The organism is Pirellulales bacterium (assembly GCA_019694435.1).
Classification (GTDB): domain Bacteria; phylum Planctomycetota; class Planctomycetia; order Pirellulales; family JAEUIK01; genus JAIBBZ01.
This window is the reverse complement of record JAIBBZ010000002.1, coordinates 346,029-403,699: the sequence shown is the minus strand read 5'-3', so window position 1 is coordinate 403,699 and position 57,671 is coordinate 346,029. Positions and strand designations below refer to the sequence as shown.

44 protein-coding genes (2 of these 44 cut by a window edge) are annotated in these 57,671 nt (G+C 66.1%); 23 read left to right on the top strand and 21 right to left on the bottom strand.

Annotated elements, in window-relative coordinates; translation table 11 throughout:
* On the top strand, positions 1-680 hold the end of the coding sequence (locus tag K1X74_03835; GenBank protein ID MBX7165459.1) for an SGNH/GDSL hydrolase family protein. The gene continues 760 nt to the left of window position 1, outside the view; the window shows 680 of its 1,440 coding nt (coding positions 761-1,440); its start codon lies off the left edge, out of view; its stop codon occupies positions 678-680.
* Between the two features lie 17 nt (positions 681-697).
* Here the strand turns inward: K1X74_03835 and K1X74_03830 are convergent, their stop codons facing one another.
* Both K1X74_03830 and K1X74_03825 read right to left on the bottom strand, forming a co-directional pair.
* The gene (locus K1X74_03830; protein MBX7165458.1) at positions 698-1,897 is read right to left on the bottom strand and encodes a GNAT family N-acetyltransferase; all 1,200 of its coding nucleotides are present in this window, start codon (positions 1,895-1,897) and stop codon (positions 698-700) included.
* 11 nt (positions 1,898-1,908) lie between these two features.
* On the bottom strand, positions 1,909-2,319 hold the full coding sequence (locus K1X74_03825; GenBank protein ID MBX7165457.1) for a hypothetical protein: 411 nt from the start codon (positions 2,317-2,319) through the stop codon (positions 1,909-1,911).
* Positions 2,320-2,585: 266 nt separating this feature from the next.
* On the opposite strand from K1X74_03825, the gene K1X74_03820 reads away from it, so the two are divergent.
* The 3 genes from K1X74_03820 (at position 2,586) to K1X74_03810 (ending at position 8,432) form a co-directional block, all read left to right on the top strand.
* Positions 2,586-3,827 (top strand): sulfatase-like hydrolase/transferase, encoded by a 1,242-nt coding sequence (locus K1X74_03820; protein ID MBX7165456.1) that lies wholly within the window; start codon positions 2,586-2,588, stop codon positions 3,825-3,827.
* A 251-nt stretch (positions 3,828-4,078) separates the two neighbouring features.
* Complete coding sequence (locus K1X74_03815) at positions 4,079-7,864, top strand: family 10 glycosylhydrolase (GenBank protein ID MBX7165455.1); 3,786 nt, start codon at positions 4,079-4,081, stop codon at positions 7,862-7,864.
* Between the two features lie 220 nt (positions 7,865-8,084).
* Complete coding sequence (locus tag K1X74_03810) at positions 8,085-8,432, top strand: hypothetical protein (GenBank protein MBX7165454.1); 348 nt, start codon at positions 8,085-8,087, stop codon at positions 8,430-8,432.
* Positions 8,433-8,458: 26 nt separating this feature from the next.
* On the opposite strand, the gene K1X74_03805 is transcribed toward K1X74_03810, so the two are convergent.
* Both K1X74_03805 and K1X74_03800 read right to left on the bottom strand, forming a co-directional pair.
* Positions 8,459-9,205 (bottom strand): TVP38/TMEM64 family protein, encoded by a 747-nt coding sequence (locus K1X74_03805; protein MBX7165453.1) that lies wholly within the window; start codon positions 9,203-9,205, stop codon positions 8,459-8,461.
* A gap of 577 nt (positions 9,206-9,782) precedes the next feature.
* Positions 9,783-10,112, bottom strand: coding sequence for an SCP2 sterol-binding domain-containing protein (locus K1X74_03800; protein MBX7165452.1), 330 nt, complete (start codon positions 10,110-10,112; stop codon positions 9,783-9,785).
* 230 nt (positions 10,113-10,342) lie between these two features.
* On the opposite strand from K1X74_03800, the gene K1X74_03795 reads away from it, so the two are divergent.
* A complete protein-coding gene (locus tag K1X74_03795) occupies positions 10,343-11,257 on the top strand; it encodes a ThuA domain-containing protein (protein MBX7165451.1) in 915 nt (304 codons plus the stop codon).
* Here the strand turns inward: K1X74_03795 and K1X74_03790 are convergent.
* Positions 11,155-12,543, bottom strand: coding sequence for a DUF2029 domain-containing protein (locus K1X74_03790; protein ID MBX7165450.1), 1,389 nt, complete (start codon positions 12,541-12,543; stop codon positions 11,155-11,157). The genes K1X74_03795 and K1X74_03790 overlap by 103 nt on opposite strands.
* A gap of 190 nt (positions 12,544-12,733) precedes the next feature.
* On the opposite strand from K1X74_03790, the gene K1X74_03785 reads away from it, so the two are divergent.
* A complete protein-coding gene (locus K1X74_03785) occupies positions 12,734-13,102 on the top strand; it encodes a hypothetical protein (GenBank protein MBX7165449.1) in 369 nt (122 codons plus the stop codon).
* Between the two features lie 30 nt (positions 13,103-13,132).
* Here K1X74_03785 and K1X74_03780 read toward each other — a convergent pair whose 3' ends face one another.
* Genes K1X74_03780 through K1X74_03770 form a run of 3 tightly spaced genes read right to left on the bottom strand, consistent with a single transcriptional unit; the run spans position 13,133 to position 16,105 of the window.
* Complete coding sequence (locus K1X74_03780) at positions 13,133-13,861, bottom strand: glycosyltransferase (protein MBX7165448.1); 729 nt, start codon at positions 13,859-13,861, stop codon at positions 13,133-13,135.
* Entirely contained in the window at positions 13,861-14,883 is a 1,023-nt protein-coding gene (locus tag K1X74_03775; GenBank protein MBX7165447.1) for an NAD-dependent epimerase/dehydratase family protein, read from the bottom strand. Before K1X74_03775 ends, K1X74_03780 begins: the two co-directional genes overlap by 1 nt.
* A 10-nt stretch (positions 14,884-14,893) precedes the next feature.
* Positions 14,894-16,105, bottom strand: a complete 1,212-nt coding sequence (locus tag K1X74_03770) for a nucleotide sugar dehydrogenase (protein MBX7165446.1) — start codon at positions 16,103-16,105, stop codon at positions 14,894-14,896.
* Between the two features lie 295 nt (positions 16,106-16,400).
* Between K1X74_03770 and prpB the strand changes: the two genes are divergently transcribed.
* Together prpB and K1X74_03760 are read left to right on the top strand one after the other, a co-directional pair.
* Positions 16,401-17,279, top strand: coding sequence for a methylisocitrate lyase (gene prpB, locus K1X74_03765; GenBank protein MBX7165445.1), 879 nt, complete (start codon positions 16,401-16,403; stop codon positions 17,277-17,279).
* On the top strand, positions 17,276-18,394 hold the full coding sequence (locus K1X74_03760) for a citrate synthase (GenBank protein MBX7165444.1): 1,119 nt from the start codon (positions 17,276-17,278) through the stop codon (positions 18,392-18,394). Before prpB ends, K1X74_03760 begins: the two co-directional genes overlap by 4 nt.
* A gap of 10 nt (positions 18,395-18,404) precedes the next feature.
* Here K1X74_03760 and K1X74_03755 read toward each other — a convergent pair whose 3' ends face one another.
* The gene (locus tag K1X74_03755) at positions 18,405-20,948 is read right to left on the bottom strand and encodes a beta-propeller fold lactonase family protein (GenBank protein MBX7165443.1); all 2,544 of its coding nucleotides are present in this window, start codon (positions 20,946-20,948) and stop codon (positions 18,405-18,407) included.
* A gap of 140 nt (positions 20,949-21,088) precedes the next feature.
* Between K1X74_03755 and K1X74_03750 the strand changes: the two genes are divergently transcribed.
* The 8 genes from K1X74_03750 to K1X74_03715 all read left to right on the top strand — a co-directional run bounded on the left by K1X74_03750 (position 21,089) and on the right by K1X74_03715 (position 30,131).
* Positions 21,089-22,969, top strand: coding sequence for a sulfatase-like hydrolase/transferase (locus tag K1X74_03750; protein ID MBX7165442.1), 1,881 nt, complete (start codon positions 21,089-21,091; stop codon positions 22,967-22,969).
* Positions 22,970-22,972: 3 nt separating this feature from the next.
* The gene (locus K1X74_03745) at positions 22,973-23,611 is read left to right on the top strand and encodes a GNAT family N-acetyltransferase (GenBank protein MBX7165441.1); all 639 of its coding nucleotides are present in this window, start codon (positions 22,973-22,975) and stop codon (positions 23,609-23,611) included.
* A 127-nt stretch (positions 23,612-23,738) separates the two neighbouring features.
* Positions 23,739-24,512, top strand: a complete 774-nt coding sequence (locus tag K1X74_03740; GenBank protein ID MBX7165440.1) for a glucose 1-dehydrogenase — start codon at positions 23,739-23,741, stop codon at positions 24,510-24,512.
* A 79-nt stretch (positions 24,513-24,591) separates the two neighbouring features.
* Positions 24,592-25,311 (top strand): histidine phosphatase family protein, encoded by a 720-nt coding sequence (locus K1X74_03735; GenBank protein ID MBX7165439.1) that lies wholly within the window; start codon positions 24,592-24,594, stop codon positions 25,309-25,311.
* Between the two features lie 63 nt (positions 25,312-25,374).
* Positions 25,375-26,580: an acyl-CoA dehydrogenase family protein gene (locus K1X74_03730; protein ID MBX7165438.1), complete on the top strand. Its 1,206-nt coding sequence runs from the start codon at positions 25,375-25,377 to the stop codon at positions 26,578-26,580.
* A 10-nt stretch (positions 26,581-26,590) separates the two neighbouring features.
* Positions 26,591-27,661, top strand: a complete 1,071-nt coding sequence (locus K1X74_03725) for a phosphotransferase family protein (protein ID MBX7165437.1) — start codon at positions 26,591-26,593, stop codon at positions 27,659-27,661.
* 115 nt (positions 27,662-27,776) lie between these two features.
* Positions 27,777-28,895 carry a glycoside hydrolase gene (locus K1X74_03720; GenBank protein MBX7165436.1) on the top strand — a complete coding sequence of 373 codons (1,119 nt, stop codon included), beginning with the start codon at positions 27,777-27,779 and terminating at the stop codon, positions 28,893-28,895.
* A gap of 45 nt (positions 28,896-28,940) precedes the next feature.
* Positions 28,941-30,131 carry a hypothetical protein gene (locus K1X74_03715; GenBank protein MBX7165435.1) on the top strand — a complete coding sequence of 397 codons (1,191 nt, stop codon included), beginning with the start codon at positions 28,941-28,943 and terminating at the stop codon, positions 30,129-30,131.
* Positions 30,132-30,155: 24 nt separating this feature from the next.
* On the opposite strand, the gene K1X74_03710 is transcribed toward K1X74_03715, so the two are convergent.
* Positions 30,156-31,817, bottom strand: coding sequence for an alpha-keto acid decarboxylase family protein (locus K1X74_03710; GenBank protein MBX7165434.1), 1,662 nt, complete (start codon positions 31,815-31,817; stop codon positions 30,156-30,158).
* Between the two features lie 357 nt (positions 31,818-32,174).
* Here K1X74_03710 and K1X74_03705 point away from each other — a divergent pair, with 357 nt between their 5' ends.
* From K1X74_03705 to K1X74_03695, 3 genes are read left to right on the top strand one after another with little or no spacing between them, the layout of a single operon-like run.
* A complete protein-coding gene (locus K1X74_03705; GenBank protein ID MBX7165433.1) occupies positions 32,175-35,174 on the top strand; it encodes a DUF1553 domain-containing protein in 3,000 nt (999 codons plus the stop codon).
* 18 nt (positions 35,175-35,192) lie between these two features.
* Entirely contained in the window at positions 35,193-36,617 is a 1,425-nt protein-coding gene (locus K1X74_03700; GenBank protein MBX7165432.1) for a DUF1501 domain-containing protein, read from the top strand.
* Between the two features lie 34 nt (positions 36,618-36,651).
* Positions 36,652-38,091, top strand: a complete 1,440-nt coding sequence (locus tag K1X74_03695; GenBank protein MBX7165431.1) for a sigma-54 dependent transcriptional regulator — start codon at positions 36,652-36,654, stop codon at positions 38,089-38,091.
* Here K1X74_03695 and K1X74_03690 read toward each other — a convergent pair.
* The 8 genes from K1X74_03690 to K1X74_03655 all read right to left on the bottom strand — a co-directional run bounded on the left by K1X74_03690 (position 38,061) and on the right by K1X74_03655 (position 48,469).
* Positions 38,061-41,144, bottom strand: coding sequence for a proline dehydrogenase family protein (locus tag K1X74_03690; protein ID MBX7165430.1), 3,084 nt, complete (start codon positions 41,142-41,144; stop codon positions 38,061-38,063). The two genes, K1X74_03695 and K1X74_03690, sit on opposite strands and share 31 nt — an antisense overlap.
* A gap of 105 nt (positions 41,145-41,249) precedes the next feature.
* The gene (locus K1X74_03685) at positions 41,250-42,680 is read right to left on the bottom strand and encodes a DUF58 domain-containing protein (protein MBX7165429.1); all 1,431 of its coding nucleotides are present in this window, start codon (positions 42,678-42,680) and stop codon (positions 41,250-41,252) included.
* 55 nt (positions 42,681-42,735) lie between these two features.
* Complete coding sequence (locus K1X74_03680; GenBank protein ID MBX7165428.1) at positions 42,736-43,875, bottom strand: MoxR family ATPase; 1,140 nt, start codon at positions 43,873-43,875, stop codon at positions 42,736-42,738.
* A gap of 60 nt (positions 43,876-43,935) precedes the next feature.
* Positions 43,936-45,111 (bottom strand): hypothetical protein, encoded by a 1,176-nt coding sequence (locus K1X74_03675; protein MBX7165427.1) that lies wholly within the window; start codon positions 45,109-45,111, stop codon positions 43,936-43,938.
* The gene (locus K1X74_03670) at positions 45,108-45,914 is read right to left on the bottom strand and encodes a DUF4129 domain-containing protein (protein ID MBX7165426.1); all 807 of its coding nucleotides are present in this window, start codon (positions 45,912-45,914) and stop codon (positions 45,108-45,110) included. Before K1X74_03670 ends, K1X74_03675 begins: the two co-directional genes overlap by 4 nt.
* A complete protein-coding gene (locus K1X74_03665) occupies positions 45,911-46,738 on the bottom strand; it encodes a hypothetical protein (protein ID MBX7165425.1) in 828 nt (275 codons plus the stop codon). Before K1X74_03665 ends, K1X74_03670 begins: the two co-directional genes overlap by 4 nt.
* Positions 46,725-47,699 carry a stage II sporulation protein M gene (locus K1X74_03660; protein ID MBX7165424.1) on the bottom strand — a complete coding sequence of 325 codons (975 nt, stop codon included), beginning with the start codon at positions 47,697-47,699 and terminating at the stop codon, positions 46,725-46,727. Before K1X74_03660 ends, K1X74_03665 begins: the two co-directional genes overlap by 14 nt.
* Complete coding sequence (locus tag K1X74_03655) at positions 47,696-48,469, bottom strand: RDD family protein (GenBank protein ID MBX7165423.1); 774 nt, start codon at positions 48,467-48,469, stop codon at positions 47,696-47,698. The genes K1X74_03660 and K1X74_03655 overlap by 4 nt, the downstream gene beginning before the upstream one ends.
* Before the next feature lie 191 nt (positions 48,470-48,660).
* On the opposite strand from K1X74_03655, the gene K1X74_03650 reads away from it, so the two are divergent.
* On the top strand, positions 48,661-49,395 hold the full coding sequence (locus K1X74_03650; GenBank protein ID MBX7165422.1) for an SDR family oxidoreductase: 735 nt from the start codon (positions 48,661-48,663) through the stop codon (positions 49,393-49,395).
* 93 nt (positions 49,396-49,488) lie between these two features.
* On the opposite strand, the gene K1X74_03645 is transcribed toward K1X74_03650, so the two are convergent.
* The 3 genes from K1X74_03645 to K1X74_03635 all read right to left on the bottom strand — a co-directional run bounded on the left by K1X74_03645 (position 49,489) and on the right by K1X74_03635 (position 53,568).
* Entirely contained in the window at positions 49,489-50,511 is a 1,023-nt protein-coding gene (locus K1X74_03645) for a 2-oxoacid:ferredoxin oxidoreductase subunit beta (GenBank protein MBX7165421.1), read from the bottom strand.
* A 123-nt stretch (positions 50,512-50,634) separates the two neighbouring features.
* Complete coding sequence (locus K1X74_03640) at positions 50,635-52,488, bottom strand: 2-oxoacid:acceptor oxidoreductase subunit alpha (protein ID MBX7165420.1); 1,854 nt, start codon at positions 52,486-52,488, stop codon at positions 50,635-50,637.
* A 234-nt stretch (positions 52,489-52,722) separates the two neighbouring features.
* Entirely contained in the window at positions 52,723-53,568 is an 846-nt protein-coding gene (locus K1X74_03635; GenBank protein MBX7165419.1) for a hypothetical protein, read from the bottom strand.
* A gap of 182 nt (positions 53,569-53,750) precedes the next feature.
* Here K1X74_03635 and ribB point away from each other — a divergent pair, with 182 nt between their 5' ends.
* The 3 genes from ribB to K1X74_03620 form a co-directional block, all read left to right on the top strand.
* Complete coding sequence (ribB, locus tag K1X74_03630) at positions 53,751-54,965, top strand: 3,4-dihydroxy-2-butanone-4-phosphate synthase (GenBank protein MBX7165418.1); 1,215 nt, start codon at positions 53,751-53,753, stop codon at positions 54,963-54,965.
* 312 nt (positions 54,966-55,277) lie between these two features.
* Complete coding sequence (locus K1X74_03625; protein MBX7165417.1) at positions 55,278-57,257, top strand: transglutaminase-like domain-containing protein; 1,980 nt, start codon at positions 55,278-55,280, stop codon at positions 57,255-57,257.
* A gap of 287 nt (positions 57,258-57,544) precedes the next feature.
* Positions 57,545-57,671 carry the 5' portion of a hypothetical protein gene (locus K1X74_03620; protein ID MBX7165416.1) on the top strand. The gene runs 326 nt beyond the window's last position, so the window shows 127 of its 453 coding nt (coding positions 1-127); the start codon lies at positions 57,545-57,547; the stop codon falls past the right edge of the window.

Here is a 57,671-nt window from a genome sequence, read left to right as displayed (position 1 = left end):
CGTTGCTGCCGCAGATCGTCGTGTTCGGATTTCAGCCCGAGAATATCGACCGCAACGCCAACCTGATTCGCCGGCTCTACCAGATCAACAGCGGCAATCCGCTGTCGAAACCGCGCTTCATTCTGACGCCGACGGGCCTGCAACTGCTGAATCGCCCTTGCCTGCCACCGGAGAAACTCGTCGAGACGCTCCGAAGTCTCGACCGCTGGGAGCTGGTGCGCTACGAGGAGTATTACCGGCCCGGCGACTATGCGCCCCATCTCTGGCAGCGCAGCCTGCTGTTGCAGGTCGTGGTCGAACTCGCCACGCGCGAAACCGGCCTGGAGCCTGCGCGGTTCGCGCTGGCGCGGCCGCGGATCGCGCTGGCGCTCGAAATCATCCGCGCTTTCGATCGCGAGGTCCGCGCGGCGGGCTCCCGGTTCGTCGTCGTCCATTTGCCGAACAGCGATCACCTGGCCGCGATGCGCGAGCAAGGCGCGCTACCGTATGCCGATCTGCTCGCGGCGATCGGCCGCGACGTGACGTTGGTGCGCACCGAAGCGGCGCTCCTCGATTTGGCCAACGAGCTGCCGGCCGAAGCGATGTTTCGACCGGCCGGGCACTACGGACCCCAGGCGAACGCACTCGTGGCGCGGCGCGTGGCCGAGACGCTGATCGAGCCTGCCGCCCCGGCAAAGTAGACGCCCCTTCGGCCGGTTCAATCCGACTCGGGCTCAGCGAGATGCGCGGCGTCGACCGGGGCGCCGGCCGCACGAGCGCTGCGGAGTTTTGCATAGGCGGCCAGCAGCGGCCGTGCGGCCAGGGCACGCAGGCCCCCTGGTACCACGCGTACGGTCGCCGTCGGATAGCTGCGCGTGATCCAGCGGCGCGTGGCCGGCGCCAAAGGCCCGGAAAAATCCCACGACCGCCGAGTCGGGTCGGCCTGAAAGCGCTCCATCAACAGCCACCGCAGCAACTGCCCAGGACAATACTCGGCAAACGCCGGGTCGTAGCCGACCTTCGGTGAGAAATAAGTCCCCTTGGCGCTCCAACCGTACTCGAAGGCCAGTGTCTGATCGCGGTGCACGAGAAACACGAGATGCAAGTTGCCCGATGCCGCCAGGCCCTGGGCCTGGCGCAGGAAAAACTCGAACACCCCCGGCGACCGCAGCACCGACGAGCCGGCTTGCCCCTTCCAACTGCGGTCTTCGATGGCGAACCCACGGCGCAGCAGCGGTTCGACCTCATCGACCGCGAGCCGATCGTAAACTTCCAGCGCCACGCCGCCGTCGCGCTCCAGCCGGCGGACGATCTGCCGCATTTGCTTGCGCAGGTTCTTCGAGCGACTGGCTTCGTACGCCTCCGCGTTGTGCTCGACGTCGATCAGCCCGACTTCGCCGAAGTCGGACCGGTATTCCAGGCCACCGGCCGATTCGAGCGCGGCCAGCCACAGACGCCAGTGCGGCGAATGGAGATCGATGTGCGAAAACTTGACCCAGGCCGCGGGCCAGCGCGCGGCCGCCTGCCAGAGCGCAGGTAGCAGGTAGTCCGGCTCGACGTGCGGATCGACGAGCAACTCGCCGGCCGGACACCAGGAGTTTCCCGGCAGCTCGAGCGACGGCAATCCACGGTGGCTGTGGTGCACCAGCGGCAAGGCCGCCAGCAGCCGGCCATCCGTATCTTCGGCCACGCAGAACGCGAGGCGAGCCGTCGGCGCGAAGGTCTCGAGCCAGACGGCAATTGCATCGGCGCGGGCGCTGGGGGTCGTGGCCGTACTGCGATGCCACAAATCGTCCCAAGCCGCAGCCACCGCGCGCAGCTGGCCGATCGAGGTGAGGCGCCGCAAGCGAAACACGGGCCGCGCGAGACACCTGGACGCCGACAGCCGTTCGCGTTCAGACTCGACGATTGCCGTCATGTCGCACGGCCCTATGCGAGAATGTCGATTTCACCACCCAAGCGCGGACACAAGGGCTCGCCGAGCCGGTGCGGTAAGGCGCGTGGGCCCAGATCGAGCCACGCTCCAACTGTACCTCCCGCGAGCAGTCGCTCAGAGTAAATCAGGGCCCCCAACCCGCGGCCATTCTGCCGCGCCAAACCGCGACAATCCATACCCACGTCACTCCGCCCGCCGGGGACGTGTTGCGCAAGCTCTGGATGCATGGATCGGTACGAACAAAGGTCTCGATTCGACGATGCGGCCGGCGGCAGGCAAAGCTCGTAGACGATCGCCAGCCGTGCCCGGGGAGTGCGGGCGATCTTGGCCAGAATCGCGCTGGCGTGCGGCGCAATCCACAGCGTTCGCGGACAGGCGTGATTGGTGCCGATCACACAAGACACGATGCATTTCTCGAAGGAGTGAGGCCGGTCGACACCTCGGGGGCAAATCGCAGGCCACGGCTCACACCCAAAAGAAAGCGGCGAATTTTTCGCGGGTTTTCGCCGTGTGCCGACCATTTCACGGGGCGAAAAAGCAGCATCGTTGCCGAATCGCCACAGGCGTCGATCAGCGCCTAGGAGTACCGCGCCCTTACGACCCAGGCAGCGGGGCGGCTAGAATCCCACGACGCAGAGTGCGTCCGAATTGCAGGCCGGCTGGCATCGTCATGAATCTGTTGGTGATCGCCGTCGACCGCCTGCACATCGGCTACCTGGGCTGCTATGGCAACTCCTGGATTGGCACGCCGGGGATCGACGGTTTCGCCGCAGCAGGGCTTGTGTTCGACCAGGTGCTGGTCGATTCGCCCCGGCTGGGATCGCTCTACACGACCTATTGGCGCGGGGTCCATGCTGCGGCCCATGCGGGCCTCGCACCGCACCAGCGGCGGGGCGACGCGGCACTGCCGGCCCGACTGACGGCCGCGGGATACCACACGCTCTTGGTGACCGACGACGAACACGTCGCACGGCATCGTCTGGCAGGGGGCTTCACCGAACGCTGGTTAGCGCGGTCGCCGACGGTCGCTTCGACCGGGCGCAAGCGAACGTCGCTCGAACGCGTCTTTATCCAGGCCGGACGTCGTTTGACCGATGCCCGCCCGCCTTTCTGCATGTGGGTTCATAGCCGCGGGCTGGGGGCGCCCTGGGATGCGCCGCTGTCACGGCGCCGGCAATATGCCGAGATCGACGACCCGTTGCCCAGCGATGCCCGGGAGGTGCCGCGATTGAAGCTCGCGGCCGACTACGATCCCGACCTGCTCCAAGGGCACCGCTGGGCCTATGCCGGCCAGGTCACCTGGCTCGACGATTGCCTCGCGGCGTTCACCGGGTTGCTCGACGAGTCGGGCCTGGCCGACGACACGGCCGTATTGTTCTTGTCGACGCGCGGCTTTCTCTTGGGAGAACACGGACGCGTAGGCGCGCGTCCCCCGATGGGGCACGAAGAATTGATCCATGTGCCGTGGATCTGGCAGGTGCCGGGCGAGGACCTGGCCCAGTCGCGTTCAGAGGCCATCGTGCAGCCCGACGATCTCGCGCCGACCCTGGCGGCGCTACTAGGAGTAAGCGACGACTTTCCCGGCGCGACGGGCCACAACCTGGTGCCGCTGCTGCGCGGTGAGGTCTCCGCGGTGCGCGATCGCGCGGTCACGGTGTGCCGCCGGCCCGATGGCGAGGACCGGTCCGAGTTCGCCCTGCGCACGGCCGCCTGGCATCTCCGCGAGCTGCGACGGCCAGGGCGTTCGAGCCGCGAACTGTTCGTCAAACCCGATGACCGCTGGGAACAAAACGAAATCAGCTCGCGTGCGGACAGCGTGGCCGAAGAACTCGAAGCTGCGCTCGACGCCTGGCTCGTGGCGGCCCGGCAGGGGCAACTCGCCCTGCTGCCACCGCTACCAGCGGGCTGCTAGCGCGAAACTGCGCAAAATTCGTCGGACAGGCAGCCCCTGGACGCGTCGAGCAAGTCTGCGACGCCTGCACGCACGACGGGCGACCTAGGTCGCGATTAGCCCTAAAGCTATACTTCGCGACCCTTTGGCAGTTCCTCGCGACGCCGGAAACTCCCGGCAAGCGTTCGCCGATGAACGGACTCATCTGGCTGCTACCATCGCGCCGCGGAAGCGGCTTGCGCGCATGGCCGAGTTGGCTTGGCGCGCTAGCCGTGCTCTTTGCCATTGCGCAGACTGCTGCGCTCGCCCAAGACGCTTCGGCGCTAAGGGTACGCGTTCAGTGGAACAGCCCGATCGCGCAGGCCTGGCAGGGTTCGATCGGATTGTCGACCGGCGAAGTGCTCGAAGCGACGCTGTTGGGTACCGAAGTCGACGCACCCGGCTCGATCTGGGTGGCCGACGGCCGCTTGCAGATTGCCTCGCTCTCGCCGCGTGCGGCCGATGGTGTCGATCTGGCGCTGCAGGCACCCTACGACGCCGAGTTGCTCCTGCAATTGCGCACCGGGTCGATCGATCCGCTCGCTCAGCCCCTGCGCGTCCGGCTTAGCGACGTGTTGGCCGGCCAGCAGGTGCTGCCGCTCGACGATCAGGGGGGCTCGCTTGCCATCCGCCGCACGCCGGGTGACATGCTCCGCCTGGACACGACCAGCGATGCCCTGGTCTTCGCGCCGAGCGAGACCTGGAATGTGACCGTACGGCCGCACGCGCTGCCTGCGGCGTTTGGCAACAAGGTGCGCCTGGCCCTGAGGTTGTCGCCGGCGGGAGCGACGACTGCACTCTGGGAACATGAAGAAGACAGCCAGCTCGACGCGGCGCAGCAATTTGCGCCTTTGTCGATTGCGGTGCCGCTGCCGGCCGACGAAGGCGTGTATGAGCTGCACGTCGAGGCTCGGGGCCTGGGGCTGCGCTCGCGATTGACGTTGCGGCCGCCGGTCGTCGAGCGGGTTGCCCAGTTGGTTGTGGTCGATAGCCGCCCGCCTGAGCAGCCCAACGACAACACGCCGTGGCGCACGGTGTTCGAGCTCAACCCCGCCGTGAATCGCTGGTGGGAGCGTCTTACGGCGCTGCCGCTGTTGCCCGGTCAACGGCCCGGCCCGTTGGGGAGCGGTTCCGTAAGCCCCTGGGAACATTCGCTGGGTACGTTCGTCCAGCTGGGTCCGCACGGCCGCGAGCCCGACGCGAGTTGGGAGGCGTATACGCTGTCGATCGAGCGGCCCGGCCTGCCACACGTGCTGGAAATCGAGTATCCGAGCGACGTGCCGCAGACGACCGGCGTCAGCTTGATCGAATCCAACGCTGCCGGGGCCGTGTCGCCGATCGGAGTCGATTCGGGCTTCTTTGTCGCGGATGACGCCGTGGAGAGCGAACCGCACCTGGCCACGCATCGGGTCGTGTTCTGGCCGCGCACCAAGACGCCGATGGTGCTGTTGACCAATCGCCGCGAAGGCGGGCGTGCCGTGTACGGCAAGATCCGCGTGCTGGCCGGGCCGCGCTGGCTGCCGCGCCGCGAGCCGCCGGGCAGCACCACCGGCGGAAGGGTGCTGGCCCTGGATCTCGACCGGCCGCTGTGGGCCAAGAACTTTGGCGCGGCAGAAACGCTCGATCGCGCCTCGGGCCGCAGCCTGATGGATTGGCGCACCTTCTACGACGGCGGTCGCCACCTGATCGACTATCTGCATGCCGGCGGTCACAACGCCGTGTGGCTCGGTGTGCTGGCCGACGGCAGCACGATCTATCCCAGCACGGTCGTCGAGCCTACGCCACGCTATGACAATGGCGTGCTGTTCGACGATGCCCGCGATCCGCACCGCAAGGACGTGCTGGAACTGCTGCTGCGACTGTTCGACCGCGAGGGCCTGCAGCTGGTGCCCACGCTGCACTTCACCTCGCCGCTGCCGACGCTCGAAGCGCTGCGCCGCCCAGGAGACTCGGCGCGCACGGGCGTCGAGCCGATCGGCCGCGACGGTCGCGCTTGGACGGCCATCTATCCCCCGCAGCGCGGTCAGGCGCCGTACTACAACCTGCTGCATCCCGAGGTCCAAAACGCGATCCTGGCAGCCTGCCGCGAGGTGATCGCCCGCGGTACGGTCCACCCGGCCATGACCGGCCTGGCGATCGACCTCTCGGCCGACGGCTATGCCCTGCTGCCCGGCACCGACTGGTGCCTCGACGACGCCACGATGGAACGCTTCTCCCGGGCCACGGGCCTGAGCGTGCCGGGACAGGGTCCGCAGCGGTTCGGCGATCGTGCCGAGTTCGTTCGTACGCACGCCGACGCATGGATCACCTGGCGCGCCGAGCAGGTCACCACGTTCTATCGCCGACTGGCCGACGAATTGCGGGCCGTTCGCCCGACGGCACGCTTGTACCTGCTCACGCCGCGGACGTTCGACGGGCCCGAGGTGCGCAGGCAGTTGCAACCGTCGCTGCCGCGTCGCGTCGCGGCCGAAGACCTGTTGTCTGGACTGGGAATCGACGCCGAGCTGCTGCGCCAGGTGCCGGGGCTGGTGCTGGTGCGCAGCGATCGATTGACGCCGAGCGATGCCCCGGCCACACGGGCCGTGGATTACGACCTGGCACAGTCGGGGCCGCTCGATCAGTTGTGCGCTGCGACCGACACGAACGCGCGGCTGTTCTATCACGAGCCGCAGCGGCTGCGGTTGACCGACTTCGACACTCGCGCGCCGTTCAAAGGTTCGATGACCTGGCTTGTATCGCAGTTGTCGCCGTCCGAGGCGTACAATCGGCAGCGATTCACGCACGCCTTGGCCCGGGGCGATGTCCAGACGATCTGCGATGGCGGCTGGCTCGCCCCTCTGGGTCAGGAAGCAGCGATCGCCGGATTGGCCCAGGTCTACCGCCGTCTGCCGGCGCAACGGTTCGAACCGGTCGAGTCGGCGCGCCAGCCGGTAACGGTGCGACGCCTGGTCGACGGTCAACGGACGCTGGTCTACCTGGTGAACGATTCGCCGTGGAAAGCGCGAGTCGATCTGGCCGTTGTTGCTCCGCCTGGCTGCATCGTCGCATCGCTCGATCCGCAACGCGCATGGCCCGCGCTACAGCGCACCGGCGAGACGGCCGGCCTGTCGCTCGAGTTAGAGCCGTTTGATCTGGCCGGCGCCGAGTTCGCGGCGCCCAATGTGACGTTCAACGTCGCGCGCGTCACGCTGCCCGACAACGTTCGCCCGACGCTCGAAGCCCGAATCCGCGATCTGGGCGATCGGGCGGCGGCCGTCGGACTGCAGGCGCCCTGGGACGTGTTGATCAACAGCGATTTTGAGGTGGCCGGCGAAGCGGGCGCACTGGCAGGCTGGCAACTCGTACCGGCGACCGCGCTGGCCGCCGAGCAGGACGACAACGTGCCCTATGCGGGCGGCCGTTCGCTCCGCTTGTCGAGCACCGGTCCTGCCGGGCGGCTGATCAGCGACGTCTTGCCGGCGCCCGAGACGGGTCGGTTGAGCGTGTCGGTGTGGCTGCGCGTCGACGACGCCTCGCGGCAGCCGCCCTTGCGGTTGGCGCTCGAAGGCCAGCTCAACAGCCGCGACTACTACCGTTATGCACCTCTCGGTGCCGGAACGCAGGTCTCGAAACTGGGCACGACCTGGGCCCAGTTCTTGTTCCAGATCAACGACCTGCCGTTGGTCGGGCTGTCCGACCTGCGGTTGCGGTTCGATCTCTTAGGGCCGGGCGCCGTGTCGATCGACAAGGTCGAACTGTACGACTTGTGGCTGACCGACGCCGAACGGGTCGAGCTGTCGAAACTGATCACCACGGCACAGCTCCGACTCGAGGCCGAGCAGTACAGCGACTGCCTCCGCCTGGTCGAGGGGTACTGGCCGCGGCTGCTGCAAAGCCGCGTGTCGCTGAACCATCCCGAGACGGTTCAAGCGGCCGAGCCGGCGCCCCTACCGCGCGAGGCCAGCCGGCCGTCACCGCCGGCCGCACCAACCTGGCGCGAGCGGATCTATAACTTGCTGCCGCGTCCGCTGCGGTTCTAGGCCGACTCTCATCAAATTGACTCTACAGCGCTGTCGTTTCGATGACATATGCGCGAGAGCCCTGGGCGACGCCTGCGCCATAAAGAAATTCGTAACAGACTCTCAAATAAAGACTTGCGTCAAATAAAGGCACGGCTGGCACGAGAGTTGACTTAGTACATGGCACGGGACCCAAAGAATCCCCGCACCGGAAACGACAAGAACCCCCAAGAGCCCCGCCATGCGACTTTCAACTCCCCACACGACGATCGACGGCGTCAACGCAACGGATATCCAGCAAGTGTTCAACGACGCGCCCCTGCGCGGCAACCTGGTCGTGTTGTCGGCCAATGAAGACGAGTACATCCAAGCGGCCGGCGAACTGGACGGCCCTTTCCTGGTCGAATACCGCGACGGCCATGCGGGCAACCATCACCTGATGACGCTCGAAGAAGCGCGGCAGGCGTTCGTCGAGTACTTGCGGCGCGATTCCGCCTGGCGAAACAACGCGAGGCCGTCGGAACGCAGGGTGATCACCCTGGTCGCCATCGCTTCGACCTTGGGCACGATCTGCTCGCTGTTCGTTTAGCCGCGGCGGTATCCTCGCAAGCGCGACTACCCTCGATCTGGCGTGGCCGCCGGAGGCATGTCCTGGGCCAGGGCCTTGCGAGCGATTCGCGTGACGACGACCGTCAGCAGCACCGTCACGATGAGCCCCAAGACAAACAGCAAGTATTCGGCCGTACTGCGTGGGCGATGGCCCTGCAGCAGCTCGGCAAAGCTGCGGGCCGCTGAACCGAGATATACGTACATCAACGTGCCCGGCAACATGCCGATCCACGAGGCGAGCACATAGTCGCGCAACCGGACGCGGGTCAGCCCCAGCGCATAGTTGAGCACGTTAAACGGAAACACCGGCGACAGCCGGGTGAGCAGCACGATTTTGAATCCCTGCCTAGCCACGGCCTCGTCGATGGCTTGAAAGCGGGGGCTGCCTGCCACGCGACCTTCTACCCAGCGGCGGGCGAGCGTACGGCCAGTAAGAAATGCGCAAGTGGCCCCCAGCGTGCTGCCGATCGACACTGCCACGGTTCCCCAGCCGACGCCAAAAGCCGCACCGGCGCCGAGGGTCAACAAAGAGCCTGGCAGGAAGAGGATGCATGCCGGGATATAGATGCCGGCCATGAGCACGACGCCCCAAGGCCCCAGCTCGGCAACCGCATCGAAGAACGCAGCGATCCACTGTTGGGCTTGGGCAAAGTGCGTCAGCACGTAGCCGATCGCCGCCACGAGGACGACGACCCCGGCCATGCGCCACCCGCGCTGCACCGGGGCCAAAGAGGTCGACGATCTGCTGCTCATGGTGGTCCGCGCTCGCCCAGCGACTTGCGGCCACACGCTTCCCATCTCGGCCGCGTCCATCACGCAGCTTCGATGTATAGCACAGCAACGCGGTTACACATCGCCCTTCGCGGCAACACTCCAGCGATCTGCCAACTCCAGGCCTCGATCAGCCCCAAACCGGAGTACTCGACAACATCAGCGTGATCATCGCCGCGAGCAGGCCGAGCACCAGCCACCATACGGCTTCGTAAGTGGTTGTGTATCTGGTCGGGAACATGGCACACCTCCCGCGGTTCGGCGTCTCATGCCATACCGCCCCTGCTCGGAAAGGGGTGCAAAGGGGATGCCAGCGGGCGAACCCGGGCCCAGGGTGCGACGCGATGCCGCGCCGCGGGCCAAAAATCCAGCGAAAACGCCGCCCATTGGTGTGGCAGGATGAAAGGCCGGCACCCGAAGGGGTCGTGGCAAAACGAGCGTGTCCGCACGGGGCGCGCCAAGACGCGCCGGCCGAGCGGACACGAAATCATCCTCGGATAGGGCTTTTCGCCGGCGCCGGTTCGTCGCCTGGCGGCGATCCGACTTCCGGGGCAGAGCACTACTTCTTCAGCATCGTGCTCTGCAGCTTCATGACGTCGCCCATGTTGCCTTTCACCTTGAGTTTGCCCATGGTGAAGGCCATCATCGGGTTGACCGTCCCCTCGACGAGCCCGATCCAGGTTTCGTCCGAGGTGCTGATCGTGCAGCTCGGCGAGGGATCGGTGCCTTGGTTGACCGTGACAGCGCCGTTCTCGACGCGAACGACCCAGTCGCCCCCCTTGTCGCCGGAAATATTGAACTGAATATTCGCCTTCCAATCGCCCGCGGCCGCACCGTTAAAGCGGTTCGGCAATTCCGCAAAAATCTCGCTGCAATGTCCAATCGCCATCGGTCGAACTCTCCAAGCGGTTACGGCCGTCCCGCGAACCAGGAAAAACCGGATCTACGACGTGGATTCGTGACGGATTCGGCAATGAGCCAATTCGGCACGGGGCCCCAATTCGGTAAGGGGCCTCTGGTCACGGCGGTCCACCATTCCAAGCTGCAAGGCCGGCCGAGGATGGCGCTGCAGAAACATGGAAGATTAATCACTGTGCCAAGCCCCAGGGCGTATGTCAAATGAATCGACCCGCTTCGCGACCCGTTTACCCATTCGCCTGCCTGCTGGTCTTGGGCACCCTCGGGGGAGGGACGCTGCAGGCCGCCCCGCCCTCGGCCGACGATGCCCCCAAGCGGATCGTGCTCGTCGATGACGTCCCCGACGGACACCCGGCTGGAACCCACGAATTTGCTGCGGGCCAGACGATCCTGACCTCTCTGCTGGCAAATTCCGCCCCTGTTCGGCTCGACCGGATCGGCGCCCAGGCGCCGGGCGCAGCCCAGGCCACATTGCTGGATGGGGCCGACGGCGTTGTGCTGTACCTCTCGCAGGGAGCACTCTGGGCAACTGCCGATCCGAGACGCCACGAGGCCCTTACCCGCCTGGCGGCGCGCGGCGGCGGGATCGTGGCCCTGCACTGGGCCGTGGGGGCGAAGCCGGCCGAGACGATTGCCCCTTTCGTGCAATTGATCGGCGGCTGCCACGGGGGGCCCGACCGTAAGTACACCGTCACCGAGGCCGAGGTTCGCATCGCGACGCCCGAGCATCCGATCCTGCGTGGCGTGTCCGGGTTTCGCGTCCGCGACGAGTTCTACTACCAGCTCAAGTGGGCCCTGCCCCCCGAGATCGCTGCGGCCGAGGCGCGCTATGCCGCTGCCGCCACGCCGGAGGCCAATCCCGCGATCACTCCGCTCTGGGAAGTCGCGATCGACGACCAACCGCGAACGGTTGCATGGGCCTGGCAGCGTCCCGACGGCGGCCGATCGTGCGGCTTCACCACGATGCACTTTCATGAGAACTGGCGCCGGGCAGAATACCGTCGCGCAGTGACTCAAGCGGTGATGTGGTCGGTGGGTCTCGACGTGCCCGAGGGCGGAGTTGACGTCGCATTGCCGGAAGAGGCATTTGGCCTGCCAGCTTCGGCACAGCCATAGCACGGCCCCGTTTCGCTCTGGGCCGATAGCCGCCAGGGTCCCCAGACCGTCGCAGGATCGTTGCGAGCGCGCCGCGGAACCGCGAGCATCGTCGCCGCGGCCAAGAGCAACGTGCCCCACAACCGCGCGCCGATCGTGCGCAGCAAGAGCATGCCCGGCAGACCTGTCGATTCGGCAGGCAAGAGCGACAAGCCCACCGCGACGCCCAACAGCACCATCAAGTAACGCCGCCGCGGATGGCCAGCGAGAATCGCGTGCAGCACCACGCCGTAAGGTACGACGAGCGCGACAAAGTTGTAGCGCCAGGCAAGCGGGTTGAACAAGGTCATATAGACGAGCAGCATGCCGACAACGGCGCCGGTCGTTTCGCGCTCGTGGCGACCCCGGCGGACTGCGACGATCCACGCGTACAGTGCGGTCGCCGTTAGCAGCGCGACGATCAGCCAAACCCCGCGGGCCGTGGCCAAGGGCCAAGCGGCGACGTTCACACCATAGGGCGTCTCGCACAGCAACCGCACGCAGAGCGCCAGCACCGACTGATTCTGGATTCGCCAAAGTTGTTCGGCCGTTTCCGTGCCGAACAGATGTCCCGGCCATGCGGCGAATTGCTGTAAGTTTTGTTCCCAGCCCAGCCAGCAGGCGGGAATCAGCGCCAGCGCACACAGGCTGCCGGCGAACCAGGCACAGGCCGTCGCCCGGCGCCGGTCGAGCAACAGCAGCGGCGCAAAACACAGCGGCACCAGTTTCCACGCCACGGCCGACGCGAGCAGCGCGGCGGCGAAGCGCGGGCGGCGCTCGCCAAGCGCAACGCAGGCCCAAACGGTCAACGCGATCCACCCACTCGCCGTCGATCCGGCGTGCCATTGGTTGAAGACGTAACGGGCGGCGAGCGCCAGCGCGCCGAGCACCACCCAGCCGCGCAGGCCTCCTTCTTCCGGGAGCCAGCGCGCCAGCGCAATGGCCAACAGTGCGATGCAACCGACATCGACCACAAACCAGAGCATCCGTGCGACGGCCGGGGGCAACGCGGACAAGGGCGCGATCGCCAACGCGACCACCGGCGGATTCTTGAAGGTCAGCAGCGGACCTTGATCGAGCGTGTATAACGGCGCCCGAGCCGCGCATGCCGCGCCGGCGCGGTAATACACGCCGAAGTCGCCGACGGCGCCTTGCCGCGCCTGCTTCGCGACGCGCGTGCCGTAGTACGCAACGATGCCGATCAAGACGATCGTCGCGATGCGCCAGGCGGGGCTGAGGCGCGAGAAACGCTGCGTCGCAGAAAACATGGGCGGTCGATCCGTGACCAGGCGCGAGGCGGCCGGCGCGCCGCTATCAATGCCAGCAGTCTGCCGTTCGCGAAAAACCTTCCGGCGAGATGCTAATGACCGCCTTCCCTCGCAGACAAGGCGAATGGTATGGTCTGCGGAGGCCGAACGGGCCGGTGCAATCAGAAATTCAGGCAAAGGATCGCAGGGAATGACGACGACCAACGCGTGGAAGCTCGGGCTCGTGGCGCTCTTGGCCTTGTGTGGCACGGCCTCGCTGGGCTGCGTGCGCCAGGCACCGGCCGCTACGGAAGCGGCCGCCTCGAGCGACGAACACGACGACTATTGCCCGTTCTGCAAGAAATCGCACGGCCCCGGCGAGCATGGCGACCACGACGCGGCCACCTGCACCGATCCGAACTGCAAGCACTGCGATCACGAAAACTGCGATCACGATCATGAACATGGGGATCATGAGCACGGGGACCATGATCACGAACACGGCGATCATGATCACGAGCATGGCGATCACGACCATGACCACGAGCATGGCGACGATCACGAGCACGAATCGAAGTAGACCAGCGGCGGCGCAGCGCCGTGCCGCTGCCTAAGCGGCGCGGCGCATCGGCTTGAGCGCGTACCAGTACCACTTCAGGTACTTGGGTAGCCATTTCCACAGGCGAAAACGCGACTCGCCCGCGGTCCGGTCGCGCCAAGTGGTCGGCACCTCGGTGATCCGCTCGCCGCGGCGAAAGGCCTTGGCCGTGAGCTCCAGCGCCAATTCGAAGCCGCCGGTGCTCTCGATGCCCAGCTCGTTGACGAGCGCCGCGTCGTAGAGGCGAAAGTTGTTCGTGGCGTCGTGCGTTGGCAGCCCGGCCAGGTACCAGAGCGACACGCCTGCCGTCCGGCTCAGCGTGCGCTTCAGCCAGGGCCCGCCAATCTGCCGGCCGCCCCGCGCGTAGCGGCTGGGGCAGACGATCCGAAAGCCCTGCCCGTACAGCTCGAGCAAGCGCGGCACGATCGTCAAATCGTCGGACAGGTCGGCCATCACGACCAAAGCCGGCCCGCTGCCCACCGCCTGAAAACCGGCGCGGATCGCGTTCACCGCTCCCCGGCCCAGGTCGTTTTTGACCAGTCGCAGCCAGGGGCGCGTCGCGGCCAACTCGCGCGCCACGGGCACCGTCGTGTCGGCGTCGAAATCGTAGACCATGTGCAGCAAGAAAGGCTGCGGCACATGGGCCTCGACCTCGGCGATCAGCCGGGGAAAGTTTTCCGCCTCGTTGAACACCGGCACGATCAACGCCAAGGGCGCCGCAGGGGGCCGCGCTTCCGCCATCAGATCGTCCCTTGTGCGATCTGGGCCTCGATCCAGGGCACCACTTCCTCGAGCACCTGGTCGAGGCTCGTCGTGGCCGCGAAACCGAGCAGCCGGCGCGCCTTGTCGACGTTCGGCACACGGTGCTGCACGTCGTAGGGGTACGGCGGATCGGAGACAAAGCGAAACGGCACGTTTGGCCCGTGGACCTGGCGCCAGATCAGTTCCGCCAGTTCGAGCACCGTCGTCGACTGGGCCGTCGACAGGTTGAAATCTTCGTTCATAGCGGCCGGATGCTCGATCGACAGGCGAATTCCCCGGGCCAGGTCGCCGCCGTAGGTGTAGCAGCGCACCTGCCGGCCATCGCCCAGGATGTGCAACGGGTCCTGCCCCTTGAGCACCTTTTGCACCAGGTCGGGCAGCACGTGGCTCATCGCCAACTTGACGTTGCCCGAAGGCACCTCGTGATCGCCGCGCGCCCGACGCTCGCCGATGCCGACGCAGTTGAACGGCCGGCAGATGGTGTAGGGCAATTGATACTGTTCGTAGGCCCCGCGCACGAAGTACTCGACGGCCAGCTTTTGAAAGCCGTAGGTCGAGGCCGGCGGCGGGCAGCGAAACTGTTCGCCTTCCTCGGTCGGAAACCGCGTGGCCTGCTCGAACACCATCGACGACGAGATGATCGTGATCTTCTGCAGTTGGGCACACTGCCGGGCCCACAGCGCGGCGTCGAAGGCCGCCGCGGTGATCCGCTCGTTCTCGGCCAAGAGGTCGTAGGCGTACTGATGAAAATAGGTGATGCCGCCGATGCGTGCCGCGCCGGCCACGAAATGATCGCAGTCGGTCAACAAATCCTTGAGCAGATCGACGTCCTTGGCGTCGCCCACGACGAGGCGATAGTTCGCGTGCTGCTGGCTGGTTTGCGACAGCTCGCCATACTTCGAGAAGTTGTCGAGACCGACCACTTCATGGCCCGCCGCGAGCAGCTCTTCGACCAGGTATCCGCCAATAAACCCGGCCGCGCCGGTAATCAATGTCTTCATGAAGGGCTCTTCAAGACGCGCACCCGCGGCGGACAAAGCTGAACACGTCGACCAGCGGCTTGTCGGTCTGCAGTTCGCGGTATTCTGCATGGCAAGCGCCGACGAACAAGATGTCGGCCCGGGCCAGCGCCGTGTCGAGCGGCACAAACGAGGGATCGTCGATGTACGGATCAGTGCACAACACGTCGCGGCATTCCAGCGCGAGCACCTTGCGCAGCTTGTAAGACAGCGACGCGCGCGGATCGTCGGAATTGCCCTTGAAGGCCATGCCCAGAATCGCGGCCGTCATCTGCTTAAGGTCGTGCGTCCGCTTGACGAACTGCACGAGGTAACTGGGGAGCCCCTCGTTGATCATCATGGCTGCCTGGCCGAGCGCAAAATCGTTGTGATTGAACGCGGCCAGTTGCATCGTGTCCTTGAGCAGACACGGACCACCAGCCAACCCGGCCTTGGCCATCCCGGCCAGCCGCGGGTAGTCGGCCGTGACGACGTCGTGAATTCGGTTGAAATCGGCGCCGAACTTCTGGGCGATGACGTAGAACTGGTTCGAAATCGCAAAGTTCAGATAGCGGTAAGCGTTCGAGAACAACTTGGCCAGCTCGGCCTCGACCGGCGCAAGCACCAGCGTCTTGGCACCCAGTTGGGCGAACAGCTGTTCGGCCCGGGCAGTCGCCTCGGCGCTTGCGCCCGCGACGATTTGCGGGAGCTTGCCCAACTCGTCCAGGGCGTAGCCTTGCGCGATCCGCTCGGGGCAGTAGGCCAGCGCCACCTGTTTGCCGGTTTCGGCGATGAAGCGGGCCAGCCGTTCGGTAATGCCGGGAAAGACAGTGCTGCGCAGCACGAGCAGTTGGCCCGCGCGCATCGGTTCGAGCACCGCGTGCAGCGTCTTGTCGAACGAGGTCACGCCCGGATCGAGAAATTCGTCGACCGGCGTCCCGATGGTGACGATCACCACGTCGGCCTCGGCGATCGACCGGACGTCGGTGGTTGCCCGCAGCCGGCCCGCGGCCAGCGCCCGGGGCAGGGCCTCTTCGGCACCGCGCTCCAGGTAGGGCATGTGCCCCGCGTTGACTTCGGCCACGCGCGGAGCGTCGGTATCGAGCAGCGTGACCTGCGAACCGGCGAGCGCGAAAGCGATCCCCAGAGGCAGGCCGACGTGTCCGCACCCGCCCACGACGACAATCGCGGGCAGGCCCTCGGGCCGTTGCTGTGCAGCGGGCACGATTACCTCGGCAATGAAACGGTGCGGGAGGCCAGAAATGCAGTGCCGGTGTGCAGGCGGGCAACACCGGGCCGCCGGTGGTGAACTCAGCGGCGCACGCGGCCACAACGTGCAAAGCAAGTAGTCTAGTCGGCCGCCCGGGGGCCGTAAACGATGCACTACCCCAGGGGGCCGCGATCACCGTTTCAGACCGGATGATCGCCACCTTGCGAACCGCGCGACGCCCGCCCTATATTCCTGGCTGCGGTGTTTTTCCCCGATCTTTGCTGCCCTCCCAGGGCACGGTACGAGCCCCTTGAGTTCGCCGGGTCAACGTCTGCGCGATGCGATTCGCCCCGGCGCCTTGGCCGTGCCGGGCGCTTTCAACGCGCTCACCGCACGGCTGATCGAGCAATCCGGATACGGCGCGGCCTACCTGTCGGGCGCCGCCTTTTCGGCCGGGACGCTGGCGCTGCCCGATATCGGACTGTTCACGCTCAGCGAGCTGGTCACGCAGACCACGCAACTGACCCGTAGCGTGAAGATCCCCTTGATTGTCGACGCCGACACGGGATTTGGCGAGGCCATCAACGTGGCCCGCACGGTGACCGAGCTCGAAGCGGCCGGTGCCGCGGCGATCCAACTCGAGGATCAGCGGCTACCCAAGCGCTGCGGGCACCTCTCGGGCAAGGCCCTGGTCGACGCCGACGAAATGTGCGCGAAGCTTCGAGCCGCGGTGGCCGCGCGGCGCGACCCGAGCCTGGTGATCCTGGCACGGACCGATGCCCGCGGCGTGTTCGGCCTCGACGAGGCCATCGACCGGGCCAAGCGGTATGTCGACGTGGGCGCCGACTGGATCTTTCCCGAGGCGCTGGCCGACCGCGGCGAGTTCGAGCGGTTTGCCCGCGAGGTGCCGGTGCCGCTCGTGGCGAACATGACCGAATTCGGCAAGAGCCCGTTGTTCAGCCTCGACGAGCTGCGCGAGCTGGGCTATGCGGCGGTGCTGTTCCCGGTGACCTTGTTGCGCGTGGCCATGAAGGCCGTCACGGAGGCGCTCGAAACGATTCGTCGCGACGGCGGACAGCGATCGCTCGTCGCACAAATGCAAACGCGTCAGGAACTTTACGACCTGCTCGGCTATACGACGTACGAAGCCAGCGACCGAGCCTATTTCAGCGGAGAGCAAGCCGGATGAGCGAGGAAATCTACAGCCCAGGCCTCGAAGGCGTGATTGCCGGCGAAACGGCCATCAGCACCATCACCGGTGGCCTGCAATACCGCGGCTACTCGATCGAGGAACTGGCCGAGCACGCCACGTTCGAAGACGTCGCCTACCTGATTCTCTACGGCGAGCTGCCCAAGGCTGCCGAGCTGGCCAGTTTCGGCCGGCGCCTGGGGGCCGCGGCCGCGGTGCCGGGTCCACTCATCGATCTGCTGCGGGCCATTCCGCGCGAGGCGTCGATGATGGACGTCATGCGCACCGGGGCCAGCGTGCTGGCGCATTGGGACCCCGAGACCGAGAACAACAGCCACGACGCCAACCTGCGCAAGAGCGAACGGCTGTTGGCGCAGTTGCCCGTCGTGCTGGCGGCGCGGCATCGCCTGCGCCAGGGCTTGGAACCTATCGCGGCCGATCCCCGGCGCGGCCTGGCCGACAATCTGCTGTGGATGCTCTCGGGCCAGGCCCCTTCGGCCCGGAGCATCAAGGCGATGGACGTCTCCCTGATTCTGTACGCCGAGCACGAATACAACGCCTCGACCTTCACGGCCCGGGTGATCTGCTCGACGATGTCTGATCTGCACTCGTCGGTGACCGGCGCGATCGGGGCGCTCAAGGGCCCGTTGCACGGCGGCGCCAACGAGCGCGTGATGGAGGTGCTCGAGGAAGTCGGCAGCCCGGATCGTGCCGAGGCCTGGATTCGCGACGCCCTGGCCCGCAAGGTGCGGATCATGGGCTTCGGCCACCGCGTGTATAAGACCGGCGACCCCCGGGCTCGATATCTCAAGGGCCTGTGCGCCGAACTGGCCAAGGAAACCGGCCACGAGGCGATGGAACGGATGGCCGACACGATCGAGCAGGTCGTGGTCTCGGAAAAGAAGCTGCCGCCGAACCTCGATTGGCCCAGCGCGCGGCTCTATCACTACTTGGGACTACCGATCGATCTTTACACGCCGCTGTTCGTCGTCAGCCGCGTGGTTGGCTGGTCGGCACACGTGATCGAGCAGTTGGACAACAACCGCTTGATCCGTCCGCGAGCCCGATACACGGGCCACGAAAGCCGGCCCTACGTGCCGGTCGACAAGCGCTGACGCCGAGAGGTCATTCGCCGCCGGAAACGGCCGGCTGCTGCGCGGGTCGGTTGCGGTAGGCAATGGCCCGGCGAACCGGGGCCGGCTGCGGCGCTTGGGGCCCCTTGACCGCGTACCACAAGATTTCGTTCAGCTCGAAATCGTCGATCCGGTCGTACTCGCTGAAGTCCATGTTCGCCGAACGGTCCGCGCCATACGCGGTCGGCTGATTGCGGGCGTCGAGGTCGATCTGCGCCGGCGCGAGCGTGTAGGGCGCCGTGTCGAGCTGTTTGCCGAAGCAGGCGAACATGGGCGTCGCTGCCGCGTCGAATTGGCTCAGCGGCGGCAGGCCCAAGATCAACTCGATCGTCCGCAGCATGCTGCAGGTGGTGTATTGCGTGCTGACGAGTTCGCCACGACGCACCCAGGGGCTGATCACCAGGCCCACCGTGCGGCGCGCATCGACGTGATCGGGTCCGTTCTGGGCGTCGTCTTCGATGACGAAGATGGCGATTTCGGGCCACGACTTGCTTCGGCTGACCGCTTCGACCAGCTTGCCCAGAGCCAGGTCGTTGCTGGCCACGCACGCCTCGGGCGTCGGGGCGCCGGGGCGCGTGCCTTCGGTGTGATCTTCGCCCAGGCTCATGATCATCAAATGGGGTAGCTCGCCCCGCGCTTCCGCCTCTTGGAACTCGCGCAAGAAGACGTCGACGTTTTCCGGATCGCGGCGCCGCCCGCCGTCGGGGCGCACGCCGTAGTCGGGACAGACGTGTCCCTTGAGGCCCGGTACGGCCGCGTCCATTTTCTGCGTGCCGTCGGGCTCGCTGACGCGGCGGCCGTATTCTCCATAGCTGCGATAGCGTAGCCCGGCCCGCGCGCATGCATCCCAGATGTGTCCCGAGGGAGGCGTCGCCAGGTTGGCCTCGTCGTCGTCGTCGATGCCTTCGCGGCCCGAATAGGTCAACGTCCAGTCGCGGCTGATGTAATCGGTGTTATAGGCCTGCGTCGACCAGGGGTGCCCGTCGCGCGAGACCTGGCCGTCGCAATACAGGTTGTCGAGCTGCACATACTCGTTGGCCAGCTGGTGATGGTTGGGCGTGACCTGCGCGGGAAACATCGTCAGCGCGGCGTCGCCGTTGCCGCGCTCGAGATCGCCGAGCACCTGGTCGTACGTGCGATTCTCCTTGATGATGTAAATCACGTGCTTGATCGGGCAGGGGTCGCCGACCTTGCCCGGAATGATCGAGTCATTCGGCTGCGGCGCGGCGGTGAGCAGCTCGTCGGCATAGGGGCAGTTCTGATAGACCTGTTGCGTGTACAGGGCCAGTTGTTCGTCGTCGGGCACCGGCACGATGCTCAGCGCGCCGGCCATCGTGGTGCCGATGTAAGGGAACCGCAGCCGGCGGCGTTCCTGCTGGTTGGCGTTCTGCTGGGCCTGTTCGTCGTCGAAAAATGGGTTCGGCCGCGTCGCGTTGCCGCGGCCGACGCCGACCAGCAGCCGACCGCCGTCGGGCGTGACGGCCAGCGCCGTTGGGTACCAGCCCGTCGGGATGAATCCCCGCACGTTGCTGCGATCGCGCTGGGCCACGTTCACCACGGCCACACAGTTGTTATCGGCGTTGGCGACGTACAGCGTCCGCCCGTCGGGCGACAGCGCCAGCGCGTCGGGCGTGCTGCCTTCGGGCGATCGCGGAAACAGCGCCGTGGCGATCGTCTCGGTCACCACGCCGCGGCGCGCGTCGATGACGGCCACGTTGTTGCTCGAGGCACAAGCCACGAACAAGCGATCGTCTTCCGGGTGCACGACGATCTGATTGGGATGCTCGCCCACCGCGATCCGGTCGATGACCGTCAGGTCGGACGGCCGCACGGCGAGCACGCGCGCCCCGGCCCAGTCGCTGACGAACAACGTCGCGCCGTTGCGCGAGCAGACCACGTCGTAGGGGCGACCGCCGAGCGGAGCGGTCAAACGCGCCTGATTCTTCTCGACGTCGACGGCCGTGATCGTGCCGGCCTCGATATCGAGCGCATAGAGCGTGCGCCCGTCGGCCGAGAGCACCATGCCGCTCTTGAAGCGGTCTTCATAGGTCGGCTCATCGCCGCCGGCTTCTGCGACCGGGGGTAGATCGAGATCGGGCCGCTCGGACTTGACGAACTCCCGGCCGTCGAACTGAAAGGCCAAGATCGACTTCAGGCCTCCGCCTGACCACCAAATGCGATCCTCGCCGGACGTCACGGCCAGCCCAAACCAGCTTTGATGTGCCTGCGCCTTGGTGACGACCTTTTTCGCATCGAGGTCCACGAGCGACAACTCGTGGACGTTGTAGCCGTTGGTGGTCACCAGGGCCCGGCGGTCGTCTTTGCAGGGATAGACGTTCAGGGCCATGTCCGACAGCGGCACGTGCTCGCCGACTGGAGTGATGGTCCAGCCGTTGGGCAAACGAAAACCCTGCTCCGTGGGACCGGGCAGCGTGACCGCCGGTTCCTCGGCCCAGACCGGTCCGACCCAGGCCGGGCCGATCTGCAGCAAAAGCACGGTGAGCAACAGCCCCCAGCCAACGGTCGACGAGCGCATTGCAGCGGTCCTGTTCGCGAAATTTGGCCATGCACCGGCCCTAGTTTGCGGGCCGCGGATGGCCGCTGTCAACGCGACACATCGAATCCTCATCGAACCGACTGCTTTCGCGGCACCACGATTTCGGCGACGATAGCCGCATGCGATTCGCGATTCTCTTCTTCGCCGGCGCCGCGCTCACCTGCTCCGCGGCCACGAGCCGCGCCGACGTCGAGCGTCCGAACGTGCTGTGGATCACGGCCGAGGACCACGGACCGCACCTCGGCTGCTACGGCGACGCTTACGCGACGACACCGCGCCTCGATGCACTTGCCCGGCGCGGGATGATCTACGACCGCGTCTGGTCGGTCGTGCCCGTCTGCGCCCCGGCCCGCACGGCCATCATCACGGGCCTGTACCCTTCGGCCACCGGCGCGGAACACATGCGCAGCCTGGTCACGTTGCCGCACGGCATGCGGCTGTTTCCCGAATTGCTGCGCGCAGCGGGCTACTACTGCACCAACAACAGCAAGGAAGATTACAACGTCGCGCAGCCGAATCGCGTCTGGGACGAATCGTCCCCGCGCGCCCATTGGCGCAAGCGCGCCGCCGGTCAACCGTTCTTTGCGGTGTTCAACTTCACACAATCGCACGAAAGCCAGATCCGCCGGCGGCCGCATCGCGCCGTACACGACCCGGCGCAGGTGCGCGTGCCGGCCTATCATCCCGACCTGCCCGAGGTGCGTCAGGATTGGGCCCAGTACTACGACCAATTGACCGAGGTCGACACGGCCGCCGGGCGCGTGCTCGACGAGCTGGCCGCCGACGGCCTCGACGACGACACCATCGTCTGCTACTTCGCCGATCACGGGCCCGGCATGCCGCGTTCGAAGCGTTCGCCCTGCAACTCCGGTCTGCAAGTGCCGCTGATCGTTGCCGTGCCCGACAAGTGGCGGCAACTTGCGCCGGCCGACTATCAGCCCGGGGGTCGTTCGTCGCGGCTGGTCAGTTTCGTCGACTTGGCCCCGACCGTGTTGTCCTTGGCCGGCATCGAACCGCCGGCGACGGGGCATGGCCGGGCCTTCGCCGGCAAGTTTGTCCAACCGGGCGGCGATTGCCTCCATGGTCTGCGCGGCCGCATGGACGAGCGGTACGATTGCGTGCGCTCGGCCACCGACGGTCGATTCGTCTACGTGCGCAACTTCCGGCCCGAACTGCCTGCCGGCCAGCACGTCGAATACATGTTTGCCACTGGGACCACGCGCGTCTGGAAGCAAGCCTTCGACGAGGGAGGCCTGACGCCCGAACAAGCGCAGTTCTGGCAGCCACGCCCGGCCGAAGAACTGTACGACCTCGCGGACGATCCCGACGAAGTGCACAACCTGGCCGGGCTGCCGGAACATGCCGCGACGCTGGTTCGGCTGCGGGCCGCGGTTCGGCAACAGGCGATCGACGTGTGCGACGTGGGCCTGTTGCCCGAGGCGGAAATGCGGCGATCGGCAGGTAACGACGCGCCTTGGACGATGGGGCACGACCCGGGGCGCTACGACGCGGAGCTGACCTTCGAAATCGCCGATCTGGCCAGCCGCGGCGGCACCGACGACCTGGCCCGGCTGACCGAACTGCTGACCAGCGATGCCGCCGCCATGCGCTATTGGGCAGCGCGCGGCCTCGGGCGGCTTGGCCCCGGCGCCGTGCGCAACGCCGCGGCTCAGCTCGGCAAGCTGCTGCAAGATGAATCCTCCAGCGTCGTGTGCGCCGCGGCCGAAGCCCTGGCCATCCAGGGCACCGCGGCCGATCGCGAACCTAGCATCGCGGCGCTGGCACGACTGCTGACGCAACAGGCCGACGAAACCTATGCCGTGATGGAAGTATTGAACGCCTGGGAGCGAATCGCCGTGACTGCGACCGAGTGGCCACGCCGCGAGGAGCTACTCGCCACGCTGCCCGCGCACAAACCCAACTGGGAGGCCCGCGGGCGCGACGGCGTGGACAAGCTGTTGCGCAACCTCGGCCTGCCGATCGCGACCAAAGGGGATTAAGCGTTGAACGCTCCAGATTCTGCCGGCACGCTGGCCGCGCCGCCTGCGGTGCGGATCAATCGCGATCGCTACCAGGCCGCGCGCCTGGCCATGGCGCGGGCCTTCATGACTTACCCCCTAATGCGTTACGCCGCGCCGGACGAATCCCGGCGGCTGTTAGCGAACCAGTGCCTGTATGGGTCGATGCTCAGCGACGCCCTGAAGCACGGCGAGGTCTACTCGACCGCAGACGTGCGTGGCGCCTGCTGCTGGCTGCCGCCCCAGCAGGCCCACATCACCGTGCTACGGCAGGTGCTGGCCGGCATGCTCGCTTTGCCGTTGAGGTATGGGCTGCGCGGGTTCAACCGGCTGGTCGACTACGACAACGTGGCCAGGGAAATGCACCACCAGCACGCCGCAGGGCCGCACTGGTATGTCGCCGCGATCGGCGTCGCGCCTGAGTTCCAGGGGCAAGGGCTCTGCCGGCGGTTTTTTCAGCCGGTCCTCGATCGGGCCGACGCGGCCGGCCAGGCTTGCTACCTCGATACGCACGACGACAAGAACGTCGCGATTTACCAGCGCTGCGGTTTCGAAGTCGTCGATCAGCGGACACCCAAGGGCCACCCGGTGCCGGTTTGGGCCATGCTCCGCCGGCCGCGCTAGAGGTCTCCGATCCGCGGCGTTTGCCGGCCGATGCCGCGGATGCTACCCTGCCGGATCACTTTCCGGTGCCCACGAGTGGCCCCGCCGGATTCCGACCGATTCGTTCACCAGCCCGCACGGAACCGTCATGAGCACCGACTACCGCAAGATGTTCGACCTGACCGGCAAGGTGGCCATTGTCACCGGCGCCAGCAAGGGGATCGGCGAGGGCATCGCCCGGGGCCTGGCTCAGTTCGGCGCCAAGGTCGTGGTCAGCAGCCGTAAGCAAGAGGCCGTCGACGAAGTGGCCGCGAGTCTCAAGGCCGAGGGGCACGATGCCTTCGGCGTCGCCTGCCACGTGGGCGACCTGGCGCAGCTCGACAAACTCGTCAGCGATACGCTCGCGCATTACGGCGGCGTCGACATCCTGGTCAACAACGCCGCGGCGAATCCGGTCTTTGGCCCCGTGATCCACACCGACGTTTCGGCCTACAACAAGATCATGGATGTGAACGTGCGCGGACCCTTCGAGCTGGCCAAGAAGGTGTTCGAAAGCATGTCGTCGCGCGGCGGCGGGTCGATCATCAATATCTCCAGCATCGGCGGCCTGCGCCCCGAGCCGGGGCTGGGCATCTACAGCGTCAGCAAGACGGCGCTGCTCGGGCTGACCAAGGTACTGGCCACCGAATGGGGGCCGGCCAAGATCCGCGTCAACGCCGTTTGTCCGGGCCTCGTCAAAACCAAGTTCAGCCAAGCCCTGTGGGCCAGCGACGAGATCCTCAAGCATTTTCTCGAGACGGTGCCGCTGGGCTACGTGGCGCAGCCGGACGAGATTGTTCCGTTGTGTGCGTTCCTGGCGTCGCCGGCCTCGGCCTATTGCACCGGCGGCGTGTTCGTGATCGACGGCGGCCACACCATCTAACCGTCCCGAGAAGCCGCGTGTACTTCCTGCCGAAGCCTGGAATTGGCAGCCAGACGACGTCGCGAGTGAGTCACGCCCGATGAGCACGCTCTACGTTGTCCGCCACGGTCAGGCCTCGTTTCTCGCCGACGATTACGACCAGCTCTCCGAATTGGGCCGCTCGCAGTCGCGGTTGTTGGGCGAATTCTGGTGTGCTCGTGGGCTCACCCTGGACCGCATCGCCACCGGTCCGCGCCGCCGGCAAATCGACACGGCCGAACTCGTGGCCGAACAACTGCGCAAATCCGGCCGCCCGGTGCCGGAAGTCGAGGTTTTGCCCGATTTCGACGAGTACCACGCCGAGGCGGTGCTCAAGGTGGCGCTGCCCGAGTTGATTGAGAAGTCGGCCGAGGTGCGTAAACTGCAGGCGGAGTTTCTGGCCGCGACCGGCCGCGACGAGCAGTTGCGGACCTTTCAGCGGATGTACGAAGTGGTGATCCTCGGCTGGGCGGCGGGCGACTTCGAGTTGACCGACGTCGAACCGTGGCCCGACTTCTGCGACCGCGTGTGCCGCGGCTTGAAGCAACTGGCCACCGCAGCATCGCGGGGCAGCCGCGTGGCCGTGTTTACCTCGGGAGGGCCGGTCGGCGTGGCCATGCAACATGCCCTGACGCTGTCGCATGAACACACGCTGCGCCTGGCCTGGATGGTGCGCAATGCCAGCTACTCGGAGTTCATTTTCTCGGGTCCGCGGTTCACGCTCAGCTCATTCAACACCCACCCACACCTGGTCGGGCCTGAACTGCTGACCTACCGCTGACGGCTACTGCCCAGCAATTCGATCGTCTCGCACTTGAGGATGCCTTCCTCCAAGGAACCTGCCATGGATTTTGCCGTGCCCGCCGCGACGCAGGCCCTGCTCGAACGCTTTCGCACCCTGGTGGAACAGGAGGTGATGCCGCTGGAGAACGTGGTCCGGGACAAAGGATTCAAGGCTTCGCTCCCACAGTTGCAGGCCGTGCGCAACAAGGTCAAAGAAGCGGGCCTGTGGCTGCCGCAGATCGCCAAAGCGCACGGCGGGCTGGGCCTGTCGCTGTTGGAACACGGCATGGTCAGCGAGGTGCTCGGCCGCAGCCCGTTGGGCCACTACTCGTTCAATTGCCAGGCGCCCGACGCCGGCAACATGGAGATCCTGATCGAGTTCGGCAGCGCCGAGCAGAAGCGGACCTGGCTCGAACCGCTGCTGGCCGGGCAGTGCCGGAGCTGCTTCTCGATGACGGAGCCGAACGCGCCCGGCTCGAACCCCACCTGGCTGACGACGACGGCCGTGCGCGACGGCAACGATTACGTGATCAACGGCCGCAAGTGGTTCACCTCGTCGGCCGACGGCGCGAAGTTCGCCATCGTCATGGCGGTCACCAATCCCGACGCCCCGCCGCACGAACGGGCCAGCCAGATCATCGTGCCGCTCGACAACCCCGGTTTCAAATTCATCCGCAATATACCGATCATGGGCCACGCGGGCGAAGACTGGGAAAGTCACGCCGAGGTGGTCTACGAGAATTGCCGCGTGCCTCAGGCCAACCTGCTGGGCGGCGAAGGGGCCGGCTTCATGATCGCCCAGCAGCGGCTGGGCCCGGGCCGGATTCACCACTGCATGCGCTGGATCGGCATTTGCGAGCGATCGTTCGACCTGATGTGCCGGCGCGCGGCGCAACGCGAGCTTTCGCCCGGCAAGCCGCTGGGCACCAAACAGACGATCCAGAACTGGATCGCCGAGAGCCGCGCCGAAATCAACGCGGCCCGGCTGATGGTCCTGCAGGCCGCGTGGAAGATCGACCACTCTGGCGTCTACGAGGCCCGGGAAGAGATTTCCTGCATCAAGTTCTACGTGGCCGGCGTGTTGATGAACGTGGTCGACCGGGCCATTCAGGTCCACGGCGCGTTGGGCATCACCGACGACACCCCGCTCGCGTCGTTTTTGCGCAACGAGCGCGGGGCGCGAATCTATGACGGCGCCGATGAAGTGCACAAGTCGGTCGTCGCCAAACGCGTGTTGAAGCACTACGGGCTGCAAGTTTCGGGCTGAGCTGTTCGCCATGACGACCGAATTTCTCGACCGCACCCGGCCGATTCGCGCCGGCGAAGAACTCGACACGGCCCGGCTCGAGGCATATCTCCGCGCGCGGCTCGAGCTGCCCAGCGCGCCGCTGACGCTCGAGCAATTTCCGGCCGGACACTCGAACCTGACCTATTGCGTGCGTTTCGGCGACGAGGAGTTCGTGCTCCGCCGGCCGCCGTTCGGCAGCAAGGTGAAGACCGCGCACGACATGGGCCGCGAATACCGCGTGCTGTCGAAACTCTACGCCGCTTATCCGCCGGCCCCCCAGCCGCTGGTGAACTGCGAAGATCTGGACGTGATCGGCGCGCCGTTCTACGTCATGCGCCGGATCCGCGGCATTATTCTGCGCCGCGATCCGCCGCGCGGGCTCGAGATTTCGCCCGAGGTGGCGCGCCGGATGGGCGAAGGCTTTCTCGACAACCTGGCCGATCTGCATGCCTTGAACTACGAGGCGATCGGGCTGGCCGACCTGGGCAAGCCGGCCGGGTATGTCCAGCGCCAAGTCGAAGGCTGGATCAAACGCTACGGCGGCTCGCAGACCGACGACATTCCCGAGGTCGATTTTGTCTCCCAATGGCTCGCCGGGCACATGCCGCCCGAGCGGGGCAGCGCGCTCATCCACAACGACTACAAATACGACAACGTCGTGCTCGACGCCAACGACCTGTCGAAGGTGATCGGCGTGCTCGACTGGGAAATGTCGACCCTGGGCGACCCCTTGATGGACCTGGGCACGACGGTCAGTTACTGGATCGATCCGGATGACCCGGACGAGCTGCAACTGATCCGCTGGGGCCCGACGACGCTGCCCGGCTCGCTGACGCGCCGCGACCTGGTCGACCGCTATGCGGCCCGGACCGGCCTGGCAGTCGACGACATGGTCTTCTACCTGGCCTTCGGCTTTTTCAAGACGGCCGTGATCGCCCAGCAGATCTACTACCGCTACAAGCACGGCCTGACGCAGGACGAACGCTTCGCGTTTTTTATCGAGGCGACGAAGATCCTCGTCCGCGCGGCACAACGGGCCATCGAAACCGGGCGGATTTGAGCCGCTCGCGGCTGTCGCCGCCTGCGAAGATCACCGACGCTTCCCGCTGTCAGAACGTGCCGTGAACCTTGCCGCAATCGGGGCGTCCACCGCTGCGTACCCTTTGAAGGTCATCATGCAACGCATCCCTGGCTCCGCTCTGATCGCGCTTGGATTGTTGGTCGTTACCGTGCGCGCTGCCGAATTGCCGCACACGATCGACATCTCGGCCGAAACCGATCGACAGGTCGTGATCGCCGCCGGAACGCCGGAGATTTACCAGGGACATCCGACGGCACTGCTGATGCCCGACGGCCGCACCATGTATGCCGTTTGGAGCATCGGTCACGGCGGACACGCCGGACCGATGGCCAAGAGCAACGACGGCGGACTGACCTGGACGCGACTCGATGCAACTCTGCCTGCCGGTTTCCAACAGCACGAAAACTGCCCGAGCATCTATCGGCTCGTCGATCCGGCGGGACGCGAGCGGCTGTGGGTCTTTTCGGCGCGGCCGGACATGCCGCGGATCGTCAGCGAAGACGGCGGCCTCAACTGGCGCGAAGCTGAGCCGTTGGGCGAGGCGTTTCGCTGCGTGATGACGTTCAGCAGCATCGTGCGACTCGAAAACGGCGACTATCTCGGCCTGTATCATCGCGGCCCGGGAGGACGCGATCGCTCGCCGCTCGTCGTCCTGCAAAGTACGACCTCTGACGGCGGTGTCACCTGGTCCGCTCCGCGAGTCGTGGCCGAAGTTGCCGGTAAGGATCCTTGCGAGCCGTTCGTGTTTCGCTCGCCCGACGGCCAGGAGCTGTGCTGCTTGATGCGCGAGAACAAGCGTGCGGGCAACAGCCTGGTGATGTTCAGCGAAGACGAGGGCCACACCTGGAGCGAGCCACGCGAGACGATCGACGGACTGACCGGCGACCGCCACGCAGGCCTACTCACCCGCGACGGCCGGCTCGTGATCGCGTTTCGCGACCAGGCCCGTGCGAGCGACACGCATGGACATTTCGTCGCTTGGGTCGGCACCTACGACGACATTCGCCAAGACCGCCCGGGCACGTTTCGCGTGAAGCTCTTGCATTCTCACAAGGGCTGGGACTGCGGCTATCCGGCCGTGATGCAATTGCCCGACGAGACGATCGTCGCGCTGACCTACATCAAGTATCGACCGGGCCAGGACAAGCACTCGGTGGTCAGTACGCGATTCCGGCTCGACGAGCTGGAGCGGCGGCCGCCTGCGCAGCGGTGATCGCTTCCGGCCCTACGGAAACTCTTGGAAACCTGGCACGCACGCATGCACCGACGACAATTCCTGGCTCGCGCCTCGGCGGGCATCGTGGCGACGGCCGCCGGGGTGGCGCGATCACAAGCGTCCGCTGCGAATGCTTCGCTCGCCGAACATCACCTGGCCGCCATCGAAACCCGGCCCGTGCCGCTGCCTTGGCCGAGGCTGGTGGGTCGCAATGCCAAGCTGGATATTCACGGGCGCGGACCGACCATCACGGCCGTCATCCTGCACACCGATCGCGGCGCCAGCGGTTGGGGTGAGATCCTGCCCGGGCCGCCCGGGATTGAGACCTTGCGCGAGCAATTTCTCGGCCAGCCCATCTCGCAACTGTTGGCTGCCGAAACCGGGATTCTCTCGAAGAGCCTGACGCCGCTCGACGTGGCCCTGCACGACCTGGCGGGCATCATCCTCGATCAGCCCGTGTGGCGGTTGATTGGCGGGGGGCAGACGCCGCAGTTGTTTCCGATCTACTCGGGCATGATCTATTTCGACGATCTGACGCCGGTCGAGCGACCGGGCGGAATCGATCAGGTGTTACGCAATTGCGAGGCGGATCGAGCGCTCGGCTACCGGCAGCTCAAAGTGAAAATCGGACGCGGCCTGCGCTGGATGGACAAGACCGAAGGCATCCAGCGCGATATCGAAGTCGTCCGCGCGATCGCCGGCGCGTTTCCCGATTGCCAATTGCTCGTCGACGGAAACGACGGGTTCGACGTCCCGGGCTTGATCACGTTCTTGAAGGGCATCCAAGGGATTCCGCTCGTCTGGATCGAAGAGCCGTTTGTCGAAAACGAACAGCGGTGGCGCGAAATCCACGACTGGACTCGCCGCTTCGGCTTCGAGCGAACGCTTCTGGCCGACGGCGAGCAGAACAACGACTATCCTCTGCTGGAGACGCTCGAGGCCGACGGCATTCTTCAAGTGCGATTGTGCGATATCCTCGGTTTCGGCTTCACGCGCTGGCGGCAGTTGATGCCTCGTCTGGAACGGACAAAAACCCAGGCTTCGCCGCACGCCTGGGGATCGGGCCTCAAGACCATCTACACGGCCCACTTGCTGGCCGCGCTCGGCAACGCCCCGACGATCGAAGGGGTCACCTGCAGCCACGAAGCCGTCGATTTTGGCGAGAATCTGATCCGTGACGGCCAACAGCAGGTCTCGAACCAACCCGGCTTCGGGCTGAAGTTGAAAACCTGACGTCGCACTGGCAGGCCGGCCGCGTCACACGCGCTTGCTGAGCCGTTCGGCCAGCCGGTCGAGCGTCTGGCTGCGGTCTTCGAGGCCGATGTGCACTTGGATCAAGCTCATCGCACTGCGATCTTGCCACGCCTTGGCCAGCGCACGGTCGAATTCGGCCACGGTCCGCACCTCGTAGCCGGTGCCGCCGCCTAACACCTCAGGCAAGCGGGCATAGTGCCAGGGGTGAATGTCGTTGAAGTCGCCCGGGTGCAAGAACCGCTCGGTGCCGTAACCTTTGTTATCGAGCACCATCACGATCGGCGCGAACCCGAGCCGGACGATCGTCGAGAGTTCCATACCGGTCATCTGAAACGCCCCGTCCCCGACCAGGACCACCGGACGCAGATCGCGCCGGGCCACGCAGGCTCCCAGCGCCGCAGGCACGGCGAAGCCCATCGAGGTGTAATACGCGGGGCTCAAGAACTCGGTCCGCTGCCGGATCGTCAGCTCGGTCGCTCCGAACAGCGCGTCGCCGACGTCGGCAATCACGATCGTGTGATCGTCGATCGTGTCGTTCAGCCGGGCGATCATGCGTTCGATCGTGATCGGAGCCTCGGGTCGATTGGCCTCGGGCGCGACGCGCAGCTCACAGCGCCGGGGCAGCTCGCGCCGCGCGGCCGTGGGCTTGCGCTCGGCCAGGCCGCGGATGAAATCGCCCAGCACCACGCCGTGGTAGTGGTGATGCCGAATCCGCAACTGCTCGCTCGTCGCGTAGATGCACTTGCGCGGGTCGAGATTGGCCGTGTAGATCCCGAGGTTGATGTCGGTCATGAACGTGCCGAGCAGCACGACGCAATCGCTCTCCTCGACAAACCGCGTGACCTCCTCGCGCCCCATCGCGCCTTCGTAGAGCCCGATGAACAACGGATGCGTCTCGGGCAGCACGCTCTTGCCCAGCAAGGTCGAGGCCATGGCGATTTGCGAGCCCTCGCCCAGCGCCAGCACGGCGTCTTGCAGACCAAAGCGGTGAATCTCGACGCCGGCGATGATCACCGGGCGCCGCGCAGACTCGATCGCCGCGGCCGCCTCGGACACGGCCTCGGCCAACGCCTCGGGATCGCTCTGCGGCTCGGCCGTCACATAGGCGTGCGGCGCGTCGGGCACCACCTTGACCATATCGCGAGGGATCTCGATGTAGCCCGGTCGCTTGACGCGATAAACCGTGTCGAGGACGCGATCGATCTCGCGGAAGGCCGTCGGCGGGTCGTGCAGCTCGGTGCCTGCGACGCAGAGCTTTTCGAACACCTCATACTGCGTGCGGAAATCGCGCACCTTGTGATGCAAGAGCGGGTTGTTATGCCGCTCGTTCAGGCCCGGCGAGCCGGTGATGACCACGACGGGCGATTTCTCGGCATACGCCCCCGCGATCGAGTTGCAGATGCTCAGCCCGCCCACGCAATAGGTCACGCAGACGGCGCCCATGCCGTTGATGCGGGCATACGCGTCGGCGGCGAACCCGGCATGGTCTTCCTTGCAGCAGCCGATCACGCGGATCGGGCTGTTTGACAGCATCGAGTAGAACGACAAGACGTAGTCGCCCGGGATGCCGAACACGTCGCGAATGCCGTAGTCCTGCAACCGGCGAATCAGGTAATCGCCGATCGACAAGCCCGCCACGCTCTCACGGTTCATCGGGCTCACCATCCCGGCCACGAGCGGCCCGGGGTCGAAGGAAGTGAACGGATTGCCGGTCTGCGACATGCGAAGCCCTCCTGGCCGCCTGCGCATCTTGAGGCTGAAAAGCGCCTCATCAGGCGGCCGAATTATCCGCATTACAACTCTAGGGCACAACGCGGGTTCGTGGGCACGGCCCGGCGACAAAACGCCTTGCAGACTCGGGAACCGAGGCCCCAGAATCCTGCACCGGACAGTTGGTTGATCGGCGCCGGGGGCAGGGCCACCCCTGGGGTGGTTCGTTGTTGGCCGGCCGCGGCGCAACTACACTGGCACACACGCATTGAGGACGCGCGCATGGGCCGGCGGCGAGTCAGTTCGCTCAGGATGACTCTTCGATTAGCAACCGCCTGCGCCGTGCTGGCATGCGGGGCATTCCCCGGCAGGGCCTGGGCAGACCCTGCGGCTGATGCGCCGGAGTTTTTCGCCGCGCAGATTGCCCCCCTGCTCGAGACACGCTGCCTGAGTTGCCATCATGGCGAGACGGCCCGGGGGGGACTGTCGCTCGAAACCCGCGAGCGTGCCTTCGCCGGCGGCGATTCGGGCCCCGCATTGGTTGCCGGCCGCGCCGCGGAAAGCCTGCTGGTCGACATGGTCGCCGGCGACGAGCCGGCGATGCCCCAGGATGGCCCACGACTCACGGAAGACCAGGTCGCGGGGCTGCGGCAGTGGATCGATGCCGGGGCCGTCTGGCCGGCCGAACAGACCTTAACCGACCGCTCGGCGAACCTGTCGTGGTGGTCGTTGGTCGAACTCAAGCAGCCCGATGTACCGGCCGCCAACGCGTGGTGCCGCACGCCGATCGATGCGTTCGTCGCCGCGCGGCTCGCGGCCGAACACCTCGAGCCCGCGCCCGAGGCCGGCCGCGAAGCCCTGTTGCGGCGCCTCACATTCGATCTGCACGGCCTGCCGCCGTCGCCCGCCGAAATCGACGCCTTCGTCGCCGACCGGCAGCCTGATGCCTACGAGCGCGTCGTCGATCGCCTGCTGCAATCGCCGCGCTACGGCGAACGCTGGGCCCAGCACTGGCTCGACGTGGTGCACTATGGCGACACGCATGGCTACGACAAGGACAAGCGCCGCAACCACGCCTGGCGTTACCGCGATTGGGTCATCGCCGCCTTGAACCGCGACTTGCCGTACGGCGATTTCATCACCCAGCAACTCGCGGGCGACGTGCTTGCGCCCGACAATCCACAAGCCCGCGTGGCGACGGGTTTCATCTCCGCCGGACCGTGGGATTTCGTCGGCCAGGTCGAGCTTGGGGAGAACACGGTCGAAAAGGCCAAGACGCTGACCCTCGACCGCGACGATATGGTGGCCGCGACGATGGGCACCTTTTGCAGCGTCACGGCCCATTGTGCCCGGTGCCACGATCACCCGTTCGATCCGATCACGCAACGCGACTACTACCGTCTGCAGGCCGTGTTCGCGGGCGTCGGCCGGGCCGACGTCGCCTGCCCTGGTCCCGAGGCGCAAGCGGCCGCCGCGCGGTTGCGCACGACGCGAAATGGCCTGGTCGAGCAAAAGCAAAAGCACGCCGCACAAATCGAGCGGCTGACAACCGACGACCTCCGTGCTGCGCGCCGTCGGCTGGACGAGCTGCACGGCCAGCAGACCACGGCCGACAACCCTTGGGACGACGAGCGACTGCTCCCCAGCACGACGAACGGCTATCACAGCGCGATCGAGGCGCAGAGCGACGCAACGAAGTGGGTTCAGATCGACCTGGGCGCGGCGATGCCGATCGATCTGGTGCGATTGGTGCCGGCGCGGCCGACGGATTTCGCCGACACGCCGGGATTCGGCTTTCCGGTGCGATTTCGGGTGACGATCGGCAGCCAGCCGGACCTGGCCGATGGACAGACGATCGCCGACGAGACGACGGAGGACTACGTCAATCCGGGAACTCAACCGGTGCACTTCGCCGCGGCGGGCGCCGTGGCGCGGTATGTGCGCATCACGGCCACGCGGCTCTGGCCCCGCTCGGGCGACTATTGTTTTGCCCTGGCCGAGCTCCAGGTCGAATCGTCGGGGCGGAACGTCGCCGCTGAGGCCGCCGTCACGGCGCTCGACACGATTGACGCCGGGCGCTGGCATACGCATGCCTTGGTCGATGGCCAGGGCAGCCGCCGTCGCCTGCCCGAGCTGACCGACGAGCTGCGCGCTAGGCTGGCGAACCTGGCCGACCGGGCCCAACAGCGTGCCGAACTCGGCGCAGAGATTGTCGCGCTCGAAACGGGCTCCGGCATCACGGCCTTGCGCGGCGCAATCGCCGAGATCGAAGCCGAGTGTGCCCGGATCGACCAGGAGATCGAGGCCGCGCTCGCGTCCGAGCAGGTCTATGCAGTTCGTTCGCGCGAGCCCCGGCCCATTTTCCTGTTGGTCCGCGGCAACGTCGAGCAACCGGGCGAGGCGGTCGGTCCCGGGGCGCTGGCCGCGATCGCAGCGTTGCCGGCCACGTTCGAACTGCCCGGCGAGGCTGCCGAGGGTCAGCGCCGACTGTCCCTCGCCCGGTGGATTGCCGATCCGCGCAACCCGCTCACCTGGCGTTCGATCGCGAATCGCGTGTGGCAATACCATTTCGGCCGCGGCCTCGTCGATACGCCCAACGACTTCGGCCGCAATGGCTCGAAACCGACGCATCCCGAACTGCTCGACTGGCTGGCGGCCGAATTCCGCGACCACGGCCAGTCGCTCAAGGAATTGCACCGGCTGATCGTCACCAGCGCCGTCTATCGCCAGGCGTCGACCGTCGACGAGGCGAAGCTGGCCCACGACGCCGACAACCGCTGGCTCAGCCGCGCCAACCGCCGGCGGCTCGATGCCGAGGAATTGCGCGACAGCATGCTCGCCACGAGCGGTCGATTGGAGCTCGCGGCAGGTGGCCCCGGCTATGACCTGTTCCGCTTCAAGGACGATCATTCGCCGGTCTACGACTACGCCTCGCCCGAGGCGCCAAAGGTCAATCGCCGCAGCGTCTATCGCTTCATTGTTCGCAGCGTGCCGAACCCGTTCTTCGAGGTGCTCGATTGCGCCGATCCGTCGGCCCTGACCCCCAAGCGCAACACGACAATCACCGCTCTGCAGGCCCTGGCCCTGTTGAACGATCCGTTCGTCCTGGGCGAGTCCGAACATTTCGGCGCACTGCTCGCGGCCGAATCGCCCGACCTTGCGACGCAGGTGCGCACCGCCGTACGCCGCAGCTTTGGCCGCGCACCACGCGACGACGAGGCCCGCCTGCTGGAAGACTATGCCCGCCAGCACGGCCTGGCGGCCATGTGCCGATTGCTGTTGAATGCCAACGAGTTCGTCTTTGTCGATTGACCGCGGGACGATCGTGCCATGACCACCCGAGCCACCAATACCGCCGAGCCGCTGGGGCGCCGTGAATTCTTGCGCCGCGCCGGCGGTGGCTTCGGCGCTCTGGCCCTGGCCGAAATCCTCGCACGCGACGAGGTCCGCGCCGCCGACGGCCTGCACCATCCGGCCCGGGCGCGGCGCATCGTGCAGATGTTCATGTCGGGTGCGGCCAGCCAGGTCGATTTGTTCGACTACAAGCCCGAGTTGATCCGCCGCGATGGCCAGGCCTTCGAACCCGGCGGCAAGGTCGAGCTGTTCCAAAGCTCGCCCGGCAGCGTCATGAAAAGCCCCTGGGGCTGGCGCCAATATGGCGAGTGCGGCAAGTGGATGAGCGACCTGGTGCCCCGGCTCGCCGAGGTGGTTGACGACCTGGCCTTTATCCATTCGATGCAAAGCAAGTCGAACGTACACGGGCCGGCCACGTTCATGCAGAACACCGGTTTCGTACTGCCCGGCTTTCCGAGTATGGGAAGCTGGATCAGCTATGCCCTGGGCAACATGAACGACAACCTGCCGTCGTTCGTGGTGCTGCCCGATCGCCGGGGGTTCGCTCCCAATGGCCCGGCGAACTGGAGCGCCGGATTTCTGCCTGCGCAGTACCAGGGCACGATGGTCCGCCCCGGCACGGCCAACCCGATCTTCGATCTCTATCCGCCGCCGGTCGATTACCTGACCTCGTCGGCCGAGACCGAAGGGCGAGCCTTGCTCGATCAACTCAATCGCAGTCATCTGGCCGATCGCCAGGATGATTCGCGGCTGGCGGCGAGGATTGCCAGCTATGAACTTGCCGCGCGGCTGCAATTGAGCGCACCCGAGGTGCTCGACTTCAGCCAGGAGACGGCGGCCACGCTCGAGCGGTACGGTTTGCATCGCCCGGAGACCGAGGATTTCGGCCGCAACTGCCTGGTGGCCCGCCGGCTGCTCGAACGGGGCGTGCGGTTCGTGCAGCTCTTCAGCGGCGCCGACAACGGCTTCCCGCGCCGCAACTGGGACAGCCACGAAGACCTGGCCCGTGATCATGGCGTGATGGGCCTGAGTATGGACGGCCCGGCCGCGGCGTTGATTGCCGACTTGAAGGACCGGGGCCTGTTGACAGATACGATCGTGATCTGGACGACCGAATTCGGCCGCATGCCGTGCAGCCAGGGCGGCAAGGGCCGGGATCACAACCCCGACGCGTTTACCTCCTTTTTGGCGGGAGGCGGCATTCGCGGCGGGGTGACCTATGGTGCGAGCGACGAGTGGGGTTTCCGCGCCGTCGAGCAGCCAACTTACTGTTACGATCTGCACGCGACCGTGCTGCACCTGTTGGGGATCGACCACCGCCGGCTCACCTGGCGACACAACGGTATCGATCGCCGGCTGACCGACGTGCATGGACAAGTGATTTCCGAACTTTTGGCCTGAGCCGGCGCGCGCCGCTCACCGACGACTCTCCGCCATGAGCAAACCGCGACTGTTGATCGTCGATGAGCCCGCCGCGCGCGAGGCGTATCAAGCCGCCTTGAATTCGCTTGGCGGCGCCGAAGCGGTGTTCGAATCGCGCGACGAGAACGCGATCCGCCGGCTGCGCGAAGAGCCGTTCGATCTGCTGATCGCACGGATCGAGCCGCCAGCACAGGGTTTCGAGCTGCTGCGCGAAGGCCGGGCTGCCGATCCCGCGCTACCGGTGATCCTGGTGGCCAGCACGTCGAGCGTCGAGACGGCCACGCGGAGCCTGCGCGCCGGGGCGAGCGACTACCTGGCCCAGCCCTGGCAGCCCGACGAATTAGTTGCCGCCGCGCGGCGGTTGCTGGCAGAGCGCCGCCGCGAACAAGAGCACGAGCTGCTCCGCCGGCAAGTCGAGCGACCCTACAGCTTCGACGAACTAATCGGTACCAGCCCAGCCATGCAGGCCGTGTATCGCACCATCGAACAGGTGGCCGATTCGGATGTGCCTGTGCTGGTGATCGGCGAGACGGGCACCGGCAAAGAGCTCGTGGCCCGTTCGATCCATCGGCGCAGCCGCCGCGCCGCCGCTTCGTTCGTGCCGGTCGATTGCGGGGCGATACCCGAGTCGTTGCTCGAGAGCGAGTTTTTCGGCCACGAACGCGGCACCTTCACCGGAGCCGAGGCGCGGCGCATCGGGCTGCTCGAATTTGCCGACGGCGGTACCTTCTTTCTCGACGAGCTGGGCGAGCTGCCGCTGCTGATGCAGGCCAAGCTGCTGCGCACGCTGCAAGAAAAACAGATCCGCCGCGTCGGTGGGCGCGAGCAGATCGACGTCGACGTGCGCATCGTCGCGGCGACGGGCCGCGACCTCGAGGCGATGGTCGCCACGGGCGAATTCCGCCAGGACCTCTACTACCGCATCAACGTCGTGCGGATCGACCTGCCGCCGCTACGACAGCGCGGCGACGACGTGGGTTTGCTGGCCGAGTTCTTCGCCAATCGCTACAGCCGCGAGATGCAGCGCTCGCAAGTCGGCATCACGCCCGAAGCCTACCAGGTGCTCTCGCAATACCCCTGGCCGGGCAACGTCCGCGAGCTGCAAAATGTGATCCGCCGCGCGCTGGCGTTATCTCACAAGTCGATGATTGGCCTGGAAGACCTGCCTGACGGCCTGGTCGAGCAGGCCGGCCGCCGCTCCGGCGGCGCGGCCCGTACCAAGGCCGGCGACAGCGTGGCCGTGGCCCCAGCGGCGGGCGGTTTTTTTGCCCAACGTGATGCTCACGTCGCCCAGTTCGAGCACGAGTATCTGACCGCACTGTTGCGCAAGCATCACGGCGACGTGAAGTCGGCGGCGCTCGAAGCCCAGATTCCCCGCGGCACGCTCTACCGGCTGATGAAGAACCTCGGTCTCGACGGCAATCAGTTCCGCGCGTCGGCCGAGCTGCGTTGAGCCTCGCTCCCTGTCGACAGCGGGGCAAAGCCCCGCCGCAGGGTGTTCTCAGTCACGGTGCGCGGCACCACGAACTGCAGCAGGTAGTCGCTGCCGCCCGCTTGGCTGCCGATGCCCGACAGGCGAAAGCCGCCAAACGGCTGCCGATGGACCAGGGCCCCGGTGATGGGCCGGTTGAGGTAGACATTGCCGGCCAGCAACTCGCGCCGTGCTTGTTCCAGGTGCGCCGGGCTGCGCGAGTACACCCCGGCCGTGAGCGCATAGCGCGTGGCGTTGACGATCTCCACACCATGAGCGAAATCGCGGGCCCGTAGCACGGCCAGCACCGGTCCGAAAATCTCCTCTTGCGCCAGGCGGCTGCCGGGATCGAGGTCGGCGAAGATGTGCGGACCCACGAAATGCCCCTGCTGGGCGAGTGGGCCCACGTCGACCGACAACACTTCGCGGCCCTCGCGACGCCCCAGCGCGATGGATTGCTGCACGCGCTCGAGGGCCTCGGCGTCGATCAACGGTCCCAGTTGGCAGCCGGGATCTTCGGCCGGCGCGATCACCAGGCTCCGCGCGGCTTCGACCAGTCGCTCGAGCAAGGCGTCGTAGACGGCCTCGTGCACCACGGCCCGCGAACAGGCCGAGCACTTCTGGCCGCTGTAGCCGAATGCGCTGCGCACAATTCCCAAAACGGCCTCGTCCAGATCGGCGTCGGCGTCGACCAGGATGGCGTTTTTCCCTCCCATCTCAGCGATCACACGTTTGACGCCGCGGCTGTCGGCCGCCGCGGACATCTCCGCGGCCCGGCGATGAATGGCCAACCCCACCTCGCGCGAGCCGGTGAATGCGATCAGCGCCACGTCGGGATGCTCGACGAGTGCCGCCCCGGCCGTGGCACCATCGCCCGGTAGATAGTTCACGACCCCCGGCGGCAAGCCGGCCGCGATGCACAGGTCCTTGAGCCGGGCCGCGATGATCGGCGACTGCTCGGCCGGCTTCATCACGACGGTGTTGCCGGTCGCCAGAGCCGCCGCTGTCATGCCGGTCAAGATCGCCAACGGAAAATTCCACGGAGCGATCACGGCCGCCACCCCGCGCGGCAAATACGTGAACCGGTTCTCCTCGCCGGGTGCGTCGACGCCGTGCGGTTGTTCGAGCGCTTCGGCACCACGGGCGTAAAACTCCAGGAAGTCGATCGCCTCGGCGACGTCGGCATCGGCCTCGCGCCACGGCTTGCCGCATTCGTACACCTCCCAGGCCGCCAACTCGAAACGTCGGTGCCGCATCTGCGCCGCCACGCCGCGCAACAGGTCACCACGGCGGTGTGCGCCCAACGCGTGCCAGCCGGGCAGCGCCGACCGCGCCACCGCCACGGCGGTGTCGACCTCGGCACGCCCGGCAGACGCCGTCGTGCCGACAACGCGCGCCGTGGCCGACGGATCGCGCGACTCGATGCGCGTCGCCGTTTCGACGGCCCGTCCGCCGATCACCAGCGGCTCGTGCCGTCCCAGTGTTGACCGCACCTCTTCGAGCGCCGACGCAAAGGCGGCTCGCGCCGCGGCCGAGGTGAAATCGGTCGGCGGCTCGTTGTGAAACACACCGCCCGTGCCTGGGCCAACCTGTACGATCGGCTCCGGTTCGATCGGCGGCACACTCTGGGCACCCAGCTCGTTGGGATTCATCAGCAGTCGCTCCGGGGCCACGTGCTCGGTAAAGCCGGCCCTGAGAAAGGAATCGTTCGAGGTGTTTTCCAGCAGCCGCCGCACGAGATACGCCATGCCGGGAATCAATTCCCCGTACGGCATGTAAACCCTGACGCGATGTCCCTGCCGCACTAGGGCGTCTTTTTCCTGGTCGGCCATGCCGTACAGCATCTGGATTTCGTACGCGCTCGCGGGAATGCCCAGATGGCGCGCCGTGGCGATACCGTGAGCCAGCGAACGCAGGTTGTGGCTGCCCAGCGCGGGACGGAGCCAGGCCGCCTCGCTCAGGACGAACCGCGTGGCCCGTTCGTAGCACGCATCCGACTGCCATTTCTGCGTGAAGACGGGTACCGGCCAGCCGAGGCTGCGGGCGCGCACGGTTTCGTAGTCCCAGTAGGCCCCTTTGACCAATCGCACCCAGACGGGCGTGCCGCGCCGCCGGGTCCATTGGGCCAGTTCGGTCAGGTCGCGTTCGGCGTCGCGCAGGTAGCACTGGATCACGATGCCCACGTCGGCGAAATCGCGGAATTCGCTCTCCGCCAAGACCTCACGAAAGACGTGCAGCGTGAGGTCCTTGACCTCGTACGACTCCATGTCGACGTGCAGATGTGCCCGGTTCTCGCGGGCCGCGCGCAGCAGCAGGCGGAGCCTCGGGGCTACTCGGCGCAGCGCGCCGGCCGGGTCGAGCGCGTCGAAATGGCTGTCGAGTGCCGAGAGCTTGATCGACACATTCACCCGCGGCAGTTCGGCGAATTGGGCTCGATCGATCTGCGGCACCTCGGGCCAGACGTTGACGCGCGGCGCCAGCGACTCGATCAATTCGAGATAGGCGTTCAAATACCTCTCGGCTTCGCGATCGCTGGTAACGGCTTCGCCCAGCACGTCGAGCGTGAAGGCCCGGCGCAGCTTGCGTTCGCGCATCGCCGCGGCGAGGACCTCTTCGCTGGTCGTGCCGGCGATGAATCGCCGCGCGCTGGCCTGAGCATGCCGTCGCGCGGCCAGCGCCAGGGCGCGGCCCAGCACCGAGTGTGGGGCCGCGGCGGCCAGCCCCAGACGCGCGGCCGAAGGCAGTCCGCTTTGCACATCGTCGAAATACTCGTGCAGGTGACGCACGACGTCGGCCGAGTCGCGAAGCATCGGCAGCACGTCGATGAACCGGAACATCTGCACCTTGACCGACTCATCGCGCATCGCCCAGGCGAGAATGCGGTCGTCCCACCAGCGCCGCGCGAAAATGTGCGGAGTGCCCGTTTCGAGCCGGGCAAACAGCTCGCGGCCGATGTCCTGCGTGCTGCGCTCGATGGCGGCCAGGTCGCGCGCCGCGAGCGGTTCGACAGGGGGCACGAGATGTGCAATTGCCACAGGGCCGGCGCCTCCGGCGCAACGGAATCGAGGGGGGCAGAAACGTGCAACCTCCAAAGGAATCGTAGCCCGCCGGTCAAGTCGCCTTGGCCGACGCGCCGTGCGCTACAGCAGGTGCCGGGCCTTGATCGACAGGTAGCGATTCACCAAGGGCGCCGTCAGTTCCTCGGGAAAAACGTCGAGGCAGAGCACTCCCTTGGCGTGCAAGTCGGCCAGCATTTGTTGGCGCCACAGGAGGATGTCGCTGGCGGCGGCCGCGTCGTAGAGATCGTAGGCCCCCTGGCCGGCCGGCGCGGCGGCCAGCGGCGAGCCGGCCTCGGCGATCTGAAAGATCCGCCGGTCGCGCAACAGCACGCCTAGCGGCAAATGCTTGCCCACCAGCGAGGCCAGATATTGTTCGACCTGCAAGCGGTTGACCTCGTCGATCAGGTTGGTGATCAACACGACTAGGGCCCGCCGGTGACAATGCGCGGCCAGGTACAAGAACGCCTTGTCATAGCGCGATTCGACCAGCCGCGGAAAGCGATCGAACGACGCGTGCAGCAGGCGGTTCATCTGATTCTGCCCGCCGTGCGGCGGGACATAGGCGTGAATCTCGTCGGAAAAGGTCAACAAGCCGACCGAGTCGCCGTGGGCCAGCGCCACGTAGCTGAGCATCAGCATCGAGTTGAGCGCGTGGTCCAACAGGCTCAAGCCCGCCGCTGCGTTCGTCATCATTCGGCCCGTGTCGACCAGGAAGATCAACCGCTGGCTTTGATTGGCCTGAAAGTCCTTGACCGTCAGCTTGCCGCGGCGGGCCGTGCTGCGCCAGTCGATGAACTTGTAATTGTCGTCGGGTGTGTAATCGCGCAGCCGCTCGAACTCGTTGTCCTGACCCAGCCGCCGGCTACGCCGCACCCCCACCAGGTTCAAGCGATTGGCCCGGGCCAGGAGGGCATATTGCTTGAGTTGTTTCAGGTCGGGGTAGACGTGCACCACGCTCGCCAACGGGTAGTCGAAATAGCGCTGCCACAGCGCCCATGGACTGCGCACGCGCAGGTGCACCCGTTGCATCGTAAACGCCCCACGGCGCGTGCAACGACATTGATAGTCGAGCACGACCCGGCTGCGGCCCGCGAGCTGCAAACGGAACTCGCGCTCGCCAGGCTCGAACGTCGAGGGCACATCGTCGCGGACCGCGACGACATACTCGCGTGCGCCCAGATTGCTGACGATTAACGTCACGGGGTGCTGTTTTTGCAGCGATGCGATGCGGCTGACCTGGCGTTCGACGGCAAACGTCTCGCGGCGCGGCAATCGCACCAGATCGACAAGCGCGACCACCAAGATCAAGGCGTCGAGTACCAGCACGGGCCGCCACAACGCGCCGGTGAACAACAGGGTGATCGAGAGTAATCCCGGCACCAGCGACAGCCAGACCAGGCCGCGGTACGGAAATGCGCGCAGCCAGTTGGCCGCGAGCGCAAGCAAACCCAGCGTCGCCGCCACGACAGCCGCCAAGAACAGGGGCGAGGTTGCCGCCGGATCGCCTTCCACGAATGGTTTCTCGCGCCGGGAAAGACCGCAGGTTAGCGCCGGGGGGGCCGCGTCTCTAGAGCCGGGGTACCTCGACGGTGCGCAGCATTTCACCGAGCGATTCGTCGATGCTGCGGCCCTCGACTTCGGCCTCGGCCGTGAGCGACACGCGATGCCTCAGCGCCGGAAGCACGATCTCGACGACGTCGTCCGGCACCGCGTAGTCGCGGCCCCGAAACGCCGCCAACGTCCGCGCGCCTTGCATCAGCGCGATGCCGGCACGGGGACTGGCACCCATGTAGAAATGCGGCCACTGCCGAGACAAGCGCACCAGCGTGGCGATGTATTCGGTCAGTCGCGGATCGACGCGCACGCTGCCTGCGCGCCGCGACACGGCCAGGATCTCCGCCGGCGAGGTCACCGTGGCCAGTTCGCGCTCGAGCCGTTCGTTGATGTCTTCCTGCAGGTTGTGGCTCTGCAGGATCTCCACCTCCTCGCCCAACGAGGGGTAGTTGGCCACCATCTTGAACATGAAGCGGTCCAACTGTGCCTCGGGCAGGTTGTACGTACCCTCGGACTCGATCGGGTTCTGCGTAGCCAGCACCAAGAACGGACGCTCGATCGAGTGGCTCGTACTCTCCACCGTGACGCGATATTCCTGCATGATTTCCAGCAGCGCCGCATGCGTCTTGGCCGGCGCGCGGTTGATCTCGTCGGCCAACAGCAATTGGGTAAACACGGGGCCCGGCCGAAAGCGGAATTCCTGCGACTTCAGATCGAAGATCGGCGCGCCCGTGACGTCTGACGGCATCAGGTCGGCCGTGAACTGAATGCGACCGAAGCGACAACCGAGCACGCGACCGAGGGCGCGCACGAACAGCGTCTTGCCCAGTCCCGGCACGCTCTCAATCAAGACATGGCCGCCGGAAAACAGCGCGACCAGGGTACCCAGGACGAGTTCTTCCTGGCCGACGTAGAGCTTGCGGATTTCGCTGGTGATCCGCTCGAACAGCTCGCGGACGTCCTGCATCGCATCGCCGACAACCGGCGGCTGCTCGTCGCCCACCGCCGCGACGACTTCGATCGGCGTCGCCGGCTCCTGCTCGAAAGCCGCGCTCGGTGGCTCGCTCGATGGCCCTCGTTCTTCGGTCATCCAACTGCCCTGAAAAAACTCGAAATTCCCCGTCGTGCCCGGGGCCGGAAACCGCATCACCATACCCCAAGGGCAGGGGAGTTCCTAGCCGCCTGGCCGCACCCAGGTGCAGGCCGGTGCCGCTCACACGCGGCGCTGCCGTACCTGCCCACGCTCGCCGCGACGTTGTTTCTCGGCATGCGCCAACTGCTCATAGGCCTTGAGCCTTGCGGCGGCAAATTCGGCGTCGCGCGTGCGCCGCAGCATGTCGCCCAGCGCCAGGACGTGACCGCCAAAATCGCCGGCGCCCGCCGACGGGGTCGCCGCCACCGGACCGAAGATTGGCCAGCGCCAAAAGCACAGCAGCAGCCCGGCAACGGCCAGATGCACGACGATCCCTGCCAAGGGCCAACCCGACAGCAACGTAAACGCGCCGGGCATCGTCGCCTGCGGCTCTTTGTCGAATACCCCCGGATCGCCGATCCACGGCTCGATAAAGACCACGCGACGCGGCGTGCCGCCGCGCTCCATGGCGTCGATCAACCTACCCGCCAGTTTGCGATGCTCGTGGTTGACCAGCGGCAAGTTCAACAAGAACGACCCGTTGACGATCAACACCACCTCCGAGCTGCCGATCGGCTTGCGGCCGACGATCAACTCGCCGTCACTCTCGAGCCAACGCTCGCAACCGCGCGCAGGGATCATCCGCGCATCCAGCTCGACGTCGGTCCGGAGCGGGTCGATCTGCGTAATCCATTCCGGCGCACCGGACAGCGTCTGCACGCGGCGCGGCGGGAGCCGGTGATCGAGCGTGAACCAGCTCCCAGCATCGTTCGAGGCTGCCGGTGGAGGCATCGTCCAAGGCGTTGGTGTGAGCATTTCCTGCTGCGCCAGTGCCTCGCGCCGCTTGTATTCGGCGGCCAGATCGGGCGGCGCCTTGGCCGCCATCCTGCGCCAGTATTCAGGCGCCGCATCGTAATCACGCCCCACGACGACCAGCACTCGGTTGGGTTCGACTTGCAACCATTCCTCCAGCCAGGTACGGACCTCGCGGCTCGGCGTGCCGCGGTACGGCATAAACCAGATCAGCACGTCAGCCCGGCTGAACAGCTTGGGCGTCAGGTTCCGCGCCGTCCCGACGCGGTGTCCGCGGGCCTCGATCATCCCGGCCAGCACGGCGGTGCCGTTGACGCTATTCCCGGCGACCGGCCCCGAGGTGCGGCCATACTCGGATGGCAACTCCGACTTGCTGCAACCGGCCAGAAACACGAGCAGCGCCGCGGTCGCACCGAAGCGCAAGCCGGAAGTTCGGGCACTCATGCCGTGCCCCCTTCGACGAGGGCCTGGAACTGATCCAGCTGTCGCCAGCAGCGCTCGAACCCGGTCCGGTCGAGGGGATGATCGCCAAAAAACACCGCCTCGAACGTGATCATCGTGTGTTCCACGAGCGTCCGCAGCGCATCGCGCCGGCCCAACTCGCGCAGGTATTGCCGATTGGTCTTGCCCCTTGCCAGACGAATCAACTGCCGCCGGTCGCATTCGACCAGTTGATGGCTGAACAAGTAGATGATTGCCCGGGCATAGTTGCCCGCCTCATACTGCCGCCGCGCCTCGGCCAGCAGGTCGCCGGTCGTGTGATCAACCGGGAACGGCAAGGCCTCGAGGCGCGCGTGGTCGGCCTGATGCTCATTCGCGGCGCGATTCGCCACGTGCACCCCGGCCGCCTCTTGGCGCCAGAACAATCGCCAGCCAAGGTAGACGATCGCCCCGATGGCCAGGAACAGCGCGATCCAGGGCAGCGCCTGCAAGAACTGTTCGAGCAGCGACGCGTCGAATGCCCAGCTCGGACCCTTCCAGCTCCACGATTCGCGCGATTTGCGCACCTTAACGGGCGCCAGATCGTCTTGCGCCGAGTCGTACCACGGAAAAACCCACCACTCGGCCAGACCTTCGCGGGCATCCTCTACGGCGCGCTGGTCGTTCGCCTCGACCGAAGGCGGCTCGTGCCGTTCGTCTTCCTGCGCAGCGACCGTATGTGGCGCGGCCAATACGGCCAGCAGGACCAGCCCGGCCCGAGCCCAGCAGCACGCGCTCGTGTTGAGGGCCGACACTCCGTGGTTCATGCCAGTTGCCTCACCAGACGTTGGCCTTCGGCCCGTAGCAACAATTCGATTTCCCAGCCCTCGGTGCGAATCCGCAGGTCGAGATACGCCAGGAACCAGACCACGTTGAAGTAACTGACGACGATCCACGCGGCGATCTGCAAGATACCGATGTCGGTGTACATGTTGGTGGACAACTGTCCGGTGAGCAGGCTCCAGAGCAATCGAACTCCGCCATACAGGGCCAGGATCAGCAGCGGCGCGAGGACCAGCGTCGCCAGCCAACGGCCGAACAGCTCGCCAAACTGGCGCTGGTGCAAGTTTGCGGTCCGCTTCACCGTCGTCATGATGCCGCGGCGCCTGGCAAACAGCGGGTTGCGCTCGAGCAAAATCACCTCGCTCAAGTAGGGCCACATCGCGAACGGCAAGAACGCCAGCAGGCAAAACGTGCACAGGACCGCCCGGACGAGCACCTGCAACAGCAAGATCTGCGGCAACGACGCCAACGACCGGCGCAACACGAGCCAAGGACTCGGTCGCTCGACGAACAAGGCCTGACCCAAGAACACCGTCAACGGCATGGCGGCCACGGGCATTTGAATGGTCATCAGCAGGCCGACCCACATTCCGTAGGAAATCAACTGCCCGTAATCTTGCTCGTCGTACAGCTCGGTGATGTCGAACAGGCCGAAGATCCAGGTGTTCAGCAGGATGAACGGCAGCGCGCCGGCCGACGACCAGCACACCCACGCTAACGGGTGCCGCCGAATGACCTGCAGCGCCAGATCGAGGATGTCGGCATAGTTGCGCTCGCGAATCTCGATCCGCGTTTCATCCAGTTGCAACGGAACCTCCCCGGGGCCACCCGAGGACCACGAAATAGAACATCAACACGGCCGACGACGCGGCCGCCACGCAGGCTTTGGCCCAATAGGGGACGGCGGAAGGCGAGATGAACCCTTCGATCACCGCCGCCAGGGCGAACAAACTGATGGCCGCCACGGCGATCGGCAACGACTGACGGCCCGCCGTCAACAGGGCGTCGCGCCGCGAGCAGCCCTGCGTGTCGATCAGCGCAAAGCCCAGGCGCATGCCCGCCGCCGACGAGAGCACGATGGCCGTCAACTCGAAGGGCCCATGGGCCGTGACGAATTGAAAGAAGTTCAGCCGCTGCGGCGTCGTCGCCATGTGGCCGAACATGGTGCCCAACTGTACGGCATTGGTGATCGTGGTGAACAGGCCACCGATGCCGAACAGCAACCCTCCGGCGAAGCACTGCAGGCCGATGCCGGCGTTATGCCAGACATAGAATCCGGCCATCGAGTTGCCCGTGGCGAAATTGCGGCCCGTCACCGGTGCTTCGTACATCTCTTCGAGTTGGGTCAGCGCCTCGCGGCCGACCAGCCCCTCGGCAAAGTCGGGCGCCGCGTAACCGAGGTACATCGTGGCGAAGAAGAATCCCCAGAACAGCGCAAACGCCAGCCGCAAATAATTGTCGTGAAACAGCCGCTGCGGAGTTTGCCACAACAGCTCGCGCAGCACTTCGCTGACACGAAAGGTCGGGCTGCGGTACAGATGGTTGTGCGCCCGCCCCACGAGTTGATGCAAATAGGCGATGGTCGACGCCGGCAACTGGTAGGACTCGGCTAGCGCCAGGTCGCCGCAGACCGAGCGATAGAGCGAGGCAAACCGCAACACGGCACGCGCACCGAGCGAGCGTCGCCCCTGGCTTTCGAGCTGGTCGCAATAGCCCTGGAGCTCGTGCCAGTTCTGGCGGCGTTTTTCCAGGATCAACGCAACCTTCATGGCGCCGCCTCATCGGCCAGGAACAAGCGCCGGTACAAGGCACACAGCAGGACGTCGGGGCTGCTGGGCCCCAGGCCGAGCCGTTGCCGCAAAGGTTCGGCCAGGTGGCGCGAAATCTCGATCCGCCGCTCCGGGGTGAACACCGTGCGCCGCGCCACGTAACTCGCCAGGGCACGCGCGACGCCCGGCTCGAGCGTGATGTTCGGCGGCAAGTCGGCGGCCAGACGCACGACCTCGGGTTCGGCGACCACGACGACGCCATGACGCCGGCGAGGTTCTTCGACGACCACCATCGTGCCACAGGCCAGGTCGCCCAACCGTTGAAAGCGATCGTTCGCGGCCGTGGTCGCGAGTCCCAACAAGTAGGTCAGCACGTACTGCGACAGGCTCGGCATGGCGTCGGCCGCGCGCAGCAGATTCCGCAACACGGCCTGCCAGGCCGAAATCGGCCGGCCGTCGACGGACAGCACGCGCAGGCGCAACAGCCATTTCCCGGGCGTCTGCCCGTTCCAGATCGTCTCGAAAAAACCGCCGTAGAACCACTCGAGCGCGAACAGGAACAACAACCAGAGCCCCCCGCCCACGGCCCCCAGCCCAATCCAGGTGAAGACAGTAGCGACGATCACCCCCACCACGAAGAGCGCTGTTAAGCGCAGCGCCAAGTCGATCAGGTAGGCCGGCAATCGCTGAAACGGGCCCGCCAGGCGGTAGGAGATTGCGATATTCTCGGGCGTCACAATCTCGATATTCGTGTCGATCAATTCGGCCATGGCCGTGGATTATCCGGAGCCTTTGTGCGGCCTGCAACGCTGAATCGTGCCGGACCGGCGCCGCCGAGCAGCACAGCAAGGGCCGTTCTCGCGGCAGGCGCTTTCCCCACCCCCCGCCACACGATACAACACCGTCTCGGCAAGACGATTACGAATCAACGACTCATTCCCCGCGGGAAACAGGCTCAGCCATGCAGCGTTTGGCAGGTCAGACGGCAGTCATCACCGGAGGTGGCACGGGGATCGGGCAGGGGATTGCGCTGGCCCTGGCGCGCGAAGGGTGCCGCGTGGTGATCGCCGGCCGCCGCATCGATAAGTTGCGCGAAGTCGTCAAGCAACACCAGGGCGAAGTGCCGTTGGAAATGCACGAATGTGACGTCGCCGACCGCATCAGCGTCGACGCATTGTTTCATTGGGCGATCAAGACCCTGGGGCGCGTCGACATCCTTGTGAACAATGCCGGGATCAACGTCGCCAAGCGGATGCTGACGCAGCTCGATCCGGCCGATTGGGACCGGATGCTGGCCATCAACGCCACCGGGGCGTTCAACTGCATCCGCGCCGTCGTTCCGCACATGGTCGAGCGAAAGAACGGCCTGATCGTGAACATCTCGAGCGTGGCCGGCAAACGCGCTGGCCTCTTGGGCGGGGTGGGCTACAACGCCTCAAAGTTTGCCATGACCGCGCTGGGCACCAGCGTGTCACTCGAGTTCGGCGCGCAGGGCCTGCGCGTCACGAACGTCTATCCCGGCGAAGTCGACACGCCGATTCTTGAACACCGGCCGACGCCGGTCAGCGCCGAGCGACGCTCGCTGATGCTGCAGCCCGAGGACATTGCCGAAGCGGTCCTGATGGTGGCCTGCCTGCCACCCCGGGCCCACGTGGCAGAGCTGGTCATCAAGCCGACGAATCAGGATTACAGCTAAACGCTGCCGGCCGGGAAGCCTGGCCTGGCGACAGTGCACCGCCTGGAAGTACAGCCGAGAAGCACTGCCTGAAGGCACTGCTGGCCGAGCGGCTTATTCGACTGTCCAGGTCTCGCCCGAGGCAAACAGCCGCTGCAGGTCGCCAGGACCGCGGGCCTGGCGGGCGTCGTCGATCTGACGGGCAATGCCGTCTTCGTAGCAGGGGGCCTGCACGTCGCGGAACACGCCGATCGGCTCGGGGAAGTCGGGCTGGCGCATCCGGCTGAGCAGATAGGCCAACGTCGGCTCCGGGGTATGCGCGTCGTGAAACAGCAGATCGTCCTCGCGCACGCCCTGGCCCAGCGTGACCACCTCGGGCAGGGTGCCGTTGAGGCGAATACCCTTGTCCTTATTGGCGCCGAAGATCAGCGGCTTGCCGTGCGTCAATTCGAGCACGGTATCGCTCTTGCTGGACTTGTCCGTGGCGTAGTCCCAGGCGCCGTCGTTGAATACGCTGCAGTTCTGATAGACCTCGACGAACGACGTGCCCTTGTGGGCCGCCGCACGCTGCAACGTATCGACCAGGTGCTTGGCATAGACGTCGACGCTGCGGGCCACAAAGGTCGCTTCACAACCGATGGCGACCGACAGCGGCGAGAGCGGGTTGTCGACCACACCCATCGGGGTGCTCTTGGTCACCTGGCCCAAGACCGAAGTTGGCGAGTATTGCCCCTTGGTCAGGCCATAAATGCGGTTGTTGAACAGGATGATGTTGATGTCCAGGTTGCGGCGGATGGCGTGCATCAGGTGATTGCCGCCGATGCTCAACGCGTCGCCGTCGCCGGTGATGACCCAGACGCTAAGTTCAGGACGCGAAACCTTCAGGCCCGTCGCCACGGCCGGGGCCCGGCCGTGAATCGAGTGGATGCCGTAGGTATTCATGTAGTACGGGAAACGGCTCGAACAACCGATCCCCGAGACGAACACCGTCTGTTCGCGCGGCACGCCGATTGCGGCCAGCGCCACCTTCATCTGTTTCAGAATCGAGTAATCGCCACAGCCCGGGCACCAGCGCACATCTTGATCGCTGGCAAAATCATCGGGGGTCAAAACCGGCAGGGTCGTGTCAACGCTCATCGAATGAACCGTGGCACCTTTCGCAGGCGGCTGGCATGAGTGGTCGTTCGTGTGGCCCGCTAATTCGCGTGGCCTGTTAGTCTGTTTGGTATGCGACGCGCAGGGCCCGCGGGCCGTACGGCCTTAGCCGAGCATTTGGTCGATCTGGCGACTCAGTTCCTTGACGGTAAACGGCTTGCCCTGGACTTTGTTGAGCCCCTGGCAATCGACGAGGAACTCGCTCCGCACCAGCAGCCGCAACTGGCCGCGGTTCAGCTCGGGCACGAGCACCCGATCGTAGCTGCGGAGAATCTCGCCGAGGTTGCGCGGCAGCGGATTCAGGTAGCGCAGGTGGCAATGGGCCACCGACAGGCCGCGTTCCAGCGCGTCGCGGACGGCCGTTTGGCAAGCGCCATATGTACCGCCCCAGCTGAGCACCAGCAGCCGGCCTCGCTCGGGCCCGTCGACCGTCTGCAGCGGCAGATGCTGCGCGATGCCGGCGATTTTGTTGGCGCGGGTATCAACCATGTGCTGGTGATTCTTCGGGTCGTAGCTGATGCTGCCGGTCTTGTCCTGCTTTTCGATGCCGCCGATGCGGTGCATCAAGCCCGGTGTTCCGGGAATCGCCCACGGCCGGGCGAGCTTCTCGTTGCGCAGGTAGGGATAGAACAGCGAACCGTTTTGCGGGCCCGGCGGGTGTTCGACTGCGATCTTCGACAGGGTCGACACGTCCGGGATCCGCCAGGGTTCCGAGCCGTTCGCCAGGTAGCCGTCGGACAGCACCATCACGGGCGTCATGAAGTTGACGGCAATCTCCCAAGCCTCTTGCACGATCTCGAAGCAATCCGCGGGGCTGCGCGGCGCCAGGATCGCCAGCGGGCATTCGCCGTTGCGTCCGAACATGGCCTGCAGCAGGTCGGCCTGCTCGGTCTTCGTCGGCAGGCCGGTGCTGGGGCCACCGCGCTGCACGTTGATGATGATCAGCGGCAGCTCGGTCATCACCGCCAACGCGGCGCCTTCGGCCTTGAGCGCGATGCCCGGGCCGCTCGAAGCGGTGACGGCCATCGCGCCGCCATACGCGGCGCCGATCAGCGAGGTGACCGCGGCGATCTCGTCCTCGGCCTGGAACGTGCGGACGCCGAAATTCTTGTGCCGCGACAGCTCGTGCAAGATGTCACTGGCCGGCGTGATCGGGTAGCCGGCGAAGAACAGCTCGCAGCCGCTGCGATTCGCGGCGGCCAGCAGGCCATAGGCCGTGGCCTGGTTGCCGGTGATGTTCTTGTACTTGCCGGCCGGCAGCTTGGCCTTCTCCACGCGATATTGGCTGACGAACGCGTCGGTCGTCTCGCCATAGTTGTAGCCCGCCGTCAGGGCCCGGCGGTTGGCCTCGGCGATCGCCGGCTTTTTGCCGAACTTGTCGTCGATGTAGCGCAGCGTCGGCTCGAGCGGCCGGTCGTAGAGCCAGAACACCAGCCCCATGGCGAAAAAGTTCCGGCAGCGATCGCTTTCCTTGACGCCGAGCCCCAGGTCTTCGACCGCGGCGCGGGTTAACCGCGTCATGTCGACCGAGAACAACTGGTAGTTGGCCAGGCTGTTGTCTTCGAGCGGGTTAGTCGCGCACTCCGCGAGTCGAAGATTGTTCTTGTTGAACTCGTCGGCGTTGACGATCAGCACGCCGCCGGGCACCAGGTCAGTCAGGTTCGTCACCAGCGCCGCCGGGTTCATCGCCACCAGCGCGTCGACTTGATCGCCCGGGGTGTAGATATCTTTGCTAGCAAAGTGAATCTGAAACCCGCTGACTCCGAACTTCTTACCGCGCGGCGCGCGGATTTCAGCCGGAAAGTCGGGAAACGTGGCCACGTCGTTGCCCACCAGTGCCGACGTAAGGGTCATTTGTGACCCGGCCAACTGCATGCCATCCCCCGAGTCGCCGCAGAAGCGGACCGTGGCGGAAGACAGTTCCACCACTGACTTGGACGGCCCTGTAGTGGTAGCCATGAGTGCGTGTGCAACCTCGTTCGCGGGAAGCAGATTGGATGCGTCTGGTCAGGTGGGCGAGACCACCGAAAGGATGGCCCGATGGAGACCTAGAAGGCGGGCTCATATACCGATTAAATCGATCTTAGCAACTATATCGGTCGGCTGGCAGCGAGGGTTCCGTTTTTTCCTAACCGGCAATCCTGGTCAATTTCGTTGCCCACACGGCCGCCCCGGGGCTGGGCCGGCCACCCCTCAGGACCCCGCCGGAGGCTCCAAACCGGGCCCGAAAAACTTGGTCAGATCGATCCCGCCCTTGCCCTCGTCCTCGAGCAGCTTGAGCCGGTGCTCGACTCGCTCCAGGCGCCGAGCTAGCTGCGGCAGCAGCGACTGCTCCGATTCGACCGGCCGTGGCCGAGGCACCTCGGGATAGCCCAACTGCCGCTGCAGGGCGGCAAACAGGAACATGGGGTCCTTGCGGCGGTTGGCCCAGGCGATCTTCCCTTCCTTTTCCGCAAACAGCGTGGGTGCCTCGGGCTCCGCGGTCTCGACGCCCCGTTGGGCTCGCTGCCGGCGGTAGTACGTGCTCCGAACGTAGAGCAGGTCGGCAAAGTCGATGATGCCCACCTGCCGCCGGACCGTTTGGATCCAAACGCGCCAATCGTCGTCGAAAATCGGGTCCGCGGCGATCGCGTCCAGACCGTGGTCATAGCGCAGCCGATTGCGGCTGAGGACCTCGAACTCGTACAGGAAGATGCCCTGCGGCGTCGCTCCGGCCGCCCGATATCCAGCTTCCTGGTGCAGAATCTCCAGGGCGGTGCCGAAATCGAAGCGGCCCCGTTCATTCTCGGCCTCGGCCACGAGGTAGGTCTGGAAAGCCGTGAAGTAATGCCCCAGCCGCGCCATGGCGGCGGCCATCACGCCGTGCAGCTTCAGCTCGGCAGCCAGGAAGTCGAGCGCCAGCGGCAGCCGCGTGGTGGACAGAATCTCGTCCTTGATCGACACCAGCAGTTCCTGGGTCGAAACCTGCTGGCGCATCCGTTCGCCCAAGGCGCGAAAGAAGTACTGCTGCTCGATGTACTCTTCGCGATCCAAGGACATGCGATGCCGCGCCTCGACGACCGGTTTTTCCGCGGGTGGCCCGCCAATGTCGGGCCGTGCCGCCAGGGTCTATAATATCGCGAATCGATCCTTTCCGGACGGCCGCCACGCTTGCCCACGGCGGAATCGGCATATCGTTCGCCGGACGGCCGCCGGGGAGGATGCAGGGAGCCAAGCCACGTATGTCGCTCGACTATTCGACCATCGAACAAGCCGTCGACGCGATCGGCCGCGGCGAGGCGATCATCGTCGTCGACGCCGAGGATCGCGAAAACGAGGGTGACTTCATCTGTGCGGCCGACAAGGTCACGCCCGAGCTGGTGAACTTCATGATCAGCCAGGGGCGCGGCCAGCTCTGCATGCCAATCCTCCCCGAGCTGGCCGAGCGGCTCAAGCTGCCGATGATGGTCGAGCAGAACACGGCGCCGCTGCAAACGGCCTTTACCGTGCCCGTCGATCACCGCACGGCGAAGACCGGCATCACCGCGCAAGAGCGAGCCACGACGATTCGCGCCATCGTCGACCCGGCCAGCAAGCCGAGCGATTTTGTCCGGCCGGGACACCTGTTCCCGCTCGTGGCCAAGGAGGGCGGCGTCTTGCGCCGCGCCGGACACACCGAGGCGGCCGTCGATCTGGCCCGGCTCGCGGGGCTGGCGCCGGCAGGCGTGCTCTGCGAAATCCTCGACGATACCGGGATGCGCGCCAATCGCGAGACGCTGTGCGAGCTGGCCCGCACGCATCACCTGCAGATCATCACGATCGAAGAGTTGATCCGCTATCGCCGCCAACGCGAAAAGCTCGTCTATCGCCTGGCCGAAGCCGATCTGCCAACGCGCTACGGCGTGGGCCGCATCATCGGCTACGGCGTGAAGTTCGAGTCGCAGCAGCCGGTCGTGCTGTCGATCGGCGACTTGAGTTCGGTCGTCGCGCCGCTGGTGCGGCTGCATTCTTCCTGCTTCACGGGCGACCTGCTCGGTTCGTTGCGCTGCGACTGCGGCGATCAACTGCATCTGGCCCTCGAGATGATCCGCAGCGAGGGCGTGGGCGTGCTCGTCTATTTGCCGCAGGAAGGCCGGGGAATCGGCCTGATCGACAAGATCAAGGCCTATCACCTGCAAGACCAGGGGCTCGACACCGTCGAGGCCAACCACGCGCTGGGCTATCGCGCCGACATGCGAGATTACGGCGTCGGCATCCAGATTCTCAAAGACCTGGGCCTGTCGAAGATTCGCCTGTTGACGAACAATCCGAAAAAGACCGACGCCTTCATCTACGGCGGCTTCGACCTGCAAGTGGTCGATCAGGTGCCGATCGCGCCTCCGACCAACGAGTACAACGCCCGCTACCTGGCCACGAAGCGCGAGAAGCTGGGACACCACCTGCCCGAAGAGGGCTAATCGTACGCGGCCGGGCGCTCCCCGCACGAGTGGGTCGGAATTGTCGCTACCGAAGGTGCGCGTTTTAGCGTCCATTCGGTTCGCGCCGAAGTCACCGCCGCAAGAGCGGGTGCGCGCCAAGAATTTTGCCGCGATTTGTCCGCGCAGCGGCCAACTGCGACTTATATTTCCCCGGGCACGCCTCGGTCCGGAGGGCACTCCAGGGCGGCCCTCCCACCCCGGCGGTCATTCAGCATCTCCGCCGGCTCCCCCCAATCGATCGCGGCTCGCGAGCGATCCGTTCGCTCGGCGTGACCAACGAGGAACTGCTTCGTGCTCGCGTTGCGCGCCCTGGTTTGGTTCCTGGTTGTCCTCGCGGCAACGTGCGTCCCTGGCTCGGCGACGGCCAAGGGATTTCGCCTGCGCATCTGGCCCCGGACGGAAAAGCCGCAAACTCCCTCGCGTTCGGTCGCCGCGGCAACGCGTACGGCCTCTCCGCCTGCCGCCGCGGATGCCGAGGCCGTTTCGACGCCCCCCTTGCCGGCCGACGCCGGACGATTGGCCCGCGACTGGGCCTCTGCCCATGGTTTCGACCTTGAGCCACGGACCGAGGAAGAGGCCCTGTTTACCGACCTGGCCGACGGGCAACTCGAGCGTGTCCCGCTATGGGATGCGGCCTTGATGGCCAGCCAGGTCTTCGATGCGGCCCGCCTGGGGCGTTACCGCGAGGTTTTTTCTGCCTGGATCGACGAATGCCGCGCGCAGGTCGATCGCCGGTTGCCCCCGCTCGAGCAGGCCGGCGCCTTGTTCGACCTGATGCACCGCGAGATTCTTCACGGGGGTTACCAGGTCGATTGCACCGATCTTGCCGAGTTGATCGAGTACGGCCGGTTTAACTGCGTCAGCTCAGCCTTGCTCTACGGCTGTCTTTGCCAGGAATGCGGTTTGGACGTCCGGGGCGTCGAGTTGCCCGGACATGCCTACTGCATCGTCTCTGCCGGAACGCGAGCGGTCGACGTCGAGACCACATGTCCGCGCTGGTTCGCCGTGCTGGACGACCCGGCCCGGCAACAGGAGCTGCTCGCGCGGACGTTGGGCGCGGCGCATCCTGCCCGCCGCGGCGGTCGCCGAATCGTCCCCTTGGCGTCGCTGGTCGGGATCATCTACTACAACCGCGGCGTCGAGTGTCTCGAGCACGAACAATTCGCCGCCGCTCTGGCCGCCAACGTCAAAGCGCTACGCGTCGACGCCTCCAGCGTCTCGGCCTGGGGCAACCTGCTGGCGGCGATCAACAACTGGTCGCTGTCGCGCAGTGGCACGGGTGAATATGCCGCGGCCGTGCGGCTCTTGGACCAAGGTGCGCAACTGGCGCCCCAGCACAAGCTGTTTCAATCGAATCGCCTGGCGATTTATCAACGCTGGTTCGAGGAGCTCGCCGCGGCAGACCGTTCGGCCGAGGCCGTGCGACTGGCCGAGTCAGTCGACCTGAGCGATGCGATCTGGCACGACATCTGCCTGAACGTCTATCGCGGCCATGCCTTGAAGCTCGCTTCGTCCGCGCAACTCGACGATTCCCTCGCGACGCTTGCGGCCGCCAAACACCGCTTGGGGGCGCGCAGCGAGTTGGCCTCGGCTGAGGCCGAAGCCATCTCGACCGCTGCCACGGCCTACGAAGGACAAGGCCACTACGAACAAGCCCTGGCGGCGTGGCAACAGGGGCTGACGCGCCGCCCCGGCGAGCCGCGATTCGTCACCGGCCGGCGCGAGCTGCTGATCCGCTGGTCGAACCTGGCGCTCGAGTCCGGCGATTTTCCTGCCGCGCTCGCCCGAGCGACCTGGCAGACCGCGCCCGCCTCGTTCGATGCCGCCTTGGGAGCCCAGGTACGGCTGGTCTACCAGGCCTGGATCAAGCAGCTCGCCTTGTCCCGCGACGTCGCCGCGATCGAACGCGTCGCCAAACGGGCCAGCGAAGATTCGTGGCTCGTGTCGCGGACCAGCGCCTGGGACATGATCGCCGACTCGTTGCAGCAGCACCTGCGCGAAGCGTTTGCCGGCGGCAAGCATGAGGCGGCTGCCCAACTGCTGCACGATTGGGCGCAAATCGAGTCGTTGCGATCGTCGCCGTACTGGTCCGAGCTGCTCGCGACCGCGTTCCTCGGATTCCGCGACGCCGCCAACGAGGCGATTCGCGCCGCCGACGTGGGCACGGCAGTGCGGCTCCAGCAGGCCGTCGCGGCCGATCCAACGCTGGGCCAGGTGCCCGACTTTCTGATCCAGGCCCGTAGCTGGCCGGCCGCTGCCGCCCGGCAATAGCGGCAATTTCCGCACCGGCCGCAAGCCCGGCGCTCGGGCACCGGCTGGTTTGACCCTGGCCCTTTTCTAAGCTAGGGATTCATTGGTCCTCTTTGCGGGGCCGCTTGTCCGTCAACTGCCATCGGTCTGATGGCTCGACCGTTCGGTTAGAAGCACGGCTACCCTGCGGGGGGAGCCCATTTCCCTCACTTGATTGCCCTTTCGTGCCGGCACGATTCCGTCGCGGATTGCCGAACCGCTCGGCGCCGGGCGGTGTCTGGGATTGCGGTTTCGCTGGAGAAGTTCGCATGTCCACTGTCGCGCTGGATGCTTTTGCCAATAGCCCCTCTTCGCTGGCGCCGCCGGGCCCCAGTGAATCGGTCCGGGCGCAAGCCCTGCGGCTGTTGACGGGCCTGTATCCGCAGACCGCGGCCG

Coding starts and splice junctions, on each gene's coding strand:
- K1X74_03830 (MBX7165458.1), bottom strand. CDS start 1,897: ATGACGGCAATCGTCGAGTCTGAACGCGAACGGCTGTCGGCGTCCAGG.
- K1X74_03820 (MBX7165456.1), top strand. CDS start 2,586: ATGAATCTGTTGGTGATCGCCGTCGACCGCCTGCACATCGGCTACCTG.
- K1X74_03810 (MBX7165454.1), top strand. CDS start 8,085: ATGCGACTTTCAACTCCCCACACGACGATCGACGGCGTCAACGCAACG.
- K1X74_03805 (MBX7165453.1), bottom strand. CDS start 9,205: ATGAGCAGCAGATCGTCGACCTCTTTGGCCCCGGTGCAGCGCGGGTGG.
- K1X74_03800 (MBX7165452.1), bottom strand. CDS start 10,112: ATGGCGATTGGACATTGCAGCGAGATTTTTGCGGAATTGCCGAACCGC.
- K1X74_03795 (MBX7165451.1), top strand. CDS start 10,343: ATGAATCGACCCGCTTCGCGACCCGTTTACCCATTCGCCTGCCTGCTG.
- K1X74_03790 (MBX7165450.1), bottom strand. CDS start 12,543: ATGTTTTCTGCGACGCAGCGTTTCTCGCGCCTCAGCCCCGCCTGGCGC.
- K1X74_03785 (MBX7165449.1), top strand. CDS start 12,734: ATGACGACGACCAACGCGTGGAAGCTCGGGCTCGTGGCGCTCTTGGCC.
- K1X74_03780 (MBX7165448.1), bottom strand. CDS start 13,861: ATGGCGGAAGCGCGGCCCCCTGCGGCGCCCTTGGCGTTGATCGTGCCG.
- K1X74_03775 (MBX7165447.1), bottom strand. CDS start 14,883: ATGAAGACATTGATTACCGGCGCGGCCGGGTTTATTGGCGGATACCTG.
- K1X74_03760 (MBX7165444.1), top strand. CDS start 17,276: ATGAGCGAGGAAATCTACAGCCCAGGCCTCGAAGGCGTGATTGCCGGC.
- K1X74_03755 (MBX7165443.1), bottom strand. CDS start 20,948: ATGCGCTCGTCGACCGTTGGCTGGGGGCTGTTGCTCACCGTGCTTTTG.
- K1X74_03750 (MBX7165442.1), top strand. CDS start 21,089: ATGCGATTCGCGATTCTCTTCTTCGCCGGCGCCGCGCTCACCTGCTCC.
- K1X74_03740 (MBX7165440.1), top strand. CDS start 23,739: ATGAGCACCGACTACCGCAAGATGTTCGACCTGACCGGCAAGGTGGCC.
- K1X74_03735 (MBX7165439.1), top strand. CDS start 24,592: ATGAGCACGCTCTACGTTGTCCGCCACGGTCAGGCCTCGTTTCTCGCC.
- K1X74_03730 (MBX7165438.1), top strand. CDS start 25,375: ATGGATTTTGCCGTGCCCGCCGCGACGCAGGCCCTGCTCGAACGCTTT.
- K1X74_03725 (MBX7165437.1), top strand. CDS start 26,591: ATGACGACCGAATTTCTCGACCGCACCCGGCCGATTCGCGCCGGCGAA.
- K1X74_03720 (MBX7165436.1), top strand. CDS start 27,777: ATGCAACGCATCCCTGGCTCCGCTCTGATCGCGCTTGGATTGTTGGTC.
- K1X74_03715 (MBX7165435.1), top strand. CDS start 28,941: ATGCACCGACGACAATTCCTGGCTCGCGCCTCGGCGGGCATCGTGGCG.
- K1X74_03710 (MBX7165434.1), bottom strand. CDS start 31,817: ATGGTGAGCCCGATGAACCGTGAGAGCGTGGCGGGCTTGTCGATCGGC.
- K1X74_03705 (MBX7165433.1), top strand. CDS start 32,175: ATGACTCTTCGATTAGCAACCGCCTGCGCCGTGCTGGCATGCGGGGCA.
- K1X74_03700 (MBX7165432.1), top strand. CDS start 35,193: ATGACCACCCGAGCCACCAATACCGCCGAGCCGCTGGGGCGCCGTGAA.
- K1X74_03695 (MBX7165431.1), top strand. CDS start 36,652: ATGAGCAAACCGCGACTGTTGATCGTCGATGAGCCCGCCGCGCGCGAG.
- K1X74_03680 (MBX7165428.1), bottom strand. CDS start 43,875: ATGGTGATGCGGTTTCCGGCCCCGGGCACGACGGGGAATTTCGAGTTT.
- K1X74_03675 (MBX7165427.1), bottom strand. CDS start 45,111: ATGAGTGCCCGAACTTCCGGCTTGCGCTTCGGTGCGACCGCGGCGCTG.
- K1X74_03670 (MBX7165426.1), bottom strand. CDS start 45,914: ATGAACCACGGAGTGTCGGCCCTCAACACGAGCGCGTGCTGCTGGGCT.
- K1X74_03660 (MBX7165424.1), bottom strand. CDS start 47,699: ATGAAGGTTGCGTTGATCCTGGAAAAACGCCGCCAGAACTGGCACGAG.
- K1X74_03655 (MBX7165423.1), bottom strand. CDS start 48,469: ATGGCCGAATTGATCGACACGAATATCGAGATTGTGACGCCCGAGAAT.
- K1X74_03650 (MBX7165422.1), top strand. CDS start 48,661: ATGCAGCGTTTGGCAGGTCAGACGGCAGTCATCACCGGAGGTGGCACG.
- K1X74_03645 (MBX7165421.1), bottom strand. CDS start 50,511: ATGAGCGTTGACACGACCCTGCCGGTTTTGACCCCCGATGATTTTGCC.
- K1X74_03640 (MBX7165420.1), bottom strand. CDS start 52,488: ATGGCTACCACTACAGGGCCGTCCAAGTCAGTGGTGGAACTGTCTTCC.
- K1X74_03635 (MBX7165419.1), bottom strand. CDS start 53,568: ATGTCCTTGGATCGCGAAGAGTACATCGAGCAGCAGTACTTCTTTCGC.
- ribB (MBX7165418.1), top strand. CDS start 53,751: ATGTCGCTCGACTATTCGACCATCGAACAAGCCGTCGACGCGATCGGC.